Origin of the sequence: Nocardia crassostreae (genome assembly GCF_001613405.1) — a bacterium.
Taxonomy (GTDB): domain Bacteria; phylum Actinomycetota; class Actinomycetes; order Mycobacteriales; family Mycobacteriaceae; genus Nocardia; species Nocardia crassostreae.
In genome coordinates this window covers 1-57,671 of the sequence record NZ_BDCH01000027.1, presented here as the reverse complement: position 1 = coordinate 57,671, position 57,671 = coordinate 1, and the positions used below count along the sequence as shown (strand labels likewise).

Sequence of the window (57,671 nt, the reverse complement as noted above, 5' to 3'; positions counted from 1 at the left end):
TCGCCTCGCCGCTCATTCCTCGGCCCCGGGGATAAATCCTCTGTGGCCTCGAAACATTGTCCCGGACGCACCCGCGCCGCAATCAGCAGGGTGCAAAATTGGGTCATACTCACCCGCGACCTGCACGTTTCCAACGGAAACAGCACAACCCGGTGCGGGCAACCCGAATAGTATGCCTCGAGCCCCAACCCGAGTTCAAATCGCCCCCTCCCCCACCCTTCCCTCCGATGGCCCTGCTCACACCGGGCGCCCACAGTGACACGCCCGGGCGTATCGAATAGCCCAATGGCTGCGATCGCCAACGCGGCCCGCCATACACGAAGTAGGCTCTTGAGTATGGCGAAGCTGACCGTCCGGCTGCCGGACGACCTAACCGAAGCGATCAAGGCCGAGGCGGACGGCAATGTCTCCGCATGGGTGGCGAAGGTATGCGAGGAGGCGCTCCTGCGCGCGGCCGTCCGCATGGAATTGGCGGCAGAACGCAGAACGCCAGCCGCCTTCACTTCTCACGAGGACCACGATGCGGAGATGGAGGAATTCCGATCTTGAGTCATGCTCGTGGTGAAGTTCGCGCGTATCAGGCACTCGGGCGCATCCGAAACGTATTGATCGTCAGTGCGGATCCGGTCGATGCCGAGGGCGTGTGCGTCTGCATCGACGTCACCGACGTGATGCCGATCAGCGAGAACATTGCCCTCTCACTCAGTGTCGCCGTCGGAGACGGCCTCTACGCAAAGTGCCTGAATATCTCCCGCGTCAATCCCGACAACCTGCGGGAGCTGCTGTTCACCGCAGATGAGAACGTCATGGACAGCATCGATCGAGCACTGCGGCGGCTACTGAGCCTCCAATAGGCAACCGATGGCAGCCATGACTACCCCGCATCTTACTTCCGAGTAAGATACGGGGCATGACGAATGAGACCGCCACCTACCGCGGCTGGAAGAAGCTGCCCGACAACCGCCTCGGGCACACCCTGTTCTCCCTGGGGATGGTCGCGCGGGTGCCCTACTTCGGCACCGTCCTGCCGACCGTCGTCCGCCTGGAGCCGGGCCTATGCGAGGTGACCGCCCCGAAGTGGTTCGGCATCCACAACCACCTGAGCACCTTCCACGCCATCGCCGCCTGCAACCTCGCCGAGGTAGCCATGGGCATGCTCTCCGAAGCCACCGTCCCCGGCACCCACCGCTGGATCCCCAAGGCCATGAACGTCCAATACCTGGCCAAGGCCAACTCCGGCCTCCGCGCCGTCGCCAAACTCCCCGAGGTCCCCGACTTCGCCACCATCACCGAAGGCCAGGACCTCATCGTCCCCGTCTCCATCTACGACAAGTCCGGCCTCGAAGTCGTGCACGCCGACATCACCACCTGGGTCACGCCGAAGTAGCGCTCGGCTGCAACGCGATCGGCTATGCGGTCAGCAGGACCGTGATCGCGGCTACTCCGAGAACGAACGGGGTCAGCGCCAGGATGATTCGCAGCCACCGCGGCGAGACGTAGGCGACGGTCCACTGGAAGACCGTCACCAGCAGAGCTGCGAACAGCAGATCGCCTGCGGTGTCGACGCGAGCTTCCGCCTCCGGGCACCGGTCCTCGCCGGGGCACATATCCACGGCGGCGGAATGCCACACCCACATCACGAAGGCCACGAGGAAGACCACCGCCATCAGCGCCGTCGAGATGGCGGGCGGCATCCACCAGTCCCGCTTCGCGTCCCGCACAACAGAATTGGAGTTCGCGGGAAACGAATCCCAGTCCGACCAGTCGCTCACAGCGCGTTGATCTCGGTTGGGTCGGGGTCGAGGGGTTCAAGGGCCGATTGGGGGATGCAGGGCGAGGTGCCGGTGAGGCTCAGGGATCCGTCACCCTTATCGGCGTTCTGGAGGTGCAGCCCGTAGCCGTCTTCGGTTTCCGCGACGAACACCAGTCGGCTCGAATCCGTTTCGCGCCAGCCTCGGTCCTGCCAGATCTTCGAGATCTTGTCGAAGTATTCAGCGGCAGCGCCCTGCGGGAGGCCGGTGATCCAGTAGCCGATGCTCAGATAGTGCGGACCTTCCGACTGCGAATTTCCGCTCCAGCAAGGCACCGCGATCGGGTAGAGATTGGTGTCCTTGCCCAGTAGCGGGCTGTCCGGCGTCTTGGACAACACGGCGCCGGGCGGCAGTCCTCGCAGAGTCTCGGTCATGAGCTCGTAGATTCGCTGCTGCGCCCGCCGACCGGTCAACGATTCGTCCACCTTGGCTCCTTCGTTCGAGGTGCACCCCGCCGCGATCAATACGACAGCGCCGAGAACAGCCAATCGCACACCGATCATTCGTAGTCCACCTCTGCCAGAGTTCCAGTGATGATGTAGCCCATGTTCTTCAGCGATCTGGAGTCCATCTCCCAGTACTCGCTATGGGCGTCGAAGCTGTAGGGCGTCGCCTCGCCGACCAGCAATCTGGCGGGCAACGGGATCACCTGCGACACGACCTCCGCGGCCACCGGCAACACCGGACTGGCGGTGCCGGGGTCGGATGTGAAGACCTGAGCCCCGAAGTCCGCCTCGGTCGGATCGGGACCGTAATCATCGCTGTAGCCGAGCCCGGCGATATGCGGATACAACGGAACCGGGTCGTTCGCCGCCTTCGTCGCGAAAACGTGCTGATACTCCTGACCATCCGGAACGCCGGTCAGGCTGAAGTCCGCGGCATGGTCGACGGTGGTTCCAGGACTGGCGACCAGGACGACCGCGTCCGCATTCAGCGTTCTCCCGTGCGAGGCGGCATCGCCGACGACGGTGGTGCCGTAGCTGTGGCCGAGAACGGTGTTCCGAGAAGGATCTCCCTCGTGGGTGACGCGTAGACCTTCCTGAAATCTGTCCAGCGCGGGAGCCGCGGCATCGGCGAAATCACGCTGTGTCGCGTCGTACAGGACGGTCTGCGGCGCGTCATACCCGAACCATGCGATGGATACCGGATTCTCCGCTCCCGCCCAGCGCGCCTGACGGCTCATGGCGTCCAAGCGCCCCATATCCGCCCCCATTTTCGATGGTTCGGATCCGGTGCCGGGGACATAAGTGGTGATGTGGCTGGCCTTGTCGGGGTTGCCGTCCGCGACAACCGTGTGCACTCGATCCCCTGTCACGCTGTCCAAGTGCAGTAGCAATCGGCCGGTATGCTTCGGATCGCTGATGACTTCCTTGATTTTGCTCAGATCGTCGTGTGTGCCGACGCGGAATTCCGCGGCGTCCAGGCGGGCTTTCCATTCGCCGAAGCCGGGTCGCGTCGCCAGCCAGGAGTCGGCCTCCTTGCTGGTACCCAGGTATTGGTCGTGGAGCCAGAGGGCGTTCTTGTCTTCGTCGGAGAGGGTTGTCCAGTAGTCGTGGAATTCCTTCGGGTCGGTGGGGAGCTGTGATTTGCCGTCGAGGATGTCTTGGACTTGGCGGCTGCGTTCGCCGAGTTTGACGGGGAGGCCTGCCGGGAGGGTCTTCACGTCGCCGAGGGGTTGGAAGGCGGCGTCTATGGAGGCGGTGGTGTTTTCGATTATTTGTCCGAGACCGGCGAGGGCTCGTTTGATCGGGGTTTCGTGGAAGTTCTTGGCTCGGTCGTCGAGAGCGGCTTGGGCCGTGGTGATTTCGGCGGGGGTGGCGTCGGCGGGGAGGGAGAGGCGGGCGTCGGGGGCGGTGACGGTGCCGTCTTCGGCGACCTTGAACTTTTGTTGTTCGGTCAGGTCTATGGCGGCGGTGGTGACCTGTTTGGCGGTGGCGATTTTGGATTGGCCGGTGGTGGCCGCGGTGACGGCGGTGGTGAGGGCGTCGACCGCCTTGCGGGAGGTTGTGACGGTTTCGGTGGTGGCGGTGCGGGCGCGGTCGCCTGCTGCGCCGATCCAGTAGGTGGTGGAGGCTTCGTAGTCGCGGGCGGCTTGGTCCAGGGCGAGTTGGAGGGAGTCGCGGAGGGTTGTCCACTCCTTGATTTGGGGGGTGAGGGAGTCCGGCTGGATGTTGTACGCCTGGGACTTCGTCGCGGGGGCGGTCATGGCTTGGGGAGATGGGTTGTTGCCGAGACGATGTCGAGGCGGACGGCGTGGTCGGTGTGGTGGAAGGCGTCCACGCAGAGGACGGTGTTGTTGCCGATTTTCTCCAGGGCTTGGCCTACGGACTTGAAGGCGTCGGCGGTGTCGCGGAAGCGGGAGGCGCAGACGCTGCCGAGACGGAAGCCCGCGAAGCCGGATTGGACGGCGGGGGTGGCGTGGCCGATGGGGTTGCCGTCGGGGGCGGCGGTCGCGAGGTCGGTGCCGTGGGTGCGCATGGACGTGGCGAGGGCTAGAGCGTCGGCCTGGTCGATGCTCAGGGATTCGGCTAGTCGGCTGCCCATGGGTTCAGCCAGCCGATTGCTGGGGTAGGGGGTTGTTCATGGCGTCGCGGATCGCGCCGACCGTGGCGTCGAAGTGCGGGTCGGCGCGGAATTCGGTCAGGGCGGTGCGGGCCTGTTCTCGGGCGTCGGCGAGAGCCCGTGCCGCGAGGGCGGTGAGTTGGCGGCTCAGTTCGTCGCCGCCGAGGGAGAGGGCGTGGTCGTCGATGCGAATGGTGAGGTCGCCGTCGGCGCAGGCCTCGACCCACAGCAGGCCGCTGCGGGATTGGGAGCGCGAACGGGCGGTGGTCAGCGCCTCGGCGAGTTGGGTTGTTCGGCGTTCCAGTGGATCGCTGTCGTTCCGCATCGGGCCCCCGAATCGGATGATTGCTCGAAGTTTGCACGATAGCAGGAGCGTATGGATCACGACCGGTGAGACGGGGTGGGGGCTGGCGGGGAGGAAAACCGGCTGTTTGAATGCGGGTATGAGTGGCCGGGAGGTTGGCAGCGCTGCCGACGTGTGTGTGGTGGGGCTCGGACCGACGGGGCGAGCCCTGGCACATCGGGCGATGGTGGCCGGATTGCGGGTGGTGGCGGTGGATCCCCGGCCCGAGCGGCCGTGGGGACCGACCTATTCGTGCTGGGTGGACGAGCTGCCGGAGTGGTTGCCGCACAGTGCGATCGCCAGCCGGATCGAGCGGCCCGCGGTGTGGACCAAGCAGGAGCATCGGATTCCGCGGCCCTATTGTGTGCTGTCGAAGCAAGGACTGCGGGATGCGCTGCCATTGGATGACGCCACGGTGATCGCGGGGCGGGCGCGCACGGTCGAGGCGCATCGGGTGGAACTGGCCGATGGGACCGAGGTCCGGGCTGCGGCGGTGTTCGATACACGGGGGCAGGCTTCGCCGGGGAAGCGGCGGAGTGCCAGTGCGCATGGGATTTTCGTGGATGAGGATATTGCCGCGCCCATGGTGACGCCGGGCGAGGGGCTCATGCTGGATTGGCGGGCGGAGAACGGGGCGGGGCCGGATGAGCCGCCGTCGTTTCTCTACGCGGTGCCGCTCGGGGACGGGACGGTCATTTTCGAGGAGACGAGCCTGGGGCTGCGGGGCGGGATGCCGCAGCACGAGCTGCGCAGACGGACATTGAATCGGCTTGCGGCGCATGGGATTCGACTGAAGGGTGACGAGCCTACCGAGGCGGCGCACTATCCGCTCGACGATATGCCGCCGAAAGCCGGTCTCGGGCAGGTGATTCCGTACGGTTCGCGGGGCGGGATGATGCATCCGATCACCGGATACTGTGTGGCGGATTCACTGTCGCTGGCCGATATCGCGATCGGCGCGCTCCGCGCGGGCGCGGATCCGATCGCGGCCATGTGGCCCTGGCAGGCGCGGCTGGTCTACTGGATGCGCATGCGCGGGGTGTACGGGCTGGGGCGGCTCACGACCGATCAGTCGATCGCTATGTTCGACGCGTTCTTCACCCGGCCGCCGCGACAGCAGCGGGCGCTGCTGTCGGCACACGACGATTACACCGCGCTGGGCTCGGCGCTGTTCATGACGGTCGCGACGACCTGGCCGTTCCGGTGGCGGTACGACCTGGTGGGGTGGACCAACCGGAATCGCTGGGTGGATTGGGATTTCGGGCGTCCGGAGCCGGGCAGCCGCCGGGAGGTCCCCGATCACGAGGACTCCCCCGCCCCCTGAGCGACTACACCCAGTTCTCGATCCAGTACTTCCAGATGACGGGCGCGTACCCGGCCAGCGGCGGCACCTTGATATCGCTGCCCGCCAGCACCGCACCGGTATGGCGGGAGTCGAAGCGGCAGGTGAACTCGCTGTGCTCGATAACATCCATCGGCAGCCCCACCTGTCGCAGCGCCCAGCCCATACCGGGCACGCGCAGTGTCATATCGAGGGTCTGCTTGGGCATGACCTCGACCAGATGCGGCGCCCCCGCCTCGTCGGCGAACAGGTTGAAGACCTCGGCGACGGTCTGACGCCGCGGATCGACCAGGTGATAGGTGGTCTGGTCGGCATCGGGCTGATGAGCGATGTGATCCAGCGCCCGCGCCACGAAATCCACGGGGACGATATTGGTTTCGCCCAGCTTCGGCGCGACGACGGGCAGGATGCGCGGCAGCTGGGCGGCCATGCGCAGCAGCCGGAAGAAGTAGTAGGGCCCGTCGATGCGGTCGATCTCACCGGTGCGGGAGTGCCCGATGACGATGGACGGCCGGTAGATCCGCCAGGGCACGCCGGATTCCCGCACGACCTGTTCGGCCTTCAGCATGGCGCGCTGGTAGGAGGTCGGCAGCAGCTGCCCGACATCGAACATGTTCTCGGTGAACGCGCCCTCGAAGTTCCCGGCGACCTGCGCCGTCGAAACGTGGTGCAGTTGGCCCGCTTCCAGCGCGGCGGCGAGTTCGGTGACCCGCCGGGTCCCGCCGCCGGGCGGCACCGAGTCGTAGCCCGCCGCCAAATGGACGATGTGGTCGATCGACCCCCGCTGCGGCTCGATCCAGGCCGGGTCGACCCCGAGTCCGGGTGCGCTGAGATCGCCGCGAACGGGGCGCACCCGTCCGGGTGCGTCCCACGCCCGCATGCAGCGGTTGAAGCGCAGTACCGAATCCTCGCCCGGCCGGACCAGGACATGGATATCGCCGTCACGCTTCAGAAGTTCGGGGACCAGAAACCGACCGATGAACCCAATTGCCCCGGTAACCAGGTAAGCCATGCGCCTACCCTATCGTGACGCGCGCCATACCCATTCTGCGACACCGCAAATAGCCCATAGCTCGCAGATGGTGCGGGGTTAGGCCCCGGTCTCGGCCGCCTTCCGGTATCCGCGAATCGCCGGGTACGCGAAAATCACGATCATCCCGACCGTCCACGCCACCGTCTTCAACAGCGGCGTCGCGATCGGCCCGTCGTAGGCCAGCCCGCGCATGGCATCGATGGCGGTACTCATGGGCTGGTTCTCCACCGTCGACTGCAACCACACCGGATACGCGAACACCGGCACGAATCCGGAGTTGAAGAACATCAGCAGCGTATTGATGATGCTGATGATGCTCACCAGCATCACGCCCTCGGAGAATGTCGCCAGCGCCGTCGCCATGACCGCGAACCCGATGCCGAACAGGATCGGAATACCGAGCATGGCAATGGAAGCGAGCGGCCCGTACCAGAATTTGAAGCCCAGGCAGACGCCGACGGCGAGCACGAACAACGAGGTGATCAGAATGCGCACCGCCTCGGCCATGAGCCGCCCGGTGAGCCCGGCCGCGCGGTGCACGGGCATGGTCCAGAACCGCCCGAGCAGCCCCGTCGCCTTCTCGGTCTTGAAGCCGAGCGCGCTCACCACCGCGCCGGACATGGCCGCCACCAGCATGACCATCGGCGTGGTGCCGTAGATGCTGGGCATTCCGGTGGCCGTGGTGATCGAATCGCCCAGCACCACACGGAACATGAGCAGCGTGGCCGCCGGATAGGCGAGCGTCTGAATGGTGGTCGCAGGATCGCGCGCCCACCCGATGAGCAGTCGCTTGCACTGGATGAGGCTCTGCTCCAGCCAGATCGACAGCGCTTTCTCCGACCGCGGCTTCACCTGCGGCAGCGGCTGATGCCCCGCCCAGGAATCCTGGGCCGGTGTCTCGATGACAGAACTCATGACCGCCTCACACCCGCCCATACCGCCAGCGGCGCGAAGACGACCGCGAGCCCGACCAACCACACCAGGGGCACCCACAGCACCTGCCAGGTCACCCCGCCCGCCGCCATATCCCGCAGCGCGAAGGAGAATTGCGAAATCGGCTGATTGCGCACGAACGGCCGAATCCACATCGGGAATCCGGATTCCGGCACGAACCCGCACGACAGCATGCCGAATATCAGCGTCGGCAATGTCAAAGCCTGACTCAGGGATTCGGGACTCTTGGTCAGCGAGCCGAGCGCATCCGCGCCCAGCGCCAGCACCGTGCCGACGGCGAGGGAGAACCCGCAGAACAGGAACGCCTGCCCCCAGCCCGCCTCGAATCTGAAGCCGATCATGTGTCCCCAGCCGATGGCCGCGATGAGCGAGACCACCGACCGCACCAGCCCGGCGCTCACCCGCGACAGCAGCGGCACCAGTTTCCCGATGGGCATGGTCTGCATGCGCGTATTCAGTCCGGTCATGGCCTCGAACGCCGCCAGCTGCGCATTCGACATCATGGTGAAGGACATGGTCTGCAGCACGATGATCGGCATGACGAACTGCGCGTAGTCGATACCGCGGAACTGCATGACGTATTTGAGCGGCAGATAGAACCCGAGGGTGAACACCAGCGGCGTGATGACCGCGACAATGAGCTCACCCTTGGTGGCCATGACCCAGACGATGCGTCCGGTCAGCGCCCGCCACTGCGCGAAGCTGGAGGGTTTGGCGTGCCCGACATCCGCGAACAGATCCCGGTCCGCCGTGACGGCGGGCGCACTCATTCCTTACCCCCGGAGTGTCCGGTGAGCGAGAGGAACACATCGTCGAGCGAGGGCCGCCGCAGCCCGATATCGGCGAGTTGCACGCCCGCGCCGTCGAGCCGCCGCAGCGCCTCGGACAGGGTGGCCGCGCCCTCCGGCGCCGGAATCGAAATCCGGTCGTTGCCAGCGATTTCCGCGAGCACGGCGGCGGGCACCAGATCACCCAGCGCGTCGGCGACCTGGCTCAGGTGCGTCGGATCCAGCGGCACGATCTCGCAGTAGCTGCCGCCGGTCTTCTCTTTGAGGGCGTCCGCGGTGCCCTCGGCGATGACGGTGCCCTTGTCGATGACGATGATGTTGTCGCTGAGCACATCGGCCTCTTCGAGGTACTGCGTGGTCAGCAGGACGGTGATGCCCTGATTCTTGAGCGCGGTGACCAGATCCCATACGCCCTGGCGGCTGCGCGGGTCCAGACCGGTGGTCGGCTCGTCGAGGAAGACCACCTCGGGCCGGACGACCAGTCCGCACGCGATATCGACGCGCCGCCGCATACCGCCGGAGTAGTGCCGGACCGCCCGCCGACCCGCACCGGTGAGATCGAACTCCTCGAGCAGGGTGTCGGCCCGCTGCCGGGCGTCCTTGCGTCCCAGGCCCATGAGCCGCCCGAACAGTTCCAGGTTCTCGCGCCCGGAGAGGTTCTCGTCGAGGGCCGCGTACTGCCCGGTCATCATGATCGACCGCCGCACCGCGGCGGGATCCTTGCGCACATCGTGCCCGGCGATCCGCGCGATGCCGGAGTCCGGCCGCAGCAGGGTCGACAGAATCTTGACCGTGGTGGTCTTGCCCGCGCCATTGGGTCCGAGGATGCCGAGCACGCGCCCGCGGTCGGCGGTGAAGCTGATGCCCTGCAGCGCGTGCACATCGCCGAAGGACTTGCGAACGTCTTCGACATATACCGCCGGTTCGCTTCCCGTGTGCTGGGTGTCGGCCGGTTGCGAATCCGGTTTGTCCACGCTGGGCATCAACTCTCCACTATCGGCTGGGCGGGCAATCGAGTCACCCCGTTCGGCAGGTCCCCACATCCCTTCGGGGATGATCCGCTCCGCCGCGGCTGATGTTACCGGCGCAACTGGTTCGGGGCCGTTTCTGATCAGAAGCGGGCCTCGGGAAAACGTGTCCTTGGTCACAAACCGACGGGTTCACGCATAGCTGCTGTTCGCGGCGCAGACCGCCCGGTACGCGGGGACTTCGCTACCTTGTCGCATCTGCGCCTCGAACCATAGTCTGGCCTCACGGGGAGATATTCAGCTGGCCACGAGAGGGTAACCATGGCCGAGTCCGCGCAGTCGCGAGCATCAGAGCCTGCCGGGCCGCGCTCCACGGGACGCACCAACACCGGCCGGGCCAAGGTGCTGACCTCGTTCGATCCGCGCACCGGGGAGGTCGTCGGCGATTTCGCCCTCATGGGCGGCGGCGAGGTGACCCGCAGTGTGCGCGCCGCCAGAACCGCCGGACAATGGTGGGCGGCAATCGGATTCGCCAAGCGCAAACGCTGGCTGCTGGACTGGAAGCGCACCATTGCCCGCGGCACCCGCGAACTGGTGGAGCTGGTCAGCAGCGAAACCGGTAAGCCGCGCATGGACGCCGCCATCGAGGTGACCCTCGCGGTCGAGCATCTGGATTGGGTCGCGCGCCACGCCGAGCGGACCCTGAGCCGCTCCACCCGCGCCGCCACCGGTTTGCGCCTGGACCGGCCGGGCACGGTGGGCCATCTGCCGCTGGGCGTGGTGGGCGTCCTCGGGCCCTGGCACAATCCGGTTCTCACGCCGATGAATTCGATCGCCGCCGCCATGGGCGCGGGCAATGCGGTGGTCTTCAAACCCAGTGAGCTCACCCCGGGCGTCGGCGCCTGGCTCGCCGAAACCTGGACCCGTCTGGCCCCGAATCAGCCTGTGCTGCGAGTGGTCACCGGTGACAGCGGGACCGCCGCGGCGCTCTGCCGGGCCCGGCTGGACAAGATCGCCTACACCGGCTCCGCCGCCGGGGCGCGCGAGGTGCGGACGCTGTGCGCGCAATCGGCCACACCGCTGACCATCGAGGAGAGCGGCCGCGGATCCATGGTCGTCCAGGTCGATACCCGCCTCGATACCGCCGCCGCGGCGGCGGTATACGGCGCCATGGCCAACTCCGGTCAGCATCCGGCCGGAATCCGGAGCGTCTATGTGGCCGAATCCGTCTACGAGCCGTTCCTGGAACTGGTCGTCGATCAGGCCCGGCGGTTGCGGCCCGGCGCGGACCGCCGGGCCTCCTACGGCCCCATGGTGATCGAGTCCCATATCGACGCCGTCCGCCGTCAGGTCCGCGATGCGCTCACCCGCGGTGGTCGTTCGGTGGTCGGCAGCCTGGAATCGCTGCGCGAGCCCTATATCGAACCCATCGTGCTCACCGAGGTCCCGGAGGTCAGCCTCGCCGCCACCGGCGAGGCGGTCGGCCCGGTGCTGGTGGTGAACCGGGTGGCCTCCATGGACGAGGCCGTCGACCGCGTCAATGCCCGCGAAAGACCCTCGCCGGTAGCGGTTTTCACCCGTGATGTGCGCAGCGTGCCGGAGTTCGCGGTCCGGCTGCGCACCGATCTGGTCACCGTCAATGCCGCGCCGGTGTTCGGTGTGAACGGTCCCGGCCGCATTCGCAATGCCGATACGCTGCGCGAATTCGCCCGCGCCCAGACCATTACCGAGAAGCGCCGGGACCCGGCCGGACTGGGCACCTTCGACCATCAGCCGCGGCGGCTGCGCATGGCCCGGGCCCTGTTCCGCTTCCGGCACCGGGTCTGAGCGCGGCTACTTCGCCGCGCCGCCCCCTTGCTCGATGAGCAGCGCCAGTACCGCTGCGGCGGCGTCGGCGGTCCGGGTGTCGTCGGTCCACGGGATCGAATAGCCCACCGGCACGGTCGATCCCAGCTGCTGTTCCAGCATCGGGCCGCAGGTGGTGCAGGGCTGCCGCTCGCTGTAGAACTCCGTGATCTGCTCGGGGGTGAAGCCCCGCTCGATCAGCTGCTTGGCGATCTCCTGTTCGGCATTGCTGCCGGAACCGGTGCTGATTCCGATGACCAGCGGACCGGTCTTGGGATCGTTCCAGCTCGGCACGCGCGCGACCGCGACATTCTTGGCATTGTCGGCGGCCGCGGCGGCCCGCGCCTGATAGGCCGCGCGGCTCAGCTCATCGCTGTTGTACGGAATCTGCTTGTAGGACGGCTGGTTCCGGAGCGCGTTCTGCTGATTGCGGAGGCCGCCGACGGCCTTGTCGATCTCGGCCTGCGCGGTGGCCAGCGCCTGCACCTGCACACTGGCGCTGTAGGGAATGCTGTAGGTGATCGTCACATCCCGGCCCTGCGCATCGGCTTCGGCCTGCTTGCGCGCCTTGATCCCGGCGACAATGGGCGCGACGCTGGCATCGACGCAGCTGAGCACGCCGCTGCCATTGAGCGGAAGGGTCTGGGCCGCACTGCAACCCGCCGCGGGTTGCCCGTCGACGGTGACCGCCGCCTGCATGGTGGCGGCGACGCTGCCCGTCACGGCGGCGCCATTGGTCGCGGTGGCCGAGCTGGTGACATTCACCGTGACCGTGCACGCGGCATCGGTGCAGTTGATATTGCCGGAGCGGTCGAAGTCGAATTCGACGCCGACATTGAGCGCGTTGTGCAGCTGCTGGGTGGCGGCGACCAGATCGTCGTAGGCGCGATCGCGGTCGGCGGCGGTCGGCATCACGAACAGGATGGTGCCGGAATCCGGTAGCCGCGCACCGATCTCGCTGTCGCCGGTCCAGGTGGCGGACTCCGGTGTCGGCTCCAATTGCAGGATGCGATAGGGGGCCTTCTCCGTCACGGCCAGCACACCGGCGGGGGTCTCGACCCGGATGGCATCCTCGGCGCCGATGCGCACCCGCGCATTCGGGTCGCCGTCACGGGGGAAGTCGGCGGTCTGCCGCAATGCGTTCATGAGCGCGGCGGCCAGGTCGTGCGGTTTCAGGGTTACGGCGGGCAGCGCGGCGGCGAGGTCCGGATTCCCGGTGACCCAGCGCCCCGTCACCGACGAAGCCTCCACCCCCGCAGGCAGATTCGACTTGAGCAGGTTCTCCGGCGGTTTGACGTAGGTCTTGTCCCCCAGGGTCAGCACCTCGGTCTGCTGTCCGGCTTCGTTCACCTTCCCGAGCGTCTCGCCGCCCGACGTGGCGCGCATATCCCAATTCCCGCCCGCACCATCGGTTCCGGTGCACTGCACCACCGATTGCGTCATCAGATCCAGCACGGCGGAGTAGAAGGGCAGCTTGTTCTGCGCGGCGACCGGATGGCCCGGCACGGTCGAGCAGCCCGCCGCGACCAGTACCCCCGTGACCAGCGCACCGAGCACGGCGGTTGTGTGTGAACGCATCGACCATCCCCCTTGTGACCCTTTTGCATTGCACCCCATGCGGGACGGTTGCCGAATCTATCCGATCCCGCGACCGTCCACCGCACGGTAGGGGTTGTCTCCCCGGTCACACCGGAGGCGGATCATTCGGGCTGGGACTCTTCGCGATTGGCGCCCAGCAGCACGGCGTGCATGAGCGCGGCGACGCGGGCCATGCTCTGCGGCCGGGTGTCGAAGCGAATGCGGCGCCCCACATCGATGACCTGCCCGATGGCGGCGTGCACCCGGAACCGGGCCTCGACCTGATCGCCTTCGAGCAGGTTGGCCCATTCGAGCACGTTCTGCCGCTGGATCGAGCGCAGCCGATGCTGTTCGGAGGCGGGCAGATTGGAGAACTCCGCGAAGTACACGGGCAGGATCTCGGGCATGGCGAAGGTCATGCGCGCGAACCGATCGGCAATGCGCACGGCGGCATCGGGGCGGCTGGTCGCCTCGGACAGCGCCTCGGCATTGGCGATGGCGACCCGTTCCCCGGTGCGGTGGAAGGCGGCGGCGAGCAGATCGGACTTACTGCTGAAGTACCGGTACACGCTGGAGGCATTGATTCCGGCGGCCGCGCCGATCTCCTCGATGCTGGCCTCGTGGTACCCCTGCCGCCCGAAGATGCGAATGGCCTCGGTGAGCAGCTGTTCCCGCTTGGAGATGACCGGCAGTCCGCGCACGATGCCGTCCCCGGTGACCGGCGGCGCGGCGGGCGGCAGATCGGCGCGCAGGATGTCCCAGCAGATGTCGTTGAGCAGGCTCACCAGTCGGGCATTGGACAGGGCGGTGCGGTGGCCGGTAATGCTGCCGACCTCGCTGAGCACGGCCGCGGCCCGCAGTTTGACGTCCTCGGCCGGGGCGTCGGGATACAGCTGGGCGACGGCCGCCTCGAAGGCCTCGTGCAGATCTATATATATATGACGCGGATCCGAGCGCGATCCGCGCGCTCGAGATACCGTCGCTCCCACCGATACAGTCCGCCCTCGCGGCGGCGCTCGATGGTGTGCTCGGCAATGCCGCGAATCAGCGCGGTGAGTCGCGGTTCCGGTTCGAGCCGCGGATCGTCGGCGGCCTTGGCGGCATCCAGCAACTGCTGGGCGCCCATTTCGGCGGCGGCAACGAGCAGGGCGTACTTATTGGTGAAGTGCCGGTAGAGCGCGGGCCCGGAAATGCCGACCTCGGCGGCGATCTCGTCCACGCCGACGGGGTGATAGCCCCGCTCAGCGAAGGCACGGGCGGCAACGCCCACGATTTGCGCCTTGCGATTCTTGGGCCGCCGCCGCGGGGCGGAATCGGCGTCGGGTCGCACGGAAGCGAGTCCTGCCTCGCTGCGATCGGCGACCATGCACTTCTCCTTCTCCAACGGCACCGGCTGTTGACAGTACCGGACGAGTGATCCTAAGTTAACCACAATTCGCACAGCTGAACACATCGCGCGGCTAATTCACGGCACGCGGGGGCAGGAGCAGTCATGACCGGAACGGCTACGACCCCGGGGTTCACCGCGGTGCTGGACGGGCGGGTGCTGCGCATCACCATCACCAATCCGAAGCGGAAGAACGCCATCAGCTACGACACGATGCTCGGGCTCGGCGATACGGTGCGGGCCGCCGCGGACGACCCGGCCGTCCGGGTCATCGTGGTGACGGGCGAGGGCGGCGATTTCTGCACCGGCGCGGACCTGTCGGCGGAGGCGGAGTACGCGGAGCGCGGCATTACCAATGCCATGATCCTGGATGCCGCCAATGCCATGACCAAGGCCATTGTGGAGTCGCCGCTCCCGGTCATCGCCCGTATCAAGGGCGCGGCCGCCGGGATCGGCGTGGCCGTCGTCCTGGCCGCGGATCTCACCTATGCCGCGCGGGACTCCTATCTGCTGCTGGCCTTCATCAATATCGGGCTCATGCCCGACGGTGGCGCGGCCGCCCTGGTCGCCGCCGCGGCCGGACGCCCGCTGGCCGCCGAAATGGCGCTGCTCGGCCAGCGGCTGCCGGTCGCCGAGGCCGCGACACACGGTCTCATCACCGGCGTCTACTCCGCTGCCGAGCTCGACGCCAAGGTCGAGGCCGCCGCGGACAAGCTCGCGCACGGCCCGCGCCGCGCCCTCGAGCTCACCAAGCGGGCGCTGAACGGCGCGGCCCTGGCCGCGCTCGATGCCGCCCTCGCCGAGGAGAAGACCGGCCAGGTCGAACTGCTGGACTCGGCCGACTTCGCCGAGGGCGTGGCCGCCATGCTCGGCAAGTGCAAGGCGGTCTTCACCGAGTAGCGGTCCGGCCGCCCCCTACGCGGCCGGACCGCCCTCAGCTTCCCGTGATGGTCAAATAGATCAGCGCGATATTGAGCGCGGTGATGATCGCCGCGACCAGCCAGGCCAGCGCGGTGGTGACGCGATGGTTCACATCCGCGCCCATCAGTCCGCGATCACTGGTGAACCGCACCAGCGGAATGAGCGCGAACGGGATGCCGAACGACAACACCACCTGCGAAATGATCAGCGCCCGAGTCGGATCGATGCCGAGCGCGAGAATCGCGAGGGCGGGAATCAGAGTGACCAGCCGCCGCAGCAGCAGCGGAATGTGGCGGCGCAACAGACCCTGCATGATCATCGCCCCGGCGTAAGCGCCCACCGAGGTAGACGCCAGCCCGGAGGCCAGCAGCCCGATCGCGAGCAGCAGCCCGGCGGCCGGACCGAGCGTGTCTCGCACTGCGGCATGGGCGGATTCGATGGAATCGACGTCCTCCCGCCCGCGCAGCGTACTGGCCGCCATGAGCAACATGGCGAGGTTGACCGTGCCCGCGAGCAGCATGGCCAGGCCGACATCCATGCGCGTGATCCGAAGCAGCCGTGCGCGAATGGGCCCGGCCTCCGGATTCCCGTGCCGATCCCGCGCCAACCCGGAGTGCAGATACACCGCATGCGGCATAACGGTCGCCCCGATCATGGCCGCCGCCAACAGCACACTCTCGGTCCCGTCGAACCGCGGCACCAGTCCCCCGATGGTCTCCGACGCCGACGGCGGTGAAATGAACACGGAGGCAAGGAATCCAATGGCGATAATGGCCAGCATCCCGGTGATCAACCGTTCGAACGGCTGCTGCCCCCGCCGATTCTGGACGGCGAGCAGCCCCAGCGAAACGACGCCGGTAATGATGCCGCCGACGACGAGCGGCAATCCGAACAGCAGCTGCAGGGCGATCGCCCCACCCACCACCTCCGCGAGATCCGTTGCCATGGCCACGGTCTCGGCCTGCCCCCAATAGGCCAACCGCACCCGCCGACTCGCCTTGTCCCGCACCGCCTCCGGCAGCGACATGCCGGTCACCAGACCCAGCTTGGCCGACAGGAACTGCACCAGCCCCGCCATCACATTGGCCATCACGATGACCCACACCAGCAGGTATCCGAACTGCGCCCCCGCACTGATATTCGAAGCCACATTGCCGGGATCCACATACGCGATCGCCGCGACAAAGGCGGGCCCCAACAAGACCATGGCCGATCGCGCCCGCCGCACCACGCTTCACCGTTCAGCCAGATCAGTACTCACACCGGCAGTTTAAGGCCAACCAACCTTTTTGTTATGCCCACCCCTAAAAATCCGACCGCAATCCCGAAAAGGAGCGGCTACCCGGGGGCTGCGTCCTCGCACGTGGCGATCGCTCGAGAATGATTTAGAATAGATAATTCCGTTCCGATACTGTTGCGATGTGCGACCGACTCGGGTCGCTGATTCGAAGGGAAGAACTTATGTACCTCGTCGTTGGCGCCACCGCTCACTTCGGCCGCCAGACCGTGGACGCCCTGCTGGCCGCGGGCCTGCCGGTGCGTGCGCTGACCCGTCGCCCCGAATCGGCCGGGCTGCCCGCGGGCGTGCAGGTGACCGCGGGTGACCTCACCTCCGAAGACGCTCTGGCCGAAGCCGTTTCGGGTGTCGAAGCGATCTTCCTGGTGCTGCCCTACGGCATGGATGTCGCGCCGCTGCTGGCCGCCGCCCGTCGCGCCGGAGTGCGGCGCATCGTGTTCCTGTCCTCGGGTGCGGTGGTGGACGGCGCGCAGGTTCAGCCCGATGTGATCGCGCAGTACCACCGGGATGTGGAAGCGGCGGTCGAAGCGTCCGGAATCGAATGGACGTTCCTGCGCCTGCTGTTCCCGGCCATCAACTCGCTGACCTTCGCCATGCAGCTCGCCGGGGGCGATGTCATTCGCGCGGCCTACGGCCGGGCCGCCGCCTCGGTGATCCACGAGAACGATGTGGCCGACGTGGCCGCGGCGGTGCTCCCCGGGGGGGCGCGCCGGACGCGTCTACGATCTCACCGGTCCGCAGTCGCTGACCCAGATCGAGCAGGTCGAGATCCTGGGCGCGGCCCTGGGCCGCCCGCTCGTCTTCGACGAGCTCGACGATGTTCCCGTGCGTGCGCAGATGGCGCAGTTCATGGACCCGGCGTTCATCAATGCGCTGTTCGACCTGATGGCCGCGACCGTCGGCAAACCCGCCGAGATCAACACCGTCGTCGCAGAACTCACCGGCCACGCGCCCCGCACCTATGCCGAATGGGTCGGCGACCACCTCGCCGACTTCTCCTGAGCGAGCGGGGAATTCCCCACAAACGCGACCGCCCCGGCAGTGGCCGGGGCGGTCGTCCTATTCGCTTGCGGGGGCTGGGGTCAGATACCCAGGCCGCGGGCCAGGACCGGCCAGGAGTTCAGGAACTCGTCGTTCCAGTAACCCCAGGAGTGGGTGCCGGTGGCGCGGAAGTTGTAGGTGGCGGGGATGCCGAGGGAGTCGAGCTTGGTCTTCAGGTTGGCGGTGCAGTACTGGGTGCCCGCCTCGATGACGCCGCCGATGATGAGCTGGTTGGCCAGGCCGTAGGCACCGGGGAGGGCGTGCTCGCCATTGAGGACGTCGTACTGGCCGGGCAGGCCGCTGCCGCTGGAGATGTACAGCTCCACGCCGCGCAGCTTCTCGGCATTCACGACCGGGTCGTTTTCGGTCCAGGCGGGGGAATCCTCGGGGCCGTACATGTTTTCGAGCTTGCCGCCGCCCCAGGTTTCGACGGTGAGGCGCATGAATTCGCGGCCGACCGGATCGGCGAACTGGGCGCAGCCGGAGTAGGCGGCGGCGGCCTTGAAGAGGCCGGGCTTCACTTCGGGGAGCTGCAAGACCATGGTGCCGGAGGTGGAGATGCCCGCGATGGCATTGACGCCGTTGGTGCCGAGGGCGGCGTCGATGAGCGGGGGGAGCTCTTCGGTGAAGAAGGTGGTCCACTTGTTGCGGCCCAGCTCCGGATCGTCCTGCTGCCAGTCGGTGTAGTAGCTCCACTTGCCGCCGATGGGCTGGACCACGTTGACGTTCTTGTCGCCGAGGAAGCCGCCGACGATATCGGTCTTCTTCACCCAGGAGGCGGAGTCCTGGCCGCCGCCCGCGCCATTGAGGAGATAGAGCACCGGGCGCGGCACGGAGGCGTCGGCGGGGCGCTGCACATCGATGGGATAGGTGGCGTCCATGGCGGCGGAGTAGACGTACAACCGGATGTTCCGGTCGTCCTTCATCTCCGCCTTGGTGATCTTGGAACCGTCGGGCGCGACGGGATCGGCCAGGAGCTTCTTATTGTCGATGATCGGGTCGGACGCGGACGCCGTGGTCACCCCGACGCCGGACACCAGGCCCCCGAGGACCGCCGTGGCGGCGATGAAGGCGGCAGCCCGGGCTCCGAACCGACGACTACCAACCCCGTCCCGGCCATATCGACGAATCAATTTCACACCTTCACTTCGGTTTCGGTTACCGGTCGATCGCCCACAGCGCCCGGGTTCGCCGGGCAGCTGCCATCCCCCGTCAGACCATACGGCCTATGACAGCGGCGCGACAGCGGACAATATTACGGATTGGTCCCGCGGCCGTGTTCGGAGAGCCCGCCCAGGGCCTGCACCCAGCCCTCGACGAGTCGCTTCACCTGTTCCAATTCCAGTACCGCGCCCGCGAAATCGAAGCGGGCGATCAGGCCGTCCTGACTGGTGTCCACGGTCAGGTCCAGGTACAGATCGTCGGCCACCGGTTCCGGATAGACCCGGGCGGGTCGCAGATCGCGGTACCGGAAACCGATGCGGCCCAGCGGGAGCTCGGCGACGGCGGCGGCCGTGGCCGGATTCAGATGCTGCAACAGCCCGAAGCCGACACCCTGGGCCGGTACCGCCCGGCACCGGTCACGGACCTGCCGCAGCACCGATCCGGCGGCCGGACCGCCCTGACGGACCTCGGCGAAGTCCACGCCGTCGAGCCGCAGCGCGAACGGGTAGCTGGTGCTGAACGCACCCACCGTGCGCTGCCCGGCGGGATCGCCCGCCAGGCGGCCGTCGGCGATGAGACGGACCACCGATCCGGTGGTGCCGCGCGCCCCGTCGCCGCCGTCGTCCAGCAGGGCGACGGCGAGGGCGGACAGCAGCACCTCGTCGATGGTGGCGTTGTAGCGCCGCGCCACCGCGTCCACGGCGGCCGCGCCCTCACCGGTGATGGACACCGACACCCGGCCGCGGCCGAGGGCGGCCGGACCGTCGCCGGGCACGTCCGCGGGCGCGAGCCCCGGTTCGGCCTCGGCCAGTTCCATACGCCAACAACCCAATTCGTCGACGGTGTCGGAATCGGCGGCGCGCACCGCGAGCCCGCGAGCAATGCCGACCGGATGCGCGTCGGCGCTGGGCGGGGTGGCGTGCCCGCCGGACCAGGAGGCCGTGAGGTCCTCGATAATGGTGCGCCAGGAGGCGTCGTCCACCACCAGGCCATTGGCGACCACGACCAGCAGGGCCGCGGGCTGATCCGCCGAATCACGGTGCGGATCGGCCGGGACGTTCTCCAGCAGTACGAAGCGGACGTGGTAGCCCTTCTCCGGATCCAGTTCGGCGGCAGCGGCCGCGATCACGGCCTCGATGGGGTCGCCCACCGCCTCGACATTCGGATCCACCTGCCACACCGCGGCCGAGCCGTGCGCGGGCTGGTTCGGAATGTCCAGCACTACGGTGTCACCGGTGCGCCGCAGGCGCGCCCACAGCGCCGGATGGCGATCCAGCAGCGAGGCCACCGAGCGGCGCACCCGGGTGCCGGAGATATCGGCGGCGATATCGAGGGTGATGGCGCGCACCCACAGCCCGGACGGTTCGACCTCGAGCAGGCCGACCGCACCGGCGGGCAGCGGTGAAACATCGCCCACCGCGGTGAGCCTCGGGCCCATGATCGGCGGCAGCGCCACCGGAGCGGGTTCGGCCGGAGCGGGTTCGACCGGTTCGGTCTGGAGCTTCACCTCCGGGGCCGGATCGTCGAAGTTCACGATCGGCAGCACGGCCGTCGTCGCCCAGTCGGCGGTGTCGTCGGCGACCGGTTCGGTCTCCTCCGCCTCGAACAGGTCCACCCGCCGCACCCGCACCGTGGCGGGCTGCACCATGGCGGACTGCACCGGGGCGGCCTCGACCGGAGCGGGCGCAACCGGGGCGGGGCGGTCGGCGCGGTCCAGGATCTCGCTCAGGATCGGCCCGCTCATGGCGTAGGCCTCGGCGGTGATCATGAGCTGATGCCGGAAAGGCATGGGGTGCACGGAGATCGCGCCGCTGACGTGAGCGCGCCACTCCTCGGGCGAGCGCTGGTCGTAGCCGGGGGTGGGTTCCTGGGCGTAGAACAGCTCCAGATCGCCGTCGTAGCGGCCCGCGCGATGTTCGGCGCGCAGCATGACGGTGCGCACCGCGCCCTGGTAGATGCGCCGGACCCGCTCGAGGGTCAGCACGCCGAGTTCGCTCGGCAGGGCCGCGTGCATGGCGCGCAGCGCGTCCTCGCTGAGCTCGAGCAGATCGCCCTCCTCCGGGAACGCCTCCGCGCCAATGCCCAGCTGCGCGAACTCGTCCACGATGGCGTCGCGGAACTTCGAGAACTCCATCTCCGGGAAGGTGTCGAGAATGGCCAGCACATCGACCTTCTCGCCATCGGCCTGGAGTTCGGTGGCAATGGCGTGCGCCAGCGTGCCGCCGAGGGAGAAGCCCGCCAACCGGTACGGACCGTGCGGCTGAATGGCTTTCATCTCGGTGATGTACCGGCGCGCGATCTCGGTGAGCGAGGCCGGGGCGTAGTCCGCCTCGGTGAACGCGGGCGATTGCAGGCCGATGATCGGCTGATCCTCGGGCAGCACCCGCGCCAGACCGGCGTACATCCAGGCCATGCCGGACATGGGCGGCGGGCAGAACAGCGGCGTGCGGGTGCCGTGCGCGCGGATGGGCAGCACCACCGCGAGCGCGGCGGCGGTCCCGGCGTCGTAGTCGACGTCGCTGTCCAGGGAGGCCGAGATCTGCGCGGCGAGCCCGGCCGCGGTCGGCCCGGTGAAGAACCAGGAGACCATGACCTCCGCGCCGGTGAGCGCGCGCAGCTTGCTGACCACCTTGGTGGCCAGCAGCGAGGTGCCGCCGAGTTCGAAGAAATCGTCGTCGACGCCGACGCGTTCCACGCCGAGCACCTCGGCAATGGCGGCGACCACGGTCTCCTCCAGCGCGGTGCTCGGGCCGCGGTATTCGCGTTGCCGCAGTACGGGTTCCGGCAGCGCCTTGCGGTCGATCTTGCCGACCGGATTGAGCGGCAGCTTGTCGAGCACCGTGATGGCGGTCGGCACCATGTATTCGGGCAGTCGCCCGGACAGGTACTCGAGCAGCTCGGCCACCTCGATCGTGCGTCCCGCCACCGGCAGCACGTACGACGCCAGAATGGTGGAGCCCGCCTCGGTCCGGTGCCCGACGGTGAGCGCGAAATCGACGGTCTCGTGCGCCACCAGCGCGGCGTCGACCTCGCCGAGTTCGATGCGGAAACCGCGGATCTTCACCTGGAAGTCATTGCGGCCCACGTACTCCACGGCCGAATTGCCTTCGGCGTCGCGCCGCCAGTGCACCACGTCGCCGGTGCGGTACATGCGCGCGCCCGCCTCGTACGGGTTGGCGACGAACCGCTCGGCGGTGAGCCCGGGACGCGCGTGATAGCCGCGGGCCAACTGGATTCCGGCCAGGTACAGCTCGCCGGACACCCCCTCCGGCACCGGCCGCAACCGGCTGTCCAGAATCAGGCCCCGCACGCCGCGGATGGTCTCGCCGATCACCAGCGGATCGCCCGCCGAGAGCGGGTGGCTCATATTGGTGACGATGGTGGTCTCGGTCGGGCCGTACACATTGTGGAATGCGCGCACGCCGCCGTCGGCGAACGGCACGGTCCACTTGGCGACCATATCGACCGGCATGGCCTCACCGCCCGCGGCGAGCACCTTCAGGCTGTCCAGCCCGGTCGGATCCATGGTGGCCACGGCGGCGGTGGTGATGAAGGCGTGGCTCACCTGCTCGGTGCGAATGACCTCGGCCAGTTCCTCACCGCCGTAGATGCCCGGGCGGACCACGACCATGGTGGCGGCCGGTCCCGCGGCGAGCAGCAGTTCCATCATGGCGCCGTCGAAGCTGGGCGAGGCGAAATGCAGTGTGCGCGAGGACGAGTCGAGCTGGTAGCGGTCGAGCTGAGCGCGGCTGTAGTTGGCCAGGCCCGCGTGCGTGACCACCACGCCCTTGGGCACGCCGGTGGAGCCGGAGGTGTAGGTGATGTAGGCGATATTGCCCGGCCGCAGCGGCGCGTTCCGATCGATGTTCGAGATCAGCGCCGCCGAACGGCTTTCCACCGCCGCGGCGAATCCGGCATCGTCGAGCGGCAGCCACTGTCCCGCGAGCGCGGGCAGGGCGTCGAGGTGCTCGGTGAGGGTGATGCCGAAGACGACGCCGGAGTCGGACACCATGTGTGCGATGCGGTCGGCCGGGTAGTTCGGGTCGACCGGCACCAGACCGGCGCCGGTCTTGGTGATGGCCCACATGCCGAGCACGGATTCGATGGAGCGCGGAATGGCCATGGCCACCCGTACATCCGGTCCGGCGCCCTGTGCGATGAGTTCGCGCGCCAGCCGCGAGGACAGGGCGTCGAGTTCGCGGTAGGTGAGCGTGCGACCGGCGTAGGTGATGGCATCGCCGTCCGGATTGGAGGTGACCGCCGCGCTCAGCAGTTCGGGCAGCGTGGCGGGCGGCACCGCCGGGCCGCCGACGCGGTCCAGCAGATAGGCGCGCTCGTCGGCCGCCAGGATCTCCAGATCGCCCACGGCCGCATGAGGTTCGGCGATGATCCGGTCGAGCAGTCGGGTGAACCGCCGCGCGTACCCCTCCACCGTGGCTTGATCGAACAGGTCACGCGAGTAGGTGAGGATGGCGAACATCCCCGCCGCGGATTCCTGCACGGTGAGCTGCAGATCGAACTTCTCGATCTCGACCTCGAAATCGACGGCGGAGACCCGCAATCCGGGCAGCTCGAAGGAGCTCTCCGGCAGGTTCTGGAACGACAGCGCCACCTGGAACAGCGGGTGGCGGGCGGTGGACCGCTCCGGATTGAGCAGTTCGACCAGCCGCTCGAACGGGATGTCGGCGTGCGCGAACGCGGCCAGATCGGTGTCCTTGACCCGGGCCAGCAGCTCGGTGAACGATTCGGAGCCGTCCACCGTGGTGCGCAGCGCCAGGGTGTTGACGAACATGCCGATGAGATCGTCGAGTTCGGCCTCGCCGCGGCCCGCGACCGGTGCGCCGATGGCGATATCGGTGGTGCCCGACAACCGCGCCAGCAGCACGGCCAGGGCCGAGTGCAGGACCATGAACATGGTCGCATTGCTCTCGCGCCCGATGCGCTGCAAGCTTTCCCGCACCTCGGCCGAGATCGGGAAGGTCACCGCGCCGCCGCGGAAGGACTGCACCGCCGGGCGTGGGCGATCCGCGGGCAGGTTCAGCTCGTCCGGCAGATCGGCCAGTTGCGTGCGCCAGTAGCCGGCCTGCGTGGACACCAGGCTCCGCGGATCCTGTTCGGACTCGAGCGCCTCACGCTGCCAGATGGCGTAATCCGCGTACTGCACCGGCAGCGGCTGCCAGCCGGGCAGGCCGCCATTGGCGCGCGCCGCGTAGGCGATGACCACATCGCGGGTCAGCGGGGCCATGGACCAGCCGTCGGCGGTGATGTGGTGGGCGGTGAAGACCAGCACGTGCTCCGGCACGGCCGCGCCCATCTCGACGCGGAAGAGCTTGGCGCGGAATGGAAGTTCGCTGGTGACGTCGAATCCGGCGGCCACCACCTCGATCACCCGGTCCCGCACGGAGGCGGCGTCGACCACGAGGGGCGTGAGATCCGGGACGGCCTCGGCGGCGGGCAGGATCACCTGCGCCGGAACGTCGTCGCGCTCCGGGTACACGGTGCGCAGCGTCTCGTGCCGTTCGATGACATCGGCCACGGCCTGCTGCAGCGCGGCCACATCCAGTTCGCCGGTGAGCCGCACCGCGACCGGCACGTTGTACGCCGGTGAGGCGGTGTCGAACTGGTTGAGGAACCACATACGCTGCTGCGCCAGCGAGAGCGGAATGGATTCCGGCCGCTCCTGCGGGGTGAGCGGGGTGCGAACGGCCGCACCGCCCTGCTGGTCGAGCAGCGCGGCCAGCGCGGCCACGGTGGACGCCTCGAACAGCGACCGCACCGCGACCCGGGTATTGCGCGCCGCGCCGAGGCGCGCCGCCACCTGGGTGGCCAGCAGCGAGTTGCCGCCGAGGGCGAAGAAGTCGTCGTCCGCGCCGATCCGGTCCACGCCGAGCACCTCGGCGAAGACCTGGGCCACCGCGATCTCGGATTCGCCTGCGGGAGCGCGGAATTCGCGCACCGACAGCACGGGCTCGGGCAGCGCGCGGCGATCCAGCTTGCCGACCGGGGTCAGCGGCAGCTTGTCCAGGACCGTAATGGCCGTGGGCACCATGTATTCCGGCAGCCGATCCGCGACATGCGCGGTGAGCGCGTCGATATCGATCGAACGGCCCGGTGCGGGCAGCACATAGGAGGCCACGATGGTGGCGCCGACCTCGGTCTTGTGCCCGACGGTGACGGCGTAGTCGACCGTCTCGTGCGAGCTCAGCGCGGCGTCGATCTCGCCGAGTTCGATGCGGAAGCCGCGGATCTTCACCTGGAAGTCGTTGCGGCCCACGTATTCCACGGCTCCGGCCGGAGTCCAGCGGACCACGTCGCCGGTGCGGTACATGCGCGCGCCCGGTACGAAGGGGTTGGCCACGAACCGTTCGGAGCTCAGCCCCGGCCGCGCGTGATAGCCGCGCGCCAGCTGAATGCCCGACAGATACAGCTCACCCGCGACGCCCACCGGCACCGGCCGCAGACGATCGTCGAGGACGAGCGCCTGCATGCCCCGGATCGGGCCGCCGATGGTGATCGGATCGCCGGCCGTCATCGGGTCCGGGATATTGGTCATGATGGTGGTCTCGGTCGGACCGTAGCCATTGTGGAAGGCGCGCACCGTGCCGTCCGCCAGCGGAACGGCCCACTTGGCCACCAGATCCGCCGGCAGCGCCTCGCCGCCGGCGGCCAGCACCCGCAGCGAATCCAGGCCCGCCGGATCCAGATAGGACAGGGCCGCGGTGGTGATGAAGGCGTGCGTGACGCCCTCGTTCCGGATCAGCTCGGAGAGCTCCGCACCGCCGTACACACCCGGCGGAACCACCACCAGGGTGCCCGACCCGCCCAGCGCGAGGAGGTACTCCAGGACCGAGGCGTCGAAGGACGGCGTCGCGAAATGCAGTGGCCGCGAGGAGGAATCGAGGCCGTACCGGGCCACCTGCTCGGCGCTGAAGTTGGCCAGGCCGGCATGGGTCACCACGACGCCCTTGGGCACGCCGGTGGAACCGGAGGTGTAGATGATGTAGGCGATATGGTCCGGCCGCACGCTGCCCCACCGGTCCGCATCGGAAACCGGTGCGGGCGAATGCGATTCGACCTCGGCCGACACCTTCGGATCATCGAGGCACATCCACCCCGACAGGCCCTGCAGGCCCGGCAGGTGCGCCGCCTTCGCCGAGATCGTCACGCCCAGCGTCGCACCGGAGTCGGTGATCATGTGGGCAATGCGGTCGGCCGGGTATTCGGGATCGATCGGCACGAAGGCCGCACCGGCCTTGGCGACCGCCCAGACGGCCAGCACCGAGCCGATGGACCGCGAGAGGGCCACGGCCACCGGCGTTTCCGGTCCGGCGCCGCGCGCGATGAGCGTGCGCGCCAGCTTCGAGGAGGCCGCGTCCAGATCGGCGTAGCTGAAGCTGCGGCCGCCGAAGGACACCGCCGCCCCGCGCGGATTCGCCGCCACGGCCCGGGCCATGAGCTCCGGCAGGGTGGACGCCGGGACGGCCGGGCCGCCGGTGCGCGCGGTCAGGTCGGCGCGCTCGGCCGCGGCGACCAGTTCGAGATCGCCCACCGCCAGCTCCGGCCGGGCGACGACCTGCTCGAGCAGCCGGACGAACCGCTGCGCGAACACCTCCACGGTGGCCTCGTCGAAGAGGTCCCGCGCATAGGTCAGGATGGCGGCCATACCGTTGTCGCCGGTATCGCGCATGGTCACCATGAGATCGAATTGCGAAGTCTCGATACCGGATTCGAGCGCGCTGATGCGCAGTCCGGGGAGTTCGAAATCGCTCTCGGGCAGATTCTGGAACGACAGCGCGACCTGGAAGAGCGGATTGCGCGCGGTGGACCGCTCCGGATTGAGCACCTCGACGAGCCGCTCGAACGGAATATCGGCGTGCGCGAAGGCGGCCAGATCGGTGTCCTTGGCCCGGGCCAGCAGCTCGGTGAAGGGTTCGGCGCCGTCGACCTGTGTGCGCAGCACCAGGGTGTTGACGAACATGCCGATGAGATCGTCGAGTTCGGCCTCGCCGCGGCCCGCGATGGGCGTGCCGATGGCGATGTCCGAGGTCCCCGACAGCCGCGCCAGCAGCACCGCGAGGGCACTGTGCACGACCATGAACACGGTGGCGTGCTGCTCGCGCGCAATGCGCCGCAGGCCCTCGTGCACCTCGGCGGAGATGGGGAAGGTGACCGCGCCGCCGCGGAAGGACTGCACCGGCGGGCGCGGGCGGTCCGACGGCAGGTTCAGCTCGTCCGGCAGATCGGCCAGCTGGGTGCGCCAGTAGTCGGCCTGCGCGGAGACCAGGCTCTGCGGATCGGTTTCGGAGCCGAGGACTTCGCGCTGCCACAGCGCGTAATCCGCGTACTGCACCGGCAACGGACGCCAGTGCGGTTCGGCGCCCGCCGAGCGCGAGATGTAGGCGGTCATGAGGTCGCGGGCCAGCGGGCCCATGGACCAGCCGTCGGCCGCGATGTGATGCGCGACCAGCACGATCACGTGTTCGGTCGCATCCGCGTCGAGCTGGAACAGCTTGACGCGCAACGGGATTTCGGCGGTCACGTCGAAGCCCTCGGCGAGCAGGGCGCCGATGCGCGCGGGCAGCTCCGCGAGTTCGACGGTCTCCGGCGCGAGGTCCACGACCGCCCGCTCGGCGAGCAGCACGACCTGGTGGGCGATGCCGTCGGCCTCCGGGTAGACGGTGCGCAGCACCTCGTGCCGGGCCATGATGTCGGCGACGGCCTGCCGCAGGGCGGCGATATCCAGTGCGCCGCTGAGTCGTAGCGCGATGGGCAGGTGGTAGGCCGTGGAGGTGGTGTCGAAGCGGTTGAGGAACCACATGCGCTGCTGGGCGAGGGACAGCGGAATGCGGTCGGGCCGTTCCCCCGCCGTCAGCGCGGGCCGCCGGGCCCCGGTCTCCGATTGCAGCAGTTCGGCCAGTGCCGCCACGGTGGGCGCCTCGAACAGCACCCGCACCGGGACGCGCAGATCGAGGGCCGCGCCGAGGCGGGCGACCACGCGAATGCCGACCAGGGAGTTGCCGCCGAGTTCGAAGAAGTCGTCGTCGGCGCCGATGGGCTGATCGACGCCGAGCACCTCGGCGAAGACGGCCGCGACGGTCTCCTCCGCCGGGGTGGCCGGGGCGCGGAAGGCGCGCGCCTCGAACTCCGGTTCCGGCAGGGCCCTCCGGTCCAGCTTGCCGTTGGCATTGAGCGGCATGACCTCCAGGGCCACGAAGGCCGCCGGGACCATATAGGACGGCAGTTGCGCCGAGAGGTGCGCCCGCAGCGAGTCCATCTCGACGGTGTCGCGGGTGGGCACGACATAGGCGACGAGGCGGTCGCCGGTATTGGCGTCGGAACGCAGCACCACGACGGCCTGCGCGACGGAATCGTGTGCGGTGAGCGCGGATTCGATCTCACCGAGCTCGATACGCAGACCACGCAACTTCACCTGGAAGTCGGTACGACCCAGATACACGATGGAGCCGTCCGCGCCGCGGCGCACCAGGTCGCCGGTGCGGTACATGCGCGCACCGGTGCCGAACGGGTTGGCCACGAACCGATCCGCAGTCAGATCCGCCCGGCCCACGTAGCCGCGCGCCAGCTGATCACCCGCGAGATAGAGCTCACCCGCGACACCCTGCGGTACCGGATGCAGACGCGAATCCAGCACGTACGCCCGCGCGTTCCACACCGGCAGACCGATCGGCACCGCACCCTGCACATCCTCCGCGACCGGCGCGAAGGTGGCGTGCACGGTGAATTCCGTTGGCCCGTACAGGTTGTGCAGCTCCGCCGGGCTGATGCGGCGGAAGGTCTGCACGGTATCGGAGGTGAACGCTTCACCCGCGACGAGCAGCGCCCGCAGCGAGGACAGCGCCTCCGGGTTCACACTGCTCGCGAACACCGACAGCATGGACGGCACGAACGAGGTCATGGTGACCCGCTCGGCCGCGATCACATCCGCCAGATACTGCGGATCACGGTGACCGTCCGGCGTGGCGACGACCATGCGGCCACCGGTCGCCAACGGGCCGAACAGCTCCCACACCGACACGTCGAAGGTCTGCGGCGTCTTGAGCAGCACCACGTCATCGGCGTCCACACCGTATTCGGCGGTGATCCAGCGAATCTGGTTCACGGCCGCCGCATGCGGCACGGCCACACCCTTCGGGCGGCCGGTGGAACCGGACGTGAAGATGACGTACGCGGTGTTCGACGGCCGCAGCGGCGCGCGCCGATCCACGTCGGTGACCGGAAGCCCGCTGTACCGGGTCAGATCCAGGACATCCAGATTGACGGTCGGGTACTCGCTCTCGTACCAGTCCCACCCATTGGTGATCACCACGGTGGGCCGCGCCACCTCGAGCACGTAGTCGAGCCGGTCGGCGGGCTGATCCAGATCCAGCGGCACGTACGCGCCACCGGCCTCCAGCACCGCGTACATGGCCACGACCAGGTCCACCGAACGGCGAATACCCAGGGCCACCAGCGATTCCGGGCCGACGCCCTGTGCGATCAGGTGCCGGGCCAGCCGGTGCACGCGTTCGGCCAGATCACCGTAGGTCAGCTCGCCGCGCCGATCCCCGAGTCCGGTGTACACCAGCGCGGTGGCCTCGGGGGTGCGCACGGCCTGCGCCTCGAACAGCTCCACCAGGGTGCCGCCGCCCAGCGCGACGGCGGTGGAATTCCAGTCCTGGCGCAGCTGCCAGATCTCGTCCACGGCCAGCAGATCGATATCGCCGACGACGCGCTCCGGATTGGCAGCCACGGCCACCAGCAGGCGCACCAGGCGATGCGCGAGAGCGTCCACGGTGGCGGCGTCGAACAGATCGGTGGCATAGGTGAAACCGGCCGAAATGCCCTGCGGCACACCGTCGGCGCTGGTGTGCTCGATCATGGTGAGGTCGAGGTCGAACTTGGCGACGGGCACGTCGAACCGCACATCCGACACCGAGACGCCCGGCAGCTCGAGGTTGGTGGCCGCCATGTTCTGCAGGGTCAGCGCCACCTGGAACAGCGGATGCCGGGCCTGCGAACGGGCCGGATCCAGCAGTTCCACAATGCGTTCGAAGGGCGCGTCGGCATGCTCGAAGGCCGCCAGATCGGTGCGTCGCACCGCGGCGAGCAGATCCGCGAAGCGGGTGGCCGGATCGACCTCGGCGCGCAGCACCAGGGTATTGACGAACATGCCGATCAGATCGCCCAGCGCCGCCTCGCCGCGGCCCGCGATGGGCGCGCCGATGGCGATACCGGTGGTGCCGGAGGTCCGCGCCAGCAGGGTGGCCAGGGCGGCGTGCACGACCATGAACAGGGTCGAATTGTGCTGCTGCGCAACCCGGGTCAGCGCGGCGTGCACATGCGGATCGATCTCGAAGGAGACGGTCGCGCCGCGCCCGGAGGCCACGGCGGGCCGGGGCCGGTCGGTGGGCAGCTCCAGCAGATCCGGCAGTCCGGCCAGGGTCTCGCGCCAGTAGTCCAGCTGGCGGACCAGCAGCGAGGCCGGATCGGTTTCCGCGCCGAGGTTCTCGCGCTGCCACAGCGCGTAGTCGGCGTACTGCACCGCCAGCGGCGACCACTGCGGCGGCACGCCCTGGATACGGCTCAGGTAGGCGGTCATGAGATCGCGGGTCAGCGGGCCGCCGGAGAAGCCGTCACCGGCAATGTGGTGGACCACGCAGATGAGCACGTGATCCTCGGCGGCCAGGCGCAGCAGGCGCAGGCGCAGCGGCGGGACGGCGGTCACGTCGAAGGGCGCGAAGGCGACTTCGGCCACGGCGGCGGGGATTTCGTCCTCGGTGACATCGCGCATGGGCAGCACCGGGAGCGCGTCGGGATCGCTGGGGGCGAGCGCGACCTGGTATCCGGCGCCCTCGTGTTCGGGGTAGACGGTCCGCAGCACCTCGTGGCGTTCGACCAGATCCCGCACCGCGGAGCGCAATGCGTGCACATCCAGCGCGCCGGTGATGCGCAGCGCGATGGGCAGGTTGTAGGTCGCCGATTCGGGTTCGAAGCGGTTGAGGAACCACATGCGCTGCTGGGCGTAGGACAGCGGGATCAGTTCCGGCCGGTCCATGGGCCGCAGCGGCAGCGCCTGCGCCTCGGTGTGCGTGCCCAGGGCGGCGGCGAGTTCGGCCACGGTGGGAGCCTCGAAGACGGCCCGCACCGGGACGCGGGCGCCCAGCGCCGCACCGAGTCGCGCCACCACCTGGGTGGCATTGAGCGAGTTGCCGCCCAGTTCGAAGAAGTCGTCGTCGGCGCCGACGCGTTCGGCGCCCAGGACGGCCGCGAACACCGCGGCCACCGTGGCCTCGGCCTCGGTCGCGGGCTCGCGGTAGGCGCGCGCCTGGAACTCCGGCACCGGCAGCGCCTTGCGATCCAGTTTGCCGCTGGCATTGAGCGGCATGGCCTCGAGCCGTACCACGGCCGAGGGCACCATATAGGACGGCAGCGTCTCGCGCACGTGCGCGAGCAGTTCGGCATCGGTGGCCTCGCCGTCGAGCACGACGTACGCGACGAGCCGATCGCCGGTGCCGCCCTTCACCAGGGAGACCGCGGCGCGATGGACCGCGGCGTGGCCCAGCAGCACCGTCTCGATCTCGCCGAGCTCGATGCGCTGACCGCGCAGCTTCACCTGGAAGTCGCTGCGGCCCAGGTATTCCAGCGCGTGCCCGCTACCCGAGGGGTCCGCGATCCAGCGGACCACGTCACCGGTGCGGTACAGGCGCGCACCGCCGTCGTGCGCCACGAAACGCTCGGCGGTCAGGCCGGGCGCGCCGAAGTAGCCGCGCGCCAGCTGCACACCGGCGACATACAGCTCACCGGCCGCGCCGAAGGGCACCGGCCGCAGGTGCCGGTCCAGTACCAGCACCCGGGTATTGGCGACCGGATTGCCGATGGGCACCGCGACACCGGCGGTGTGCTCGGCCGGATGGGCCGTCACCACCGTGGCCTCGGCCGGGCCGTACCAGTTGACCAGGGCCGTATCCGGCAGTGCCGCACCGAACGTGGCCGCGGTCTCCGCCGACAGCGCCTCACCGGCGGCGAACACCCAGCGCAGCGAGGGATGCCCACCGGCCGGGCCGTCGAGGAAGGCGTCCAGCATGGACGGCACGAAATGCAGTGCGGTGACGCCGTATTCGTCGATGGTCCGCGCGATATAGGCCGGATCGCGATGCCCGTCCGGCTCGGCGATGACCACCGCCGCACCGGTGTGCAACGGCCAGAACAGCTCCCACGTGGACACGTCGAAGGTGATGGGCGTCTTGTGCAGCACCACATCGCCGGTGGTGTGCGGATAGGTGCACTGGGCCCAGCGGAACTGATTGGCCATCTGCCGGTGGGTGATCACCACGCCCTTGGGGCGGCCGGTGGAGCCGGAGGTGTAGATGACGTAGGCGGTATTGTCCGGATGCACGGCGGCCGGGGCGATCTCGACGAAGGCCCGCGCGCCCGCGAGCGCGTCGATCAGGAACAGCGGTACGCCCGAGGTGGTTTCGAAACCGTCCTCGGTGCGGGTCAGCACGCAGATGGGCGCGGATCCGGCCAGCACGTACTCATTGCGGTCGGCCGGATGATCCGGATCGACCGGCACGTACGCGCCGCCCGCGCGCAGCACGGCGTAGATGGCGACGACCAGCTCGATGCTGCGCCGCATGGCCACGGCCACCCGCGCCTCGGGTCCGACGCCGCGCAGGGCCAGTTCCTGAGCAAGACGGCGCGACTGCTCGTCGAGTTCGCGATAGGTCAGGATGGTGTCGCCGAAGACGATCGCGAGCGCGTCCGGAGTGCGGGCCACCTGTACGTCGAACAGCGACAGCAGGGTCGAATCGTCCTGGAGTTCGGCCACATCGGTGGCATTGACCGCCGCCAGCGCGGCGCGCTCACCGTCGAGCAGGGCGTCCACCTCGGCGACCCGTGCGCCCGGATCCGCGACGAACCGGCTCACCAGCACCGAAAGTCGTTGTGCGATGGCCTGTGCCGACTCCTCCTCGAACAGATCGCGTAGGTACTTGAGATTGAAGCGCAGCTGTTCGCCCACCGGCTGCACCATGACGGTCAGCGGGTAGTGGGTGCCGTTCACGGCGGTGGCGCCGAGAATTCCGGCCTCGTCGATCGGCTCGGCCGCCGCATCGAGGGATTCCCCGTCGACCGGGTACGAAGAGAACACCACGATGGAGTCGAAAAGCCCGTCGACTCCGGCGATCTCCTGGATCTCGCCCAGGCCGACATGGTGATGGTCGAGCAGCGCCGCCTGTTCGCGCTGCAGGCCGCGCAGCACATCGGTGAGCGTATCCGTGGCCGCCAGGCGCACCCGCACCGGAATGGCATTGAGGAACAGGCCGACCATGGTCTCGATACCGGCCAGCTGCGGCGGACGGCCGGAGACGGTCGCGCCGAAGACCACATCGTCGCGATCGGTGCCGCGCCCGATCAGCAGGCCCCAGGCCGCCTGCACGACGGTATTGGGCGTGACGCCCGCATCGGCGGCGGCGCGCATGAGCGCGGTGGTCTCGTCCGCGGTGAGATCGAACTTGATTTCGCCTATGCCGGAAGAGATCTCGCGCGACCGGTCGACCGGGGCGAGCGGCGTCGGCTCGGTGAATCCAGCCAGCGCCTCGCGCCAGGCGTCGCGGGCCGCGCTGTGATCGCGCGCGGCCAGCCACGCCAGATAATCCCGGTAGGGCCGCACCGGCGGCACCTGCGCCGCATCGCCATTGGCGGCGTACAGCAGCAGCATGTCCTGGGTGAGCAACGGCATGGACCAGCCGTCGATGAGGATGTGATGGCTGGTGATGCACAGCCGATAGCGATCAGCCGCCGTCTGGAACAAGGTGATCCGCAGCAGCGGCCCGGTCCGCATATCGAAGTGCCGCGCGATATCGGCGGCCATGAGCCGCTCGGTCTCGGCCAGCGCCGCGGCGGGCTCGTGCGCGGTGAGATCGGTGAACTGCCAAGGCAATTCGGCGTGGTCCACGACGATCTGCAGCGGGTTGCCGTTCGCGTCCTCGGTGAAGGCCGCGCGCAGGTTCACATGCCGGTCCAGCATGGCCTGGGCGGCCGCGTGCACCCGCTCGACCTCGATATCGCCCTGGATATCGATGGCGAACTGCACCATGTAGGCGTCGACGGAGGATTCGGCCAGCTGCGCGTGGAAGAGCATACCGGACTGCAACGGCGTGAGCGGCCACACCTCGGCCAGATCCGGATAGCTCTCGCGCAGCCGGGCCAGCTCGTCGTCACTCAGTTCGACCAGCGGGCCGGTGGCCAGCTGCTCCTCGGGCGCACCGGGATCCACCGTCTCGGCAATGGCGGCGAGGGCCTCGAGCGTGCGCGATTCGAACAGGTCCTTGGGCCGGAAGGCCACGCCGCGCGCCCGCGCGCGCGAGACGATCTGAATGGCGGTAATGCTGTCCGCGCCCAGCGCGAACAGATCGTCGTCCAGGCCGACCCGCTCCGCGCGCAGCACCTCGGTCATGACCTCGGCAATGATCTGCTGCACCGGCGTTTCCGGCGCGCGGTACTCCCGGGCCTGGAGCACCGGTTCCGGCAGCGCGCGCCGATCCAGCTTGCCGACCGGGGTCAGCGGGATGGCGTCCAGCATCATGATCGCGGTGGGCACCATGTGCGAAGGCAGGCTGCGCCCGGCCAGCGCGGTCAGCTCGTCGGCGGTCACACCGGCGTCGGTGGCGTGCACATAGGCGACCAGAACCGTGCCGCCGGAGGGCAGTTCGTGCCCGACGGTGACCGCGAGGTCCACCCCCGGATGCGCCGCCAGCACGGCGTCGATCTCACCGAGCTCGATGCGGAAGCCGCGAATCTTCACCTGGAAGTCGTTGCGCCCCAGGTATTCGATGCTGCCGTCGGCCGTCCACCGCACCAGGTCGCCGGTGCGGTAGAGCCGGGAAGCTGCGCCCGAGCCCCCGGACCCGCCCCCGTCGAACGGATTCGCCACGAAGCGCGAGGCGGTGAGCGCGGGCTGCAGGTGGTAGCCGCGCGCCAGCTGCGCGCTCGACAGATACAGCTCACCCGTCGCACCCGTCGGCGCCTTCCTGAGCCGCTCGTCGAGCACGTACGCCGTGACGGTCGGAATGCCCGGCCCGATGTGCACCGGCCGGTCCACCGACTGCTCGGCGATATTGGTCATGATCGTCGTTTCGGTCGGCCCGTAGCCGTTCCAGAACGAGCGATGCGGGGCCGCCCAGCGCTGCACCAGATCCGGCGGGACCGCCTCGCCGCCGACCACCACGACCCGGAAATCGTCGAGTCCGGCCGGATCGACCGAGGCCAGCGCGGCCGGGGTGATGAAGGCATGGGTCACCCGTTCGCGCCGCAGCACGGCCGCCAGATCGGCGCCGCCGAAGACGGTGGGCGCGACCACGACCATGGTCGCCGCGCCGCCCAGGGCCAGCAGCAGCTCCAGCACCGAGGCGTCGAAGGACGGGGAGGCGAAGTGCAGGGTGCGGTCGGCGGCGGTGACGCCGTACCAATCCCGCTGCACCTCACAGAATCCGGCCAGGCCGGTGTGGGTGACGATGACGCCCTTGGGCTTACCGGTGGACCCGGAGGTGTAGATGACATAGGCCGGATGCTCGGCGCGCAGCGGCCGCACCCGATCGGCATTGGTGATCGGATCGTTCGGGTAGTCGGCGAGTTCGACGGCGTCGACCGCCAGCCAGTCGATCAGCTCCGGCAGTTCGCCACGGGTATCGGCGACCGTGAGGCCCAGCACCGCACCCGAATCGGCGACCATGTGCTCGACGCGATCGGAGGGGTAATTCGGGTCGACCGGGACGAAACCGGCACCGGCCTTGGCGACCGCCCAGACCGCCACCACCGATTCCAGCGAGCGGCGGATGCCGATAGCGACCAGATCCTCCGGCCCGATGCCGCGTTCGATGAGCAGCCGCGCCAGCCTGGTGGACCGGTCGTCGAGTTCGGCGTAGCCGAGCGTGCCGAGGGTGCGCTCGGCATCGGCGAGCACGACCGCGACGCCGTCCGGATTGGCCTCCACCGCGGTGGCCATGAGCTGCGGCAGCGTGGGGATTCGAGGACGCCGGGTCCGAGTGGGGCGTACGCGAGCCGTGCGGGTCATGCCGACATCACCGGCAGCTGTTCGTACCGGGCCCCGACCACTCGAATCATGAAGCTGTCCTCATCCGTTCTGTCATGCTCGTGCCGCTGAACCGCCCCCGAGAACCATCGAGCGCGCCCCAGCGGCGTGTTACTCGGCCAGGTTCGGCAGCGCGACCAGCGTGACCTGCGCCCACGGCTCCGGCACGGCGATTGCGTCGACGACCACGGCCTGCAGATCCTCGAGGGCGGTCGCGTCCACCTGCGCCAGCCGCGCGCGCTCGGCCAGCACATGGGTGACCCACTCGTCGGCGAGTGCGTCGGTGAGTTCGATTCCGTCATCCACCAGCACCATCGACGCGCCCGCCGCACCGGCCGCGGCCAATTCGACCACGGCCAGCGGGCCGTGGGTCCGGCCCAGGTGGAAGGTCCGCGATTCGAAGGTCAGCTCCGCGGCCGACCGCACCCGATCGACCACGGCGGCGAGTTCGTCGTAGCTGAGCGCCTTCGCGCCCGGCGCCGCGAACGCCGTGTCCACGCCGTTCAGCGCGCGGGTCCGGTTGGCGTAGGTGACCGGCCGGGCCGATTCGGCGGCGATCTCGGCCACCACGGCCGGATCGTCGAGCGAGAGCCAATCGATGCCCGGCGCCGAGACCGGCGCGCCGGTCGTCAGGCCGACCTTCACATCCAGACCGCTCGGCGGGAGCCGATCGATCGAGGCCAGCGGTACCACCGCCGCGCCCGATTTGAGCACTGCCCACAGCGCCACGGCCAGATCGATACCGCGATCCAGGCGCACCGCCACGCCGACGCCCGGCCCGCACCCGCGCGCGATGAGCACCCGGGCCAGGCGCGAGGAGCGGGCGTCGAGATCGCCGTAGCTCAGCGCCTCCTCGCCCCAGGCCAGCGCGGGACCGTCCGGATCGTCCTCGACCACGGCCGAGAGCGATTGCGGCAGTGCGGTGCCGCGCGCCGTGGCAGACACCGGTGCGACGACCACCGGCGTCTCGGCCCGGGCGCGTTCGCGTTCGGCGGCATCGAGAATGTCGATATCGCCGACCGGCAGGTGCGGATCGGTGGCCACGGCGGTGAGAATGCGCTCCAGCCTGCGGCCCAGCGCCTCCATGGTCGCCTCGTCGAAAAGGTCGGTGGCATAGGAGAACACCACGACCAGCTCGCCCGGCGAACCATCGGCGGCGCGCAATGGATCGACGCCGATCTGGAGATCGAACTTGGCCGCCGCCAGTTCGGCGTCCAGCGCCGCGACGGTCAGGCCCGGCAGCTCCAGCACTGCGGTCTCGTTGTTCTGCAGGGCGAGCACCACCTGCAGCAGCGGATTGGCCGCGCCGCGACCGGGTGCGGCCACCTCGGCCACCCGCTCGAACGGGACATCGGCATTGGCGAAGGCCGACAGATCGGTTTCGCGGGCGCGCTCGATCAGCTCGTCGAAGGAGGCGGCGGTATCGACCGTGGTCCGCAGGGTCAGCGTATTGACGAACATGCCGACCAGATCGTCCAGCGCGCGCTCGCCGCGACCGGCGATCGGGGTGCCGATGGCAATGTCGGAACTGCCCGACATGCGGGCCAGCAGCACCGCGATGGCGGCGTGCACCACCATGAACAGCGACGCATTGTGCTCGCGCGCAATGCGATTGAGCCCGGCGTGTACGTCCGCGCCGACGGCGAAGTCGACTATGGCCCCGGCCATGGAGGCCACGGCGGGCCGCGGCCGGTCCAGCGGCAGCAGCGCCGTCTCCGGCAGCCCGTCCAGCTCCTCGCGCCAGAACGCCAGCTGCTGCGCCGCAACGGAATCCGCGTCGTCGTCGGAGCCGATGACGGCGCGCTGCCAGACCGCGAAGTCGGCGTACTGCACGGCCAGCGGGGTCCAGCCCGGGTTCTCGCCCCGGGTGCGGGCCAGATAGGCGGTCATGAGATCGCGGGCCAGCGGCGCCATGGAGGCGCCGTCGGCGGCAATGTGGTGGGCCACCAGGATGAGCAGGTAGTCGTCCGGATCGTCACCGGTGAGCAGGCCGATGCGCACGGGCACGCGGGCGGCCACATCGAATCCGGCGCCGACCAGTTCGGCGACCCGGGCGCCGATATCGCCGACCCGCTCCACCGTCAGACCGCTGGGCAGCGCGTCGGCGACCGACAGCACCTCCTGGTACGGCGCGCCGCCGGGACCGGATTCCGGATAGCGGGTGCGCAGCACCTCGTGGCGGGCCAGCACATCCTCGGCGGCCTGGCTCAGGGCGGCCACATCGAGCGTGCCGGTGAGCCGGATGACCATCGGAATGTTGTAAGCCGGTGAGGCCGTGTCGAACTGGTTGAGCACCCACATGCGCTGCTGGGCCAGCGAGAGCGGCACGCGGTCGGGCCTCTCCCCCGCCACCAGCGGCGGACGCGCGCCGTCGGCGGCGCCGGGGACGATGCGGGCGGCCAGCGCCGATACCGCGGAGGTCTCGAACAGCTCGCGCACCGAGACGGTGGCGTCGAGGGCCTCGTTGATGCGCGAGACGGCGCGGGTGGCAATGAGGGAGTTGCCGCCGATATCGAAGAAGTCGTCGTCCGCGCCGACCCGGTCCAGACCGAGCAGATCGGCGAACACGCCCGCCACGATCTCCTCGATCGGGGTCGAGGGCGCACGGAAGACCTTGGCCTCGAACACCGGCGCGGGCAGCGCCTTGCGGTCCAGCTTGCCGGAGGCATTGAGCGGGAAGGCATCCAGCACCGCGACGGCGGCCGGGACCATGTACGCCGGGAGCGTGCGCGCCAGCGCGGCCTTCACCGCATCGGCGTCCAGCTCGGCGCCGGGCTCGCGCGCCACATAGCCGACGAGCTGATCACCGGCGTGCGCGTCGGTGCGCACCAGCACCACCGACTGCGCGACGCGCGGCTGCGCCAGCAGCGCGGCCTCGATCTCGCCCAGTTCGATCCGCAGACCGCGCAGCTTCACCTGGAAATCGGTGCGGCCCAGGTATTCCAGTTCCCCGGCGGGGGTCCACTTGACCAGGTCGCCGGTGCGGTACATGCGCTCGCCGCGGCCGAAGGGGCTGGCCACGAAGCGGTCCGCGGTGAGATCGGGGCGCGCCACATAGCCGGTGGCGAGTTGCCCGCCCGCCAGGTACAGCTCGCCCGCAATGCCCGGGGCCACCGGGTACAGGCGCGAATCCAGCACGTAGACCTGGGTATTGAAGACGGGGCGGCCGATGGGCACGGAGACGGTGTCGGCATCGGTCACCTCGTGATAGGTGACGTCGACCGCGGCCTCGGTCGGACCGTACAGATTGTGCAGGCGCGCGCCGGTGAGCTCGCGCAGCTTGTGCGCGGTCGGCGCGGGCAGCGCCTCGCCGGAGGCGAACACGTGCCGCAGCCGCAATCCGCCCGCGATCTCCTCGCCCAGCGTGGCCACGAAGACCGACAGCATGGACGGCACGAAATGCACGGTGGTGACGGCTTCTTCGGCGATCACCTGGGCCAGGTACACCGGATCCCGGTGCCCGTCCGGTTTGGCGACGACCAGGCGCGCACCGGTCTGCAAGGGCCAGAAGAACTCCCACACCGATACGTCGAACGTGGCGGGGGTCTTCTGCAGCACGACGTCGTCGCCGCGCAGCCGGTACTCGGCCTGCATCCAGACCAGGCGATTGACAATGGCCGCATGGCTGACGGCCACGCCCTTGGGGCTGCCCGTCGAACCGGAGGTGAAGATGACGTAGGCGGTATCGCCCGCCCGCAGCGGTTGCGTCCGTTCGAAGTTCGAGATCGGCGCGGGACTGTAGGTCCGGCACGCCTCCTCGATATCGTCGACGTAGAGCAGCGGGATCTCGTGCTCACCGGCGACGAAGCCGTCGCGCGTGGTGGTCAGGATCAGATGCGGCCGCGCGGTGTCGAGGATGTGCCCGTTGCGCTCCTGCGGCTGATCCGGATCCAGCGGCACATAGGCCGCACCGGTCTGCAGCACCGCGTACATGGCCACGACCAATTCGGTGGAGCGCCGCATGGCCAGGGCGACAAGCAATCCCGGTCCCGGGCCGTTGCCGCCCATGAGCAGGCGCCGCGCCAGGCGGTTGGCGCGCTCGGAGAGCTCCCGGTAGGTGAGGCGCTCGTCCTCGAAGACCAGCGCCACGGCATCGGGGGTGGCCGCGGCCTGCGCCTCGAACATGGACACCAGCGTCGGCGCGGTGCCGCGCGGCAGCCCGACGGCGGCCTCGACATCGAAGCGGGTGGCATTCCAGTCGGTCAGCACGCGCTGCCGGTCGACGGCGGCCAGCAGGTGGATATCGCCGACCGGCTGCTCCGCATGGGCGGTCACCGCGGCCAGCACGCGCTGGAATCCCTCGGCGAATCCGGCGACGGTCGCCTCGTCGAAAAGATCCAGCGCATAGGAGAATTCGGCCGCCAGCCCGGTGGCGTCGCCGTGCTCGTCGTGCGATTCCTGCATGGTCAGCTGCAGGTCGAACTTGGCGAAGGGGATCTCCAGATCCGCGGCGGCCACGGTCAGGCCCGGCAGCTCCAGCCGCGTGGGCGCCATGTTCTGGAAGGTCAGCATGACCTGGAAAAACGGATTGCGGGCCTGCGAACGGGCCGGATCGAGCAGTTCGACCAGTCGCTCGAAGGGCACATCGGCGCGGCCGAAGGCCTGTACGTCCGATTCGCGCACGCGGCGCAGCAATTCCTCGAAGCCCAGGGCCGGATCGACATCGCTGCGCAGCACGAGGGTATTGACGAACATGCCGATGAGATCATCGAGTTCGGCCTCGCCGCGGCCCGCGACCGGTGTGCCGATGGCGATATCGCGGGTGCCGGACAGCCGCGCCAGCAGCACCGCGAGGGCGGCGTGCACGACCATGAACAGCGTGGTGTTGCGGGATTCGGCGAAATGCCGTGCGGCCGCGTACACCTCGTCGTCGATGCGGAAGGCGTGGGTGCCGCCCCGGTAGGAGGCGATGGGCGGGCGCGGGCGATCGAACGGCAGCACCAGCTCGTCGGGCAGATCGGCGAGGGTCGCCCGCCAGTACGCGATCTGCTGGGCCAGCAGCGATTCCGGATCGTCCTCGCGGCCCAGGGTTTCGCGCTGCCACACCGCGTAATCCGCGTACTGCACAGCCAGCGGCAGCCACTGCGGTGCGGCGCCGCGGGCGCGCTCGGCATATGCCGTCACCAGATCGCGGGTGAGCGGCCCCATGGACACGCCGTCACCGGCAATGTGGTGGATGACCGCGACGAGCACGTGCTCCTGGGCGGCGACGCGCAAGAGCCGCAGGCGTATCGGCGGCGCGGCGGTGACATCGAATCCGGCGCCGACGGCCTCGGCCACGCGGGCCGGGACCTCGGCGGCGTCGATATCGTCGAGTACCAGCTCCGGTACCGCGCGCGGATCGTCGAGGGGCAGCACCAGCTGATAGCCCTCGCCGTCCACCTCCGGATAGATGGTGCGCAAGACCTCGTGGCGCGCAACGAGATCCGCGGCGGCCGCGCGCAGCGCCTCGATATCGATGGCGCCGCTGAGCCGCACCGCGACCGGGATATTGTCCACCGCGCTGCCGGGATCGAAGCGGTTCAGGAACCACATGCGCTGCTGCGCGAACGACAGCGGCACCCGCTCCGGACGCACCAGGGTGCCCAGCGCGGGCCCGGCGGCCGGAGCCGACTCGCCCTCGAGCTGCGCCGCGAGCGCCGATACCGTGGACGCCTCGAACAGCACGTGCACCGGCACCCGCACATCCAGGGCGGTGCCGATGCGGGCGGCGGCCTGCGCGGCGAGCAGCGAGTTGCCGCCGAGTTCGAAGAAGTCGTCGTCGGCGCCCACCCGGGCATCCGGATTATCGGGAATCAGGAGGGTCGCGAAGACCTCGGCAATGGCTTCCTCGGCCGGGGTCGAGGGCGCGCGGAATTCCCGGGTCGCGAATTCCGGCTCCGGTAGCGCGTCCCGGTCCAGCTTGCCGACCGGGGTCAGCGGAATCTCGGTGAGCACCACAATGGCGGCGGGCACCATGTAGGCGGCCAGCGACTCCCCGACGAATGCGGCCAGTTCCGCGGTGTCGAGGGTCGCGCCGGGCCGCGGCAGCACATAGGAGACCAGCGCGGTCGCGCCAGAGGGCAGCGTCTTGCCCAGCGTCGCGGCGAAATCCACGTCGGGATGATGGGTGAGCGCGGTGTCGATCTCCCCCAGCTCGATGCGCAGGCCGCGGATCTTCACCTGGAAATCGGAGCGGCCCAGGTATTCGATGACGCCTGATTCAGTGCGTTGCACCAGGTCACCGGTGCGGTACAGCCGCGCCCCCGGTACCCCGGTGGCCTCGCCGAAGGGGCTGGCCACGAAGCGTTCCGCGGTGAGACCCGGCCGCCGGTTGTAGCCCTGCGCCAGCGCGGGACCCGACAGGTACAGCTCGCCGACCACGCCGTCCGGCACCGGCCGCAGGCGCGAATCCAGAATGAACGCGCCGACGCCCGGAATGGCGGAGCCGATGACCACCGGCTCGCCCGGCAGCAGCGGCGCGGTGCTGGTGGCAAGGATGGTGGCCTCGGTGGGCCCGTAGCCGTTGTAGAACTGTCGGTCCTCGGTGGCCCAGCGCGCGACCAGTTCGGGACCGAACTTGTCACCGGCCACCACCACGGTGATCAGCTCGTCCAGTCCGGCCGGATCCACCGACTCCAGCGCGCCCGGCGTGATCAGCACATGGCTGACCTCCTCGCGTGCGAGCAGTTCGGCCAGCTCCACACCGCCGAAGACGCCCGCGGGCGCGACCACCAGGGTCGCCCCGGCGGTGAAGGTCAGCAGCAGTTCGAGCACCGAGACGTCGAAGCTCGGCGAGCACACGTGCAGCACGCGGGAATCGGCGGTGACCTCGTAATGCTCGCGTTCGGCGGCCACCAGCCCGGCCAGGCCGGTGTGCGAGACCACCACGCCCTTGGGCTTGCCGGTGGAACCGGAGGTGTAGATGACATAGGCCGGATGCTGTTCGTTCAGCGGCCGCACCCGGTCGGCGTAGGAGACCGGGTGGGCGGGCTGCTCCGCGATCCGATCGGCCTGGATGGGATCGTCGAGCTCGATCCAGTAGGTGGCATTGCCGAGCGCCGCGCGGTACTGCCGGGTGGTGAGGCCCAGCACCGCGGCGGAATCGGTCAGCAGATGTTCGATGCGATCGGCCGGATAGGCCGGATCGACGGGGACGAAGGCGGCGCCGGTCTTGGCGACGGCCCAGACCGCCAGCACCGATTCGATGGATCGGGTGATGCCGATGGCGACCATATCGCTGGGGCCGACCCCCTTGGCGATGAGCGACCGCGCCAGCTGCGACGATCGCGCGTCGAGTTCGCGGTAGGTGATCTCGCGCTGGTCCGAGGGCAGACCGGTGGCATTGAACCGCACCGCCACCGCATCGGCCGCCGATTCGACAGCGGCCGTGAGCAGCTGCGCGAGCAGCAGCCCTCCCGACCGTCGACGACGGCTGCCGCGAACGCTACGGCGGGCAGTGTTCATCTATGTACCTTCACCTCTCGGTCTTGCTGGTTCCGCGCCGCTGGAGACCGGCCGATCGAAGTCCCTCATCCTCGCTCGGCCGAACGCGGGTCCGAGCAATGATGGTATCGAGCCCGCGCCGTGGCGGACACGGCTCACCCGACCGTCCATGCACTGTGCGCATCGTGTACACGCATCAGCATTCCGAGCGGTCTGGGCGAACTCACCCTGTATCGGCGCGAAGACCTCGGCATGTTGCAGAGAAGTGATTTGCGTCACATCACATGATCTCGCCCGCCCATCTTTCGCTCAGCACCACCGCAATTCGCGCCAGCGCCGCGTCACCGGTCATGCGCCAGTGGGTTGCCGAGATCGGATAGACCGACACCGGGCCCTCGATGACGCCGGTCCAGGTGTCGGCTCCGGTCCTGCCGGTCGGGTCGTCCTCGGCGGCACTGAAATACAGCAGGTCGCCGCGGAAGACCGGCGGCCGGTACCGGCTCGGCAGCGGCGCCGAGCGCAGGGCCGCGTCCAGGATCCGGCTGATGCGGTCGGATCCGAAGGAGGCGAACGGTTCCGGCAGCAGCGCCAATTGCCCGGCCAGCGCGCCCGGATCGAGCGCGGCATCCAGTTCGAGATCGGCGGCGTGCTCGCCGAGCAGGCCGCCCGCCACCTCCGCCAGCGGTATGGCGGCGGCGTCCACCGGGGCGCTCTCGGCTCCGCTCTCGTTGTAGCTGTCCATCATGGCCAGCAGCGCCACCTCGGCGCCTTCGTCCTGGAGCTGGACCGCGATGGCGTGGGCCAGCACGCCGCCGAGGGACCAGCCGATGAGGTGATATGGGCCGTCGGGTTGCACGGCCCGGATCTCCTTGACGTACCGGCGCGCCCAATCCTCGATGGAGTCGGGCAGTTCGCCGTCGACGCGCAGCGCCGGTGACTGCAGGGCGTAGATCGGGCGGTCCGCGTCCAGATGTGCGGCCAGGCCCGCGAAGGACCAGGAGATGCCGCCGATCGGGTGCACGCAGAACAGCGGTTCCGCGGCGCCCGTGGTGCGCAGCGGCAGCAGCACGTCGAAGGCGTCCTCGCCGGTCCCCGGGCCGGTCGAATCGTCCAGGGCGGCCAGCAGATTCGCCGGGGTGGGCGCGGTGAACAGCAGCATCACCGGCACCCGGACGCCGAGGGCGGCGCCCAGCAGGGTCGCGAGGCGCGTCGCGCTGAGCGAATTCCCGCCGTGCTCGAAGAAGTTGTCGTCCAGGCCGATCGATTCGGCGCCGAGCACCTCGGCGAAGGCGGCGCAGACGGCGATCTCCCGCGGCGAACCCGGGGCCCGGAACTCCCGGACCTCGAATACCGGTGCGGGCAGCGCCTTCCGGTCCAGTTTGCCCACCGGGGTGAGCGGGATCTCGTCGAGCGCCACCACCGTCGCCGGAACCATGTGCGACGGCAGGCTCCGGGCGGCGTGCGCGAGCAGCGCGGCCGGATCGACGGCGCGACCCGGTTCGGGCAGCACATAGGACACCAGAACCGTTGCCCCGGCGGGGTTCTCCCGGCCGAGCGTATGGGTGAAGGCGATATCCGGATGCGCGCCGAGCACGGCGTCGATCTCGCCGAGTTCGATGCGCAGCCCGCGGATCTTGACCTGGAAGTCGGTGCGGCCCAGATATTCCAGTTCGCGCCGCCCGTTCGTATCGATCCAGCGGACGAGGTCGCCGGTGCGGTACATGCGGTCACCGGAGTCGCCGAAGGGGTTGGCGACGAACCGTTCCGCGGTGAGCCCCGGCGCGCGGTGATAGCCGCGGGCCATGGCCGGGCCCGCGAGATACAGCTCGCCCACCACGCCCGCGGGCACCGGCCGCAACCGGGTATCGAGGACCGCGGTCCACATGCCGGGCACCGGACCGCCGATGGCGACGGGGTCGCCCGCGCGCAGTTCGCCGTAGACGGCGCCGATGGTCATCTCGGTCGGACCGTAGCCATAGATGTAGCGCCTGCCCGGCTGCCACTTCGCCAGCAGGTCGGCCGTGGTGACATCGCCGCCCGCCGAAACCAGTTCCAGCCCGTCGGCTCCGGCCGGATCCAGGGTGTTCAGGACCGCGGGGGTGATGATGGCGTGGGTCACCCGCTCGGCGCGAATGAACTCGTCGAGCTCGGCGCCGCCGACAATGTCGGCGGGCACGATCACCAGGGTCGCGCCGAGGCGGAAGGCGCCCAGCCACTCCTCGATGGACTGGTCGAAGCTGGGCGAACCCACCCCGAGCATGCGATGCCGGGGTTCCAGGGCGTATCGATCGGCGGCGACGTCCGCCAGCGCGCCGAGACCGGTGTGGGTGACCGTCACCCCCTTGGGCAGGCCGGTCGAACCGGAGGTGTAGATCATGTACGCCGCGTGCTCCGCCCGTAGCGGGCGGATGCGATCGACATCGGTTACCGGTGCCGCCGAACGCTTTTCGCACAGCGCGTCGGTGACGTCGTCGTCGAGGAGCCACCACTCGACACCGCCCGGCAGGCGCGGACTGTGCTCGCCCAGGGTGAGGCCGAGTACCGCGCCGGAGTCGACGAGCATGTGCTGCAAGCGATCCCACGGATAGCCGGGATCGACGGGGACGAAGGCGGCGCCGGTCTTGGCCACCGCCCAGATGGCGAGGATCATCTCGTAGGACCGGGGCATGGCCAGGGCGACGCAGCCCTCCGGGCCCACGCCGCGCCCGATCAGCGAGCGCGCCAGCTGATTCGAGTGTTCGTCCAGTTCGCGGTAGGTGATGGAGTCGCCGTCGGAACGGATGGCGACCGCGTCCGGATACCGGTGCGCACCGTGTTCGAGCAGCTCCGGCAGCAGTCCGGCGGTGACCGCCGGTCCGCCGGTGATCCCGGTCAGCTCGGCATGCTCCAGCTCGGACAGCAGTGCGATATCGCCGATCGCCCGGTCGGACTCGGCGACCAGGCCCGCCAGCAGGCGCAGGAACCGCTGTGCGAACAGCTCGATGGTGTTGTCGTCGAACAGGTCCCGGGTGAAGGACAGCATGGCGACCATGCCCGCACCGGCGACGCCGGAGTCCTAAATGGTCAGCGACAGGTCGACTTGTTCGGTCTCGGAGTCGAAATCGACTGCGCCGACCCGCAATCCGGGTAGCTCCAGGGTTGCGTCGGGCAGGTTCGCGAACGACAGCATGACCTGGAACAGCGGATTGCGTGCCGTGCACCGTTCCGGCCGCAGCAGTTCCACCAGTTGTTCGAACGGGATGTCGGCGTGCGCGAACGCTTGCAGATCGGTTTCCCTGGCGGCCTCCACCAGTTCGGTGAAGCTCGCGCCGCCCGGTACGTGGGTGCGCAGCACCAGGGTGTTGACGAACATGCCGACCAGATCGTCGAGTTCGGCCTCGCCGCGTCCGGACACGGGGGTTCCGATGGCAATATCGTCAGTGCCCGACAGCCGCGCCAGCAGGGCGGCGAAGGCGGCGTGCACCACCATGAACGGCGTGGCATTGCGGGCACGAGCCAGTTCCAGCAGACCCTCCCGCATCTCCGGCGGGATCGAGAAGTGCACGCGCCCACCGGAACCGGATTGCACCGGCGGTCGCGGCCGGTCCGCGGGCAGGCTCAGCTCATCGGGCAGTCCGGCCAGCGCGGTGCGCCAGTAACCGGCCTGCCGGGAGATCAGGCTGTCCGGATCGGTCTCCGAGCCCAGCAGCTCCCGCTGCCAGACGGCGTAGTCCGCGTACTGCACCGGTAGCGGGGCCCAGCCCGGTGCGGCCCCGGCCAGCCGGGCGGCGTAGGCGACCATGACATCGCGGGTCAGCGGCGCCATGGACCAGCCGTCGGCGCTGATGTGATGGGCCACGAGCACGATCACATGGTCGTTCTCCCCGAGGCGGAACAGGTTGGCGCGCAAGGGAATCTCGGTGGTGACATCGAAGCCGCCGGAAACCTCCGCGATGATCCGATCCCGCAGCGTCGCGGGGTCGGCGTCCTCCGGCGACAGATCCAGCGCCGCCGCGGCGGCGGGCAGCACCCGCTGTACCGGGCCGGTCGGCGTATCCGGGTAGACGGTGCGCAGCACCTCGTGGCGGCCCACGACATCCAGCACCGCCGCGCGCAGGGCGGCGATATCCAGGTCGCCGGTCAGCCGGATGGCGGCCGGGATGTTGTAGGCCGCGGAGGCGCTGTCGAACCGGTTCAGGAACCACATGCGCTGCTGTGCCATGGACAGCGGCACCCGTTCCGGCCGCTGTCCCGCGTGCAGCGGGATGCGGTCACCGGTTCCCTCGTATCGCTCGACGTGCGTTGCCAATTCGGCGACCGTCGGCGCTTCGAACAGCGCGCGCACCGGCACCCGGGCGCCGAGGGCCGCGCCGAGGCGGGCCGCCACCTGGGTGGCCAGCAGCGAATTGCCGCCGAGGGCGAAGAAGTCGTCGTCCGCACCGACCGCTCCGCCTCCCCGCGCTTGCTCGGCGCCGAGCACCTCGGTGAATACGCCCGCCACGATTTCCTCGATCGGGGTACCCGGGGCTCGGAAGACGGCGGTCTCGAATCCCGGTTCCGGCAGGGCCGCGCGGTCCAGTTTGCCGTTGGCGTTCAGCGGCAACGCGGCCAGCGGCACGAAGGCCGCAGGCACCATGTACGACGGCAGCGCATCAGCCAGGGCCGACTTCACCTGTGCCGTATCGATGGTCGCGGCGGTCGGCACCAGGTAGGCGACGAGCCGGTCACCGATGCGCCGGTCCGATTTGGCGACCACCACGGCCTGGGCGATCTCCGGCTGCGCCAGCAGCGCCGATTCGATGTCGCCGAGTTCGATGCGGAAACCTCGGATCTTCACCTGGAAGTCGGTGCGACCCCGATAGTCCAGCTCCCCGTTGGCGTTCCACGCCACCAGGTCACCGGTGCGGTACATGCGAGAACCATCGGCCTCGAAAGGATTCGCCACGAACCGATCCGAGGTCAGATCCGCACGACCGAAGTAACCACGCGCCAACTGCGCACCCGCCAGGTGCAACTCACCGGACACACCCACCGGCACCGGCCGCAACCGCGCGTCCAGCACATAGACCTGGCTGTTCCACTCCGGGGCACCAATCGACACCGCGACGGCATCAGCCTCGGTCACCCGATGGTTGGTGATGGAGACCGCGGCCTCGGTCGGACCGTAGAGGTTGAACAACTCCGTGCGCGGGCTCTCCCGCCGCACCCGCTGCGCCAGCGGCCCGGGCAGGGCTTCACCGATAGCGAGAATGCGCCACAGCGAATCCGGCAGACCATCGGTGACCAACGCGTCCAGCATGGACGGCACCACATGCAAAGTGGTCACCCACTCACGCGCGATCAACTCGTTCAGATACGCCGGATCCTTGTGCCCGTCCGGGGTCGCGATCACCAGGCGGCCACCACACACAGCAGCCGACCAGAACTCCCACACCGACAAATCGAACGTCGCGTCCGTCTTCAACAGCACCGCATCGGCCGGGTCGAGACCGAATTCCGTGGTCTTCCACAACAACTGGTTCACCACCGCCGCGTGCGGCACCGCCACACCCTTCGGGCGACCGGTGGAACCCGAGGTGAAGATGACATACGCGGTGTTCGCCGCCGTCAGCTCCCGCACCCGCTCGGCGGCCGTGATCGACACATCCGAGTAGCCGGACAGGTCCAGCTCATCGATGCGCACCACGGTGGCGAGATCGGACACGAAACCATCCCGGCCCGTGGTCAATACGCATGCCGCAGCGGCGGTCTCGAGGATGTACCCGGTCCGGTCGGCAGGCTGATCGGGATCGATCGGCACATACGCCGCACCGGCCTTGGCCACCGCGTACATGGCGACAACGAGGTCGGTGGAACGCCGGATTGCCAGCGCCACCCGATCCTCGGCACCGATGCCACGCGCGATCAGCTCCCGCGCCAAGCGGTTGACCCGGGCATCGAGCTCACGGTAGGTCAGCGACTCCGGCTCACCATCGACCCGATCCGCCACGACCGCAACGGACTTCGGATCAGCCGCAACGGACGCATCGAGCAACGACACCAGCGTCATCGGCTCCAGCTGATGACCGGTTTCATTTTGCGAGAACAGCTCCCGCTGCTCATCCGGTGTCAGTAGTGCGAGATCACCGACCGCCTGCTGTGGTGCGGTGACAATCTCGCCGAGCAAGCGGATGAACCGATCGGCGAAGCCCTGCACCGTGGCGTGCTAGAAGAGATCGGACGCATAGGTGAAGTAGCCCGTAATACCTTCGGCCGCACCGTTTTCGGCGTACCGATCCGACACGATCAAGTGCAGGTCGAACTGCGAGAGCTCGGTGTCGAAGGCCAGACCGGAGACGGTCAGGCCGGGTAGCTCCAGACTCGACTGGGCCAGATTCTGGAACGACAGGCCCACCTGGAACAGCGGATGCCGCGCGGTCGAGCGCACCGGATTGAGCACCTCGACCAGGCGCTCGAACGGTACGTCGGCATGGGCGAACGCCTGGATGTCGATCTCGCGCTGACGGCCGAGCAGTTCCGAGAACGGCTCATCGGCGCGCACCTCGGTCCGGAAGACCAGGGTATTGACGAACATGCCGATGAGATCGTCCAGCGCCGCCTCGCCCCGGCCCGCCGTCGGCGTGCCGATGGCGATATCGCCGGTGCCGGAGAGCCGGGCCAGCGGCACCGCGAGGGCGGTGTGCACGACCATGAACAGCGTCGCACTCCGCTCACGCGCCACGTCGAGCAGCGCCCCGTGGGTTTCGGCATCGATGGCCACCGCGACCCGGCCGCCCCGGAAGGATTGAAGCGCGGGCCGGGGCCGATCCGAGGGCAGGTCCAGCTGATCGGGCAGACCCGCCAGCGCCTGCCGCCAGTAGCCGACCTGCTTGGCGGCCAGCGAGTCCGGATCGTCCTCGCCGCCCAGCAGTTCCCGCTGCCAGACGGCGTAGTCGGCGTACTGCACCGCGAGCGGGGTCCACGCCGGTTCCGCGCCCAGGACGCGAGCCGCGTAGGCGGTCATGAGGTCCCTGGTCAGCGGACCGACCGAGGAGCCGTCGGCGGAAATGTGGTGCACGACCATGGCGATGACGTACTCGTCGTCCGCGAGCTCGAACAGCGCGACCCGCAGCGGCACCTCGGCGGTGACATCGAACAGGGTCGAGTTCAGCTCCACCACGGCGGACGCGACCTCGTCCACCTCGACGCGACGCACGTCGAACCGCGGCGCGGCCTGCGCCGCGGGCAGGATCACCTGCACCGGGCCGTGCCCGGTCTGCGGGTAGATGGTGCGCAGAATCTCGTGGCGGGCAATGACATCCGCGACCGCCGTGCGCAGCGCGGCCACATCCAGCGCGCCCGAGAGCCGGACGGCGACCGGCACGTTGTAGGCGGCCGAGGAGGTGTCGAAGCGGTTGAGGAACCACATGCGCTGCTGTGCCGGGGACAGCGGAATGCGCTCCGGTCGCGGCCCGGCCGTGAGCGCCAGGCGACCGCCCGCGCCCTGTTCCACGCGCGCGGCCATGGCCGCCACGGTCGACGCCTCGAACAGCAGGCGCACCGGAACCCTGGTGTCGAGCGCAGCGCCCAGGCGCGCGGCGACCTGCGTGGCGAGCAGCGAATTGCCGCCCCACGCGAAGAAGTCGTCGTCCAGGCCGATCCGGGCGCTGCCCTCGAGGCGCAGCACCTCGGTGAAGACACCGGCCACGATCTGCTCGATCGGGGTGACGGGCGCGCGGAAGACCGCGGTCTCGAACTCGGGCTCCGGCAGCGCCTTGCGATCGAGCTTGCCATTGGCGTTCAACGGCAGCGCATCCAGTCGCACGAATACCGAAGGCACCATGTACGACGGCAATTCGGCCGACAACGCGGATTGCACCGCCTGCTTGTCGAGCGCACCGTCCGTGACCACATAGGCCACCAAACGATCACCCAGCGCCGGATCATGCTGCGCCACAACGACGGCCGACGAAATGAGACCCTGACGCAGCAGAGCCGACTCGATCTCGCCGAGCTCGATACGGAAGCCCCGGATCTTCACCTGGAAGTCGGTGCGACCCCGGTAGTCCAGCTCCCCGTCGGCATTCCATGCCACCATGTCGCCGGTGCGGTACATGCGAGACCCATTGTCCTCGAACGGATTCGCCACGAATCGATCGGCGGTGAGCTCCGGCCGTCCGAGGTAGCCGCGCGCCAGCTGGTCACCGGCCAGATACAGCTCACCGGCGACCCCGGCGAGCACCGGATGCAGGCGCTCGTCCAGCACATACACCCTGCCGTTCCACACCGGCACGCCGATGGACACCGACAGCCGGTCCGCCTCGCCGACCGCATGGCTGGTGATCGATACGGCGGTCTCGGTCGGGCCGTAGAGGTTGAACAGCCCCACCCCGCCATTGGCGGCGCGGAAGCGCCGCGCCACCGAGGGCGGCAGCGCCTCGCCGATGGCGAGTACGCGCCGCAGCGAATCGGCGACCACGCCACCGGATTCCACGAGCAGGGCGTCGAGCATGGATGGCACGACGTGCAGCGTGGTGACCCGCTCACGGGCCATGAGCTCGTTCAGGTACGCCGGATCGCGCTGCCCGTCGGCCGCGGCGATCACCAGGCGGCCACCGGCGGCCACCGCCGACCAGAACTCCCATACCGACAGATCGAAGGTCGCGTCCGTCTTGAGCAGCACCGCGTCATCCGCGCCCAGATCGAATTCCGCTGCCTTCCAGCGCAACTGATTGACGACGGCGGAGTGCGGCACCGCCACGCCCTTCGGGCGGCCGGTCGAACCGGAGGTGAAGATGACGTACGCGGTATTCGCCGCCGTCAGCTCCCGCACCCGCTCCGCGGGGGTGACGGGCGAATCCGCGTGCTCCGAGAGATCCAGCTCATCGATGCGCAGCACCTGATGACGAGGGAGATCGACCTCGAAATCGTCGCGGGCGGTGGTCAGCACGCATACGGGGGCCGCGGTCTCCAGGATGTAGCGGGTGCGCTCGCCGGGCTGATCCGGGTCGATCGGCACATAGGCCGCACCCGTCCGGACCACCGCGTACATGGCGACCACCAGATCCACGGACCGCCGCATGGCCAGCGCCACACGGTCTTCCGCGCCGATGCCGCGCGCGATGAGTTCGCGAGCCAGGCGGTTGACGCGGGCATCGAGCTCGGCATAGCTCAGTTCGGATCGGCCATCGGACGAATCGGCGACGACAGCCACCAGCTCGGGCCCGGCGGCGACGGCCGTGTCCAGCAGGGTGGCCAGGGTGGTCGTCGCATCCAGCGCGTACTTCGTCGCATTACGGGTCGACAGCGCGCGGCGCTCGGCCGGGGCCAGGAGTTCCAGATCGCCGACGGGAAGGTCCGGTGCGGTGATGATCTCGCCGAGCAGGCGGACGAAACGGTCCGCGAAGCCCCGCACCGTGGCGTGCTCGAACAGTTCGGTGGCGTAGGTGAGGACACCGGCGATTCCGGCGGGCTCGCCGTCCGCGTCGTAGCTGTCCGTGATGATGAGGTGCAGGTCGAACTGCGTGATCTCGGTGTCGATGTCGACGCCGGAGACCGTCAGGCCGGGCAGTTCCAGGCTGGCGCGGCCGAGGTTCTGGAAGGACAGGCCGACCTGGAACAGCGGATGGCGGGCCGCGGAACGGACCGGGTTGAGCACCTCGACCAGGCGCTCGAAGGGCACGTCCGCGTGGGCGAAAGCCTGGATGTCGGCCTCGCGCTGGCGGGCCAGCAGTGCGGTGAACGGCGCGTCGGCCTCGACCCGGGTGCGGAACACCAGGGTGTTGACGAACATGCCGATGAGGTCGTCGAGTACGGCCTCACCGCGGCCCGCCGTCGGCGTGCCGATGGCAATGTCGTCCGTACCGGGGAGCCGGGCCAGCAGGACGGCGAAGGCCGTGTGCACGGCCATGAACAGGGTCGCGCCCTCGGCGCGCGCCAATTCGGCCAGGACCCGGTGGGTTCGGGCGTCGATGTCGAGTTCGACCCGGCCGCCCGCATAGGACTGCACCGCGGGGCGCGGCCGGTCCGCCGGTAGCTCCAGCTGGTCCGGCAGTCCGGCCAGGGTCCGCTGCCAGTAGGCGACCTGCTGTGCCGCAGTCGACTCCGGGTCGTCCTCGCTGCCGAGCACAGATCGCTGCCAGAGGGTGTAGTCGGCGTATTGCACCGCCAGCGGGGTCCAGGCCGGGGCCTGTCCCTGGGAGCGGGCCGCGTATGCGGTCACCAGATCCCGGGTGAGCGGCGCGTAGGAGGCTCCGTCGCCGGAGATGTGGTGGATCACCAGGGCCAGCACGAATTCACCTGCCGTGCCGTCGATCTCGAACAGCGATATGCGCAGCGGCACTTCGGCGGTCACATCGAACCCGGTGACGACCAGCTCCCGCAGCCCGGCCACCAGTCCGTCGGGGGTGACGGCACGGTGGACGAGATCCGGTGTCGCCTGCGCGACGGGCAGAATCACCTGCGCGGCACCAGTTTCGGTGCGCGGATACACGGTCCGCAGGATCTCGTGGCGTTCGATCACATCGGTGATGGCGGCGCGCAGCGCGTCCACATCCAGTGCGCCCGTGAGCCGCACCGCGATCGGCATGTTGTAGGCGATCGAGGCCGGGTCGATCTGATTGAGCAGCCACATGCGCTGCTGCGCGGGCGAGAGCGGGATCGACTCCGGCCGTGGGGTCGCCACCAGCGCCGTCCGGTCGCCCTGTCCGGCCAGACCGTCCACCAGCGCCGCCAGACCGGCCACGCTGGACGCCTCGAAGAGCAGTCACGCCGGAATGCGGGTATCGAGCGCCGCACCGATCCGGGCCATGGCCCGCGCGGCCAGCAGGGAATTGCCGCCCAGTTCGAAGAAATCGTCGTCCGCGCGGACGCGCGCACCGCCGAGCAGTTCGGCGAAGACCTCCGCGATCAGCTCTTCGCGCGGCCCCTCCGGAGCCCGGAACTCGGTGGCCCGCAGCTCCGGAGCCGGAAGCGCCCGGCGATCCAGTTTGCCGACGGGGGTCAGCGGGATGGCATCGAGCACCATGACGACATTCGGCACCATTTGCGCGGGCAGGGTGCGTGCGGCCAGCGCGGTGAGTTCCGCGGTATCGACCGTCGCGCCCGGCCCGGCGTGCACATAGGCGACCAGAATGGTTGCGCCGCTGTCCATCCGGTGGCCGACCGTGACGGCGAAGTCCACGCTGTCGTGGCCCGCGAGCAGGGCGTCGATCTCGCCCAGTTCGATGCGGAACCCGCACACCTTGACCTGGAAGTCGTTGCGGCCCAGGTATTCCACGTCACCCGAACTCGTCCAGCGGGCCAGATCGCCGGTGCGGTAGAGCCGGGCTCCGGCAGGTCCGAACGGATTGGCCACGAACCGATCCGCCGTCAGGCCCGGCCGCGCCAGGTAGCCGCGCGCCAGCTGGATGCCCGCCAGATACAGCTCGCCGGTCACGCCCGTGGGCACCGGCCGTAGTCGCTCGTCGAGCACGTACTCCGTGACACCCGGTACCGGCGGGCCGATGGTGACCGGCCGATCCGGTTCCTGCGCACCGTAATTGGCGATGATGGTCGCCTCGGTCGGGCCGTAGCCATTGACGAACCGCCGCAGCCGCCCACCGGCCACGGGGGTCACCCAGCGCCGCACCAGTTCCGGCGGGCAGGCTTCACCGGCCACGCAGACCATGCGCAACCGGTCCAGTCCGGCCGGGTCCACCGAGGCGAGCGCGGAGGGGGTGATGAACATGTGCGTGACCCGCTCGCGCCGCAGCAGGGCGGCCAGTTCCGCGCCGCCGTACACCTCCGGATCGGCGATCACCATGGCGCCCGCGCTGCCGACGGTCAGCAGCAGTTCGACCACCGAGACGTCGAAGGACGGCGAAATGACATGCAGCGTGCGAGTACTGCCGATGGCGTGCAGTGTGTCGCGCTGGTGGGCGCTGAAGGCGAATACGCCCGCCTGGGCCACCACCACGCCCTTGGGGCGGCCGGTGGAACCCGAGGTATAGATGACATAGGCCGGATGCTCCGGGCGCAGCGGGCGCACGCGGTCGGCATCGGTAATGGGCGCCGCGGACCGGTTCGCGAGAGAGTCCAGGAAGGCGGCATCGTCGATCTCGAGCCATTCCAGCTCGCCGGGCAGCCCGGCGTGCACCGCGCCGACGGTCAGACCGAAGCGCGCGCCGGAGTCGCTCACCAGGTAGGCCACGCGCTCCGGCGGGTACTTCGGATCGACCGGTACGAAGGCGGCGCCCGTCTTGGCGACCGCCCAGACGGGCAGCACCGATTCGATGGACCGCGGAATGACCACCGCGACAATGTCTTCCGGTCCGACGCCGCGCTCGATCAGCAGTCGCGCCAGCCGGGTGGAGCGGGCGTCGAGTTCGAGATAGCCGAGTTCGGACAGGGTGCGGTCGCCATCGGCGAATACCAGCGCCACGCCGTCCGGATTCGCGGCCACGGCCGTTTCCAGCAGTTGCGGCAGGGTGCCGCCCGCCGCCACGGTCCGCGCCGCGGGCAGGGCCGCGACGGGCCGCTCCCCCGCGTCCAGAATGTCGATATCGCCGATGACGGCGGCCGGATCGGCGACCACCGCCGCGAGAATCCGCTCGAAGCGGCGGCCGAACCCGCGCACGGTCGCCTCGTCGAACAGATCCGTCGCGTAGGTGAAGGTGACGGCCAGCTCACCGGGCGTGCCGTCGGCGCGCTGGCGGGGCTCGGCGAGCACCAGCAGATCGAACTTCGCCGCGACCTCGCCGGTGTCCAGGGCCGCGACCGACAGACCGGGCAGCTCGAGGGTGGACTGTTCGAGGTTGTCGAAGGACAGTGCCACCTGGAACAGCGGATTGTGCGCGGTGGATCGGGCCGGTGCGACCGCCTCCACCACCCGCTCGAAGGGAATGTCGGCATTCGCGAACGCCGCCAGATCCGTCGTGCGAACCTGCTCGAGCAGGGCGTCGAAGGTGCTGCCGGGCAATACCTCGGCGCGCAGGGTCAGGGTATTGACGAACATGCCCACCAGTTCGTCCAGCGCGCGTTCACCGCGGCCCGCGATGGGCGCGCCGACCGCGATGTCCGAACTGCCCGACAGCCGCGCCAGCAGGACCGCCAGCGCCGCGTGCACGACCATGAAGACCGTCGAATTCCGTTCGCGCGCAATCTCTGTCAGTCCCCGATGCACGTGCTCGGGCAATACGAAACCGGTGGCCGCGCCGCGCAGCGAGGGCTGCGCCGGACGCGGGCGATCCAGCGGCAGTTCGAGCAGATCGGCCAGGCCCGCGAGCCGCTCCCGCCAGTACGCCAATTGCCGTCCGGCAATGGAGTTCTCGTCGTCGGCCTCGCCCAGGACCGCACGCTGCCAGAGCGTGAAGTCCGCGTACTGCACCGGGAGCGGCGTCCACGCCGGGGCCGCGCCCGTGGCGCGGGCGACGTAGGCGGTGACCAGATCCCGCGCCAGCGGAGCCATGGAGACGCCGTCGGCCGAAATATGGTGCGCCACCACGATCAGCACATGGTCGGAGCCGCCATCGGTGAACAGTGCGGCCCGCACGGGCGCGCGGTCGGCGATATCGAATCCGGTGGTCGCCAAGGCGGCGATCCGGCCCGGCATCTCCGCGGTCGTCTCGACGGCGAGCAGACCGCCGGGGAAAGCCGCTGCGGCGGAGAGGATCTCCTGGTAGGGCAGCCCGTCGACGGCGGTGAGCGGGTACCGGGTACGCAGCGATTCGTGCCGCTCCAGCACATCGGTCACGGCGGCTTCCAGCGCGGGCACGTCGAGCGCGCCGGTCAGCCGGATGGCCAGCGGAATGTTGTAGTACGGGGAGTCCGGCGCGATCTGGTTGAGCACCCACATGCGCTGCTGTGCCAGCGACAGCGGGATGTGCTCGGGCCGGATCGCGGGGGCGAGCCGGGGCCGGTCGACGGCCGCGCCCGGCGCGGCGCTCACCCGGGTCGCGATATCGGCGACCGTGGCGGATTCGAATAGATCACGCACTCCGACAGCGGAATTCAGTGCCTCATTGATGCGTGCGACGACCCTGGTGGCCAGCAGTGAATTGCCGCCCAGCGCGAAGAAGTCGTCATCGGCGCCGACGCGCTCGAGCGCGAGGACATCGGCGAAGACGCGAGCGATCGCCTGCTCGGCGGGTGTGCCGGGCTCTCGATTGACGCCGGTGGTGAAG

The 57,671-nt window shown here is 69.1% G+C and carries 22 protein-coding genes and 3 pseudogenes; 8 read left to right on the top strand and 17 right to left on the bottom strand.

Features of this window, described 5'->3' with window-relative positions:
• Window positions 1-336 precede the first annotated feature (336 nt).
• From NC4_RS26715 to NC4_RS26705, 3 genes are read left to right on the top strand one after another with little or no spacing between them, the layout of a single operon-like run.
• On the top strand, window positions 337-549 hold the full coding sequence (locus tag NC4_RS26715) for a hypothetical protein (RefSeq protein WP_157555240.1): 213 nt from the start codon (window positions 337-339) through the stop codon (window positions 547-549).
• Window positions 546-854, top strand: a complete 309-nt coding sequence (locus NC4_RS26710) for a type II toxin-antitoxin system PemK/MazF family toxin (protein ID WP_218021307.1) — start codon at window positions 546-548, stop codon at window positions 852-854. Before NC4_RS26715 ends, NC4_RS26710 begins: the two co-directional genes overlap by 4 nt.
• Window positions 855-910: 56 nt before the next feature.
• Entirely contained in the window at window positions 911-1,387 is a 477-nt protein-coding gene (locus NC4_RS26705; protein WP_067543707.1) for a hotdog fold domain-containing protein, read from the top strand.
• Window positions 1,388-1,409: 22 nt separating this feature from the next.
• Here NC4_RS26705 and NC4_RS26700 read toward each other — a convergent pair whose 3' ends face one another.
• The 5 genes from NC4_RS26700 to NC4_RS26680 all read right to left on the bottom strand — a co-directional run bounded on the left by NC4_RS26700 (window position 1,410) and on the right by NC4_RS26680 (window position 4,698).
• Window positions 1,410-1,721, bottom strand: a complete 312-nt coding sequence (locus tag NC4_RS26700; RefSeq protein ID WP_157555238.1) for a hypothetical protein — start codon at window positions 1,719-1,721, stop codon at window positions 1,410-1,412.
• 47 nt (window positions 1,722-1,768) lie between these two features.
• The gene (locus NC4_RS26695) at window positions 1,769-2,236 is read right to left on the bottom strand and encodes a hypothetical protein (protein WP_157555236.1); all 468 of its coding nucleotides are present in this window, start codon (window positions 2,234-2,236) and stop codon (window positions 1,769-1,771) included.
• Between the two features lie 74 nt (window positions 2,237-2,310).
• Window positions 2,311-4,017 (bottom strand): alpha/beta hydrolase, encoded by a 1,707-nt coding sequence (locus NC4_RS26690; protein ID WP_067543702.1) that lies wholly within the window; start codon window positions 4,015-4,017, stop codon window positions 2,311-2,313.
• Window positions 4,014-4,355 (bottom strand): hypothetical protein, encoded by a 342-nt coding sequence (locus tag NC4_RS26685; RefSeq protein ID WP_067543700.1) that lies wholly within the window; start codon window positions 4,353-4,355, stop codon window positions 4,014-4,016. The genes NC4_RS26690 and NC4_RS26685 overlap by 4 nt, the downstream gene beginning before the upstream one ends.
• 4 nt (window positions 4,356-4,359) lie before the next feature.
• The gene (locus tag NC4_RS26680; protein ID WP_067543698.1) at window positions 4,360-4,698 is read right to left on the bottom strand and encodes a hypothetical protein; all 339 of its coding nucleotides are present in this window, start codon (window positions 4,696-4,698) and stop codon (window positions 4,360-4,362) included.
• Between the two features lie 118 nt (window positions 4,699-4,816).
• On the opposite strand from NC4_RS26680, the gene NC4_RS26675 reads away from it, so the two are divergent.
• The gene (locus tag NC4_RS26675; RefSeq protein ID WP_067543696.1) at window positions 4,817-6,040 is read left to right on the top strand and encodes a lycopene cyclase family protein; all 1,224 of its coding nucleotides are present in this window, start codon (window positions 4,817-4,819) and stop codon (window positions 6,038-6,040) included.
• 4 nt (window positions 6,041-6,044) lie between these two features.
• Here NC4_RS26675 and NC4_RS26670 read toward each other — a convergent pair whose 3' ends face one another.
• From NC4_RS26670 to NC4_RS26655, 4 genes are all read right to left on the bottom strand, one after another.
• Window positions 6,045-7,070 (bottom strand): SDR family oxidoreductase, encoded by a 1,026-nt coding sequence (locus NC4_RS26670; protein WP_067543694.1) that lies wholly within the window; start codon window positions 7,068-7,070, stop codon window positions 6,045-6,047.
• Window positions 7,071-7,148: 78 nt separating this feature from the next.
• Entirely contained in the window at window positions 7,149-8,006 is an 858-nt protein-coding gene (locus NC4_RS26665) for an ABC transporter permease (protein WP_067543759.1), read from the bottom strand.
• Window positions 8,003-8,815, bottom strand: coding sequence for an ABC transporter permease (locus NC4_RS26660; protein ID WP_067543692.1), 813 nt, complete (start codon window positions 8,813-8,815; stop codon window positions 8,003-8,005). The genes NC4_RS26665 and NC4_RS26660 overlap by 4 nt, the downstream gene beginning before the upstream one ends.
• Entirely contained in the window at window positions 8,812-9,816 is a 1,005-nt protein-coding gene (locus NC4_RS26655; RefSeq protein ID WP_067543690.1) for a daunorubicin/doxorubicin resistance ABC transporter ATP-binding protein DrrA, read from the bottom strand. The genes NC4_RS26660 and NC4_RS26655 overlap by 4 nt, the downstream gene beginning before the upstream one ends.
• A 306-nt stretch (window positions 9,817-10,122) precedes the next feature.
• Between NC4_RS26655 and NC4_RS26650 the strand changes: the two genes are divergently transcribed.
• On the top strand, window positions 10,123-11,628 hold the full coding sequence (locus NC4_RS26650; RefSeq protein ID WP_067543688.1) for an aldehyde dehydrogenase family protein: 1,506 nt from the start codon (window positions 10,123-10,125) through the stop codon (window positions 11,626-11,628).
• 6 nt (window positions 11,629-11,634) lie between these two features.
• On the opposite strand, the gene NC4_RS26645 is transcribed toward NC4_RS26650, so the two are convergent.
• Complete coding sequence (locus NC4_RS26645; RefSeq protein WP_169814876.1) at window positions 11,635-13,224, bottom strand: nucleic acid/nucleotide deaminase domain-containing protein; 1,590 nt, start codon at window positions 13,222-13,224, stop codon at window positions 11,635-11,637.
• 122 nt (window positions 13,225-13,346) lie between these two features.
• Window positions 13,347-14,590 (bottom strand): annotated as a pseudogene (locus NC4_RS26640) (TetR/AcrR family transcriptional regulator).
• Window positions 14,591-14,716: 126 nt separating this feature from the next.
• On the opposite strand from NC4_RS26640, the gene NC4_RS26635 reads away from it, so the two are divergent.
• Window positions 14,717-15,511: an enoyl-CoA hydratase-related protein gene (locus tag NC4_RS26635; protein ID WP_067543685.1), complete on the top strand. Its 795-nt coding sequence runs from the start codon at window positions 14,717-14,719 to the stop codon at window positions 15,509-15,511.
• Window positions 15,512-15,545: 34 nt separating this feature from the next.
• Here the strand turns inward: NC4_RS26635 and NC4_RS26630 are convergent, their stop codons facing one another.
• The gene (locus tag NC4_RS26630) at window positions 15,546-16,739 is read right to left on the bottom strand and encodes an Nramp family divalent metal transporter (protein ID WP_067543684.1); all 1,194 of its coding nucleotides are present in this window, start codon (window positions 16,737-16,739) and stop codon (window positions 15,546-15,548) included.
• Window positions 16,740-16,951: 212 nt separating this feature from the next.
• Between NC4_RS26630 and NC4_RS44840 the strand changes: the two are divergent.
• Together NC4_RS44840 and NC4_RS41815 are read left to right on the top strand one after the other, a co-directional pair.
• Window positions 16,952-17,464: pseudogene (locus NC4_RS44840) on the top strand (SDR family oxidoreductase); the annotation flags it as partial.
• A gap of 31 nt (window positions 17,465-17,495) precedes the next feature.
• Entirely contained in the window at window positions 17,496-17,831 is a 336-nt protein-coding gene (locus tag NC4_RS41815) for a Rossmann-fold NAD(P)-binding domain-containing protein (RefSeq protein ID WP_218021306.1), read from the top strand.
• Window positions 17,832-17,911: 80 nt separating this feature from the next.
• On the opposite strand, the gene NC4_RS26620 is transcribed toward NC4_RS41815, so the two are convergent.
• The 5 genes and pseudogenes from NC4_RS26620 to NC4_RS45225 form a co-directional block, all read right to left on the bottom strand.
• Window positions 17,912-18,907: an alpha/beta hydrolase gene (locus NC4_RS26620; RefSeq protein WP_067543682.1), complete on the bottom strand. Its 996-nt coding sequence runs from the start codon at window positions 18,905-18,907 to the stop codon at window positions 17,912-17,914.
• 218 nt (window positions 18,908-19,125) lie between these two features.
• The gene (locus tag NC4_RS26615) at window positions 19,126-36,108 is read right to left on the bottom strand and encodes a non-ribosomal peptide synthetase (RefSeq protein WP_157555234.1); all 16,983 of its coding nucleotides are present in this window, start codon (window positions 36,106-36,108) and stop codon (window positions 19,126-19,128) included.
• 129 nt (window positions 36,109-36,237) lie between these two features.
• On the bottom strand, window positions 36,238-43,503 hold the full coding sequence (locus tag NC4_RS26610; protein ID WP_439957560.1) for a non-ribosomal peptide synthetase: 7,266 nt from the start codon (window positions 43,501-43,503) through the stop codon (window positions 36,238-36,240).
• Window positions 43,504-43,831: 328 nt separating this feature from the next.
• The gene (locus NC4_RS43245; protein ID WP_067543676.1) at window positions 43,832-46,582 is read right to left on the bottom strand and encodes an amino acid adenylation domain-containing protein; all 2,751 of its coding nucleotides are present in this window, start codon (window positions 46,580-46,582) and stop codon (window positions 43,832-43,834) included.
• A 30-nt stretch (window positions 46,583-46,612) separates the two neighbouring features.
• Window positions 46,613-57,671 (bottom strand): annotated as a pseudogene (locus NC4_RS45225) (amino acid adenylation domain-containing protein); the annotation flags it as partial.

What these genes read in the sequence shown, in the direction of transcription:
- NC4_RS41815 (WP_218021306.1), top strand. Translation starts at nt 17,496, where the DNA reads ATGTGGCCGACGTGGCCGCGGCGGTGCTCCCCGGGGGGGCGCGCCGGA.
- NC4_RS26675 (WP_067543696.1), top strand. Translation starts at nt 4,817, where the DNA reads ATGAGTGGCCGGGAGGTTGGCAGCGCTGCCGACGTGTGTGTGGTGGGG.
- NC4_RS26690 (WP_067543702.1), bottom strand. Translation starts at nt 4,017, where the DNA reads ATGACCGCCCCCGCGACGAAGTCCCAGGCGTACAACATCCAGCCGGAC.
- NC4_RS26635 (WP_067543685.1), top strand. Translation starts at nt 14,717, where the DNA reads ATGACCGGAACGGCTACGACCCCGGGGTTCACCGCGGTGCTGGACGGG.
- NC4_RS26650 (WP_067543688.1), top strand. Translation starts at nt 10,123, where the DNA reads ATGGCCGAGTCCGCGCAGTCGCGAGCATCAGAGCCTGCCGGGCCGCGC.
- NC4_RS43245 (WP_067543676.1), bottom strand. Translation starts at nt 46,582, where the DNA reads ATGGTCGCCATGCTGTCCTTCACCCGGGACCTGTTCGACGACAACACC.
- NC4_RS26665 (WP_067543759.1), bottom strand. Translation starts at nt 8,006, where the DNA reads ATGAGTTCTGTCATCGAGACACCGGCCCAGGATTCCTGGGCGGGGCAT.
- NC4_RS26715 (WP_157555240.1), top strand. Translation starts at nt 337, where the DNA reads ATGGCGAAGCTGACCGTCCGGCTGCCGGACGACCTAACCGAAGCGATC.
- NC4_RS26680 (WP_067543698.1), bottom strand. Translation starts at nt 4,698, where the DNA reads ATGCGGAACGACAGCGATCCACTGGAACGCCGAACAACCCAACTCGCC.
- NC4_RS26630 (WP_067543684.1), bottom strand. Translation starts at nt 16,739, where the DNA reads ATGGTCTTGTTGGGGCCCGCCTTTGTCGCGGCGATCGCGTATGTGGAT.
- NC4_RS26645 (WP_169814876.1), bottom strand. Translation starts at nt 13,224, where the DNA reads ATGCGTTCACACACAACCGCCGTGCTCGGTGCGCTGGTCACGGGGGTA.
- NC4_RS26615 (WP_157555234.1), bottom strand. Translation starts at nt 36,108, where the DNA reads ATGACCCGCACGGCTCGCGTACGCCCCACTCGGACCCGGCGTCCTCGA.
- NC4_RS26670 (WP_067543694.1), bottom strand. Translation starts at nt 7,070, where the DNA reads ATGGCTTACCTGGTTACCGGGGCAATTGGGTTCATCGGTCGGTTTCTG.
- NC4_RS26655 (WP_067543690.1), bottom strand. Translation starts at nt 9,816, where the DNA reads ATGCCCAGCGTGGACAAACCGGATTCGCAACCGGCCGACACCCAGCAC.
- NC4_RS26705 (WP_067543707.1), top strand. Translation starts at nt 911, where the DNA reads ATGACGAATGAGACCGCCACCTACCGCGGCTGGAAGAAGCTGCCCGAC.
- NC4_RS26685 (WP_067543700.1), bottom strand. Translation starts at nt 4,355, where the DNA reads ATGGGCAGCCGACTAGCCGAATCCCTGAGCATCGACCAGGCCGACGCT.
- NC4_RS26660 (WP_067543692.1), bottom strand. Translation starts at nt 8,815, where the DNA reads ATGAGTGCGCCCGCCGTCACGGCGGACCGGGATCTGTTCGCGGATGTC.